55 protein-coding genes and 5 pseudogenes (1 of these 60 running past the window's edge) are annotated in these 56,759 nt (G+C 68.5%); 22 read left to right on the plus strand and 38 right to left on the minus strand.

What is annotated here, in order from left to right; all coding sequences use genetic code 11:
* Together A5697_RS13110 and A5697_RS27190 are read left to right on the plus strand one after the other, a co-directional pair.
* Positions 1-163, plus strand: a pseudogene (locus A5697_RS13110) (bifunctional tRNA (adenosine(37)-N6)-threonylcarbamoyltransferase complex dimerization subunit type 1 TsaB/ribosomal-protein-alanine acetyltransferase RimI); the annotation flags it as partial.
* Positions 160-273, plus strand: a pseudogene (locus tag A5697_RS27190) (ribosomal-protein-alanine N-acetyltransferase RimI); the annotation flags it as partial. The pseudogenes A5697_RS13110 and A5697_RS27190, both read left to right, overlap by 4 nt.
* On the opposite strand, the pseudogene tsaB reads toward A5697_RS27190, so the two are convergent.
* The 11 genes and pseudogenes from tsaB to glmS all read right to left on the minus strand — a co-directional run.
* Positions 267-803 (minus strand): annotated as a pseudogene (tsaB, locus tag A5697_RS13115) (tRNA (adenosine(37)-N6)-threonylcarbamoyltransferase complex dimerization subunit type 1 TsaB); the annotation flags it as partial. The pseudogenes A5697_RS27190 and tsaB overlap by 7 nt on opposite strands.
* The gene (gene tsaE / locus A5697_RS13120) at positions 800-1,261 is read right to left on the minus strand and encodes a tRNA (adenosine(37)-N6)-threonylcarbamoyltransferase complex ATPase subunit type 1 TsaE (RefSeq protein ID WP_068010821.1); all 462 of its coding nucleotides are present in this window, start codon (positions 1,259-1,261) and stop codon (positions 800-802) included. The gene tsaE and the pseudogene tsaB, both read right to left, overlap by 4 nt.
* Positions 1,251-2,306, minus strand: coding sequence for an alpha/beta fold hydrolase (locus A5697_RS13125; RefSeq protein WP_197500989.1), 1,056 nt, complete (start codon positions 2,304-2,306; stop codon positions 1,251-1,253). Before A5697_RS13125 ends, tsaE begins: the two co-directional genes overlap by 11 nt.
* A gap of 49 nt (positions 2,307-2,355) precedes the next feature.
* A complete protein-coding gene (gene alr / locus A5697_RS13130) occupies positions 2,356-3,522 on the minus strand; it encodes an alanine racemase (protein ID WP_197500990.1) in 1,167 nt (388 codons plus the stop codon).
* An 84-nt stretch (positions 3,523-3,606) separates the two neighbouring features.
* Positions 3,607-4,989, minus strand: a complete 1,383-nt coding sequence (locus A5697_RS13135) for a glutamate decarboxylase (RefSeq protein ID WP_067944738.1) — start codon at positions 4,987-4,989, stop codon at positions 3,607-3,609.
* 23 nt (positions 4,990-5,012) lie between these two features.
* Positions 5,013-6,434, minus strand: a complete 1,422-nt coding sequence (locus A5697_RS13140) for a bifunctional ADP-dependent NAD(P)H-hydrate dehydratase/NAD(P)H-hydrate epimerase (protein WP_068010922.1) — start codon at positions 6,432-6,434, stop codon at positions 5,013-5,015.
* A gap of 33 nt (positions 6,435-6,467) precedes the next feature.
* Positions 6,468-7,145, minus strand: a complete 678-nt coding sequence (locus A5697_RS13145; RefSeq protein ID WP_068010826.1) for a rhomboid-like protein — start codon at positions 7,143-7,145, stop codon at positions 6,468-6,470.
* Between the two features lie 74 nt (positions 7,146-7,219).
* Positions 7,220-8,068, minus strand: a complete 849-nt coding sequence (locus A5697_RS13150; RefSeq protein WP_068010828.1) for a DUF4436 domain-containing protein — start codon at positions 8,066-8,068, stop codon at positions 7,220-7,222.
* A complete protein-coding gene (locus tag A5697_RS13155; protein WP_068010831.1) occupies positions 8,065-8,904 on the minus strand; it encodes a DUF4436 domain-containing protein in 840 nt (279 codons plus the stop codon). The genes A5697_RS13150 and A5697_RS13155 overlap by 4 nt, the downstream gene beginning before the upstream one ends.
* Positions 8,905-8,950: 46 nt before the next feature.
* Positions 8,951-9,853, minus strand: a complete 903-nt coding sequence (locus A5697_RS13160) for a DUF4436 domain-containing protein (RefSeq protein ID WP_068010833.1) — start codon at positions 9,851-9,853, stop codon at positions 8,951-8,953.
* A 90-nt stretch (positions 9,854-9,943) separates the two neighbouring features.
* Positions 9,944-11,809, minus strand: a complete 1,866-nt coding sequence (gene glmS / locus A5697_RS13165) for a glutamine--fructose-6-phosphate transaminase (isomerizing) (protein ID WP_068010835.1) — start codon at positions 11,807-11,809, stop codon at positions 9,944-9,946.
* A gap of 609 nt (positions 11,810-12,418) precedes the next feature.
* Between glmS and A5697_RS13170 the strand changes: the two genes are divergently transcribed.
* The 3 genes from A5697_RS13170 to A5697_RS13180 all read left to right on the plus strand — a co-directional run bounded on the left by A5697_RS13170 (position 12,419) and on the right by A5697_RS13180 (position 14,684).
* Positions 12,419-12,634, plus strand: coding sequence for an Rv1535 family protein (locus A5697_RS13170; RefSeq protein ID WP_068010837.1), 216 nt, complete (start codon positions 12,419-12,421; stop codon positions 12,632-12,634).
* A 23-nt stretch (positions 12,635-12,657) separates the two neighbouring features.
* Complete coding sequence (locus A5697_RS13175) at positions 12,658-13,497, plus strand: dienelactone hydrolase family protein (RefSeq protein ID WP_068010839.1); 840 nt, start codon at positions 12,658-12,660, stop codon at positions 13,495-13,497.
* A gap of 143 nt (positions 13,498-13,640) precedes the next feature.
* Positions 13,641-14,684, plus strand: coding sequence for an LLM class F420-dependent oxidoreductase (locus tag A5697_RS13180; protein WP_067950732.1), 1,044 nt, complete (start codon positions 13,641-13,643; stop codon positions 14,682-14,684).
* A gap of 4 nt (positions 14,685-14,688) precedes the next feature.
* Here A5697_RS13180 and A5697_RS13185 read toward each other — a convergent pair whose 3' ends face one another.
* The 9 genes from A5697_RS13185 to eccCa form a co-directional block, all read right to left on the minus strand.
* Positions 14,689-16,038 (minus strand): hypothetical protein, encoded by a 1,350-nt coding sequence (locus tag A5697_RS13185; protein WP_068010841.1) that lies wholly within the window; start codon positions 16,036-16,038, stop codon positions 14,689-14,691.
* A gap of 2 nt (positions 16,039-16,040) precedes the next feature.
* The gene (locus A5697_RS13190) at positions 16,041-16,373 is read right to left on the minus strand and encodes a type VII secretion target (RefSeq protein ID WP_068010843.1); all 333 of its coding nucleotides are present in this window, start codon (positions 16,371-16,373) and stop codon (positions 16,041-16,043) included.
* A 43-nt stretch (positions 16,374-16,416) separates the two neighbouring features.
* A complete protein-coding gene (gene glmM, locus A5697_RS13195) occupies positions 16,417-17,763 on the minus strand; it encodes a phosphoglucosamine mutase (RefSeq protein WP_068010845.1) in 1,347 nt (448 codons plus the stop codon).
* 149 nt (positions 17,764-17,912) lie between these two features.
* Positions 17,913-18,410, minus strand: coding sequence for a 30S ribosomal protein S9 (gene rpsI / locus A5697_RS13200; protein ID WP_068010848.1), 498 nt, complete (start codon positions 18,408-18,410; stop codon positions 17,913-17,915).
* Positions 18,407-18,850, minus strand: a complete 444-nt coding sequence (gene rplM / locus A5697_RS13205; RefSeq protein ID WP_007172542.1) for a 50S ribosomal protein L13 — start codon at positions 18,848-18,850, stop codon at positions 18,407-18,409. Before rplM ends, rpsI begins: the two co-directional genes overlap by 4 nt.
* Before the next feature lie 221 nt (positions 18,851-19,071).
* Positions 19,072-19,368 (minus strand): WXG100 family type VII secretion target, encoded by a 297-nt coding sequence (locus A5697_RS13210; RefSeq protein WP_068010851.1) that lies wholly within the window; start codon positions 19,366-19,368, stop codon positions 19,072-19,074.
* A 15-nt stretch (positions 19,369-19,383) separates the two neighbouring features.
* Positions 19,384-19,701, minus strand: coding sequence for a WXG100 family type VII secretion target (locus A5697_RS13215; RefSeq protein WP_068010924.1), 318 nt, complete (start codon positions 19,699-19,701; stop codon positions 19,384-19,386).
* A gap of 49 nt (positions 19,702-19,750) precedes the next feature.
* The gene (locus A5697_RS13220) at positions 19,751-20,983 is read right to left on the minus strand and encodes a type VII secretion-associated protein (protein ID WP_068010853.1); all 1,233 of its coding nucleotides are present in this window, start codon (positions 20,981-20,983) and stop codon (positions 19,751-19,753) included.
* On the minus strand, positions 20,980-24,666 hold the full coding sequence (gene eccCa, locus A5697_RS13225) for a type VII secretion protein EccCa (RefSeq protein ID WP_068010855.1): 3,687 nt from the start codon (positions 24,664-24,666) through the stop codon (positions 20,980-20,982). Before eccCa ends, A5697_RS13220 begins: the two co-directional genes overlap by 4 nt.
* Before the next feature lie 156 nt (positions 24,667-24,822).
* Between eccCa and eccD the strand changes: the two genes are divergently transcribed.
* Together eccD and mycP are read left to right on the plus strand one after the other, a co-directional pair.
* The gene (eccD, locus tag A5697_RS13230; protein WP_304442483.1) at positions 24,823-26,184 is read left to right on the plus strand and encodes a type VII secretion integral membrane protein EccD; all 1,362 of its coding nucleotides are present in this window, start codon (positions 24,823-24,825) and stop codon (positions 26,182-26,184) included.
* A gap of 47 nt (positions 26,185-26,231) precedes the next feature.
* Complete coding sequence (mycP, locus tag A5697_RS13235) at positions 26,232-27,473, plus strand: type VII secretion-associated serine protease mycosin (protein WP_068010925.1); 1,242 nt, start codon at positions 26,232-26,234, stop codon at positions 27,471-27,473.
* Here the strand turns inward: mycP and eccB are convergent.
* Positions 27,438-28,799 (minus strand): type VII secretion protein EccB, encoded by a 1,362-nt coding sequence (gene eccB, locus A5697_RS13240; RefSeq protein ID WP_068010857.1) that lies wholly within the window; start codon positions 28,797-28,799, stop codon positions 27,438-27,440. The genes mycP and eccB overlap by 36 nt on opposite strands.
* 120 nt (positions 28,800-28,919) lie before the next feature.
* Here eccB and A5697_RS13245 point away from each other — a divergent pair, with 120 nt between their 5' ends.
* A complete protein-coding gene (locus tag A5697_RS13245; RefSeq protein ID WP_068010859.1) occupies positions 28,920-29,777 on the plus strand; it encodes a cutinase family protein in 858 nt (285 codons plus the stop codon).
* 57 nt (positions 29,778-29,834) lie between these two features.
* The gene (locus tag A5697_RS13250; RefSeq protein ID WP_067950750.1) at positions 29,835-30,455 is read left to right on the plus strand and encodes a cutinase family protein; all 621 of its coding nucleotides are present in this window, start codon (positions 29,835-29,837) and stop codon (positions 30,453-30,455) included.
* Here A5697_RS13250 and truA read toward each other — a convergent pair.
* The 8 genes from truA to infA form a co-directional block, all read right to left on the minus strand.
* A complete protein-coding gene (gene truA / locus A5697_RS13255) occupies positions 30,452-31,303 on the minus strand; it encodes a tRNA pseudouridine(38-40) synthase TruA (RefSeq protein WP_082953376.1) in 852 nt (283 codons plus the stop codon). The genes A5697_RS13250 and truA overlap by 4 nt on opposite strands.
* The gene (rplQ, locus tag A5697_RS13260; protein WP_068010861.1) at positions 31,290-31,931 is read right to left on the minus strand and encodes a 50S ribosomal protein L17; all 642 of its coding nucleotides are present in this window, start codon (positions 31,929-31,931) and stop codon (positions 31,290-31,292) included. The genes truA and rplQ overlap by 14 nt, the downstream gene beginning before the upstream one ends.
* Before the next feature lie 60 nt (positions 31,932-31,991).
* The gene (locus A5697_RS13265) at positions 31,992-33,035 is read right to left on the minus strand and encodes a DNA-directed RNA polymerase subunit alpha (RefSeq protein ID WP_067950710.1); all 1,044 of its coding nucleotides are present in this window, start codon (positions 33,033-33,035) and stop codon (positions 31,992-31,994) included.
* A 76-nt stretch (positions 33,036-33,111) separates the two neighbouring features.
* Complete coding sequence (gene rpsD, locus A5697_RS13270) at positions 33,112-33,717, minus strand: 30S ribosomal protein S4 (RefSeq protein WP_067950708.1); 606 nt, start codon at positions 33,715-33,717, stop codon at positions 33,112-33,114.
* 10 nt (positions 33,718-33,727) lie between these two features.
* Entirely contained in the window at positions 33,728-34,144 is a 417-nt protein-coding gene (rpsK, locus tag A5697_RS13275) for a 30S ribosomal protein S11 (RefSeq protein ID WP_046182344.1), read from the minus strand.
* A gap of 6 nt (positions 34,145-34,150) precedes the next feature.
* Positions 34,151-34,525 carry a 30S ribosomal protein S13 gene (rpsM, locus tag A5697_RS13280; RefSeq protein ID WP_007167900.1) on the minus strand — a complete coding sequence of 125 codons (375 nt, stop codon included), beginning with the start codon at positions 34,523-34,525 and terminating at the stop codon, positions 34,151-34,153.
* A 221-nt stretch (positions 34,526-34,746) separates the two neighbouring features.
* Positions 34,747-34,860, minus strand: a complete 114-nt coding sequence (rpmJ, locus tag A5697_RS27195) for a 50S ribosomal protein L36 (RefSeq protein ID WP_003879483.1) — start codon at positions 34,858-34,860, stop codon at positions 34,747-34,749.
* Between the two features lie 41 nt (positions 34,861-34,901).
* A complete protein-coding gene (infA, locus tag A5697_RS13285) occupies positions 34,902-35,123 on the minus strand; it encodes a translation initiation factor IF-1 (RefSeq protein WP_003418601.1) in 222 nt (73 codons plus the stop codon).
* 273 nt (positions 35,124-35,396) lie between these two features.
* On the opposite strand from infA, the gene A5697_RS13290 reads away from it, so the two are divergent.
* The 9 genes from A5697_RS13290 (at position 35,397) to A5697_RS13330 (ending at position 45,840) form a co-directional block, all read left to right on the plus strand.
* Positions 35,397-37,082, plus strand: coding sequence for an FAD-dependent oxidoreductase (locus A5697_RS13290; RefSeq protein ID WP_068010863.1), 1,686 nt, complete (start codon positions 35,397-35,399; stop codon positions 37,080-37,082).
* On the plus strand, positions 37,079-38,572 hold the full coding sequence (locus A5697_RS13295) for an ATP-binding protein (RefSeq protein WP_068010865.1): 1,494 nt from the start codon (positions 37,079-37,081) through the stop codon (positions 38,570-38,572). Before A5697_RS13290 ends, A5697_RS13295 begins: the two co-directional genes overlap by 4 nt.
* A gap of 29 nt (positions 38,573-38,601) precedes the next feature.
* Complete coding sequence (locus tag A5697_RS13300; protein ID WP_068010866.1) at positions 38,602-39,444, plus strand: LLM class F420-dependent oxidoreductase; 843 nt, start codon at positions 38,602-38,604, stop codon at positions 39,442-39,444.
* A gap of 25 nt (positions 39,445-39,469) precedes the next feature.
* The gene (locus A5697_RS13305; protein ID WP_068010869.1) at positions 39,470-40,336 is read left to right on the plus strand and encodes an LLM class F420-dependent oxidoreductase; all 867 of its coding nucleotides are present in this window, start codon (positions 39,470-39,472) and stop codon (positions 40,334-40,336) included.
* Between the two features lie 26 nt (positions 40,337-40,362).
* Entirely contained in the window at positions 40,363-41,358 is a 996-nt protein-coding gene (rfbB, locus tag A5697_RS13310; RefSeq protein WP_067950697.1) for a dTDP-glucose 4,6-dehydratase, read from the plus strand.
* On the plus strand, positions 41,359-41,967 hold the full coding sequence (gene rfbC, locus A5697_RS13315) for a dTDP-4-dehydrorhamnose 3,5-epimerase (RefSeq protein ID WP_067950695.1): 609 nt from the start codon (positions 41,359-41,361) through the stop codon (positions 41,965-41,967). It begins immediately after the preceding gene.
* A gap of 231 nt (positions 41,968-42,198) precedes the next feature.
* A complete protein-coding gene (locus A5697_RS13320; protein ID WP_068010871.1) occupies positions 42,199-43,377 on the plus strand; it encodes an acyltransferase in 1,179 nt (392 codons plus the stop codon).
* 86 nt (positions 43,378-43,463) lie between these two features.
* Positions 43,464-44,588: an acyltransferase gene (locus A5697_RS13325; RefSeq protein ID WP_067950691.1), complete on the plus strand. Its 1,125-nt coding sequence runs from the start codon at positions 43,464-43,466 to the stop codon at positions 44,586-44,588.
* Between the two features lie 103 nt (positions 44,589-44,691).
* Entirely contained in the window at positions 44,692-45,840 is a 1,149-nt protein-coding gene (locus A5697_RS13330; protein ID WP_068010873.1) for an acyltransferase, read from the plus strand.
* On the opposite strand, the pseudogene A5697_RS28765 reads toward A5697_RS13330, so the two are convergent.
* The 7 genes and pseudogenes from A5697_RS28765 to A5697_RS13360 form a co-directional block, all read right to left on the minus strand.
* Positions 45,776-46,135 (minus strand): annotated as a pseudogene (locus A5697_RS28765) (hypothetical protein); the annotation flags it as partial. The gene A5697_RS13330 and the pseudogene A5697_RS28765 sit on opposite strands and share 65 nt — an antisense overlap.
* Positions 46,132-47,052, minus strand: coding sequence for a metallophosphoesterase (locus A5697_RS13335; RefSeq protein ID WP_068010875.1), 921 nt, complete (start codon positions 47,050-47,052; stop codon positions 46,132-46,134). The pseudogene A5697_RS28765 and the gene A5697_RS13335, both read right to left, overlap by 4 nt.
* Entirely contained in the window at positions 47,049-47,441 is a 393-nt protein-coding gene (locus A5697_RS13340) for a cupredoxin family copper-binding protein (protein WP_068010877.1), read from the minus strand. Before A5697_RS13340 ends, A5697_RS13335 begins: the two co-directional genes overlap by 4 nt.
* Before the next feature lie 30 nt (positions 47,442-47,471).
* On the minus strand, positions 47,472-48,173 hold the full coding sequence (locus tag A5697_RS13345) for a Rieske (2Fe-2S) protein (RefSeq protein WP_068010879.1): 702 nt from the start codon (positions 48,171-48,173) through the stop codon (positions 47,472-47,474).
* Positions 48,170-48,718: an RNA polymerase sigma factor gene (locus A5697_RS13350; protein ID WP_067950683.1), complete on the minus strand. Its 549-nt coding sequence runs from the start codon at positions 48,716-48,718 to the stop codon at positions 48,170-48,172. The genes A5697_RS13345 and A5697_RS13350 overlap by 4 nt, the downstream gene beginning before the upstream one ends.
* A gap of 45 nt (positions 48,719-48,763) precedes the next feature.
* Positions 48,764-50,179 (minus strand): NAD(P)-binding protein, encoded by a 1,416-nt coding sequence (locus tag A5697_RS13355; protein ID WP_068010881.1) that lies wholly within the window; start codon positions 50,177-50,179, stop codon positions 48,764-48,766.
* A gap of 20 nt (positions 50,180-50,199) precedes the next feature.
* Positions 50,200-50,772: a TetR/AcrR family transcriptional regulator gene (locus tag A5697_RS13360; RefSeq protein WP_068010883.1), complete on the minus strand. Its 573-nt coding sequence runs from the start codon at positions 50,770-50,772 to the stop codon at positions 50,200-50,202.
* Between the two features lie 83 nt (positions 50,773-50,855).
* Between A5697_RS13360 and A5697_RS13365 the strand changes: the two genes are divergently transcribed.
* The 4 genes from A5697_RS13365 (at position 50,856) to mmsB (ending at position 55,394) form a co-directional block, all read left to right on the plus strand.
* Positions 50,856-51,734, plus strand: coding sequence for an SDR family oxidoreductase (locus A5697_RS13365; RefSeq protein WP_068010885.1), 879 nt, complete (start codon positions 50,856-50,858; stop codon positions 51,732-51,734).
* An 83-nt stretch (positions 51,735-51,817) separates the two neighbouring features.
* Positions 51,818-53,338: a CoA-acylating methylmalonate-semialdehyde dehydrogenase gene (locus tag A5697_RS13370; RefSeq protein ID WP_068010887.1), complete on the plus strand. Its 1,521-nt coding sequence runs from the start codon at positions 51,818-51,820 to the stop codon at positions 53,336-53,338.
* 6 nt (positions 53,339-53,344) lie between these two features.
* Positions 53,345-54,505, plus strand: a complete 1,161-nt coding sequence (locus A5697_RS13375; protein ID WP_068010889.1) for an isobutyryl-CoA dehydrogenase — start codon at positions 53,345-53,347, stop codon at positions 54,503-54,505.
* Positions 54,506-54,515: 10 nt separating this feature from the next.
* Positions 54,516-55,394 carry a 3-hydroxyisobutyrate dehydrogenase gene (gene mmsB, locus A5697_RS13380; protein ID WP_068010891.1) on the plus strand — a complete coding sequence of 293 codons (879 nt, stop codon included), beginning with the start codon at positions 54,516-54,518 and terminating at the stop codon, positions 55,392-55,394.
* 159 nt (positions 55,395-55,553) lie between these two features.
* Here the strand turns inward: mmsB and A5697_RS13385 are convergent, their stop codons facing one another.
* Complete coding sequence (locus tag A5697_RS13385; protein ID WP_067950670.1) at positions 55,554-56,060, minus strand: MarR family transcriptional regulator; 507 nt, start codon at positions 56,058-56,060, stop codon at positions 55,554-55,556.
* Positions 55,958-56,759, minus strand: a pseudogene (locus A5697_RS13390) (histidinol-phosphate transaminase) (it continues 363 nt past the right edge of the window). Before A5697_RS13390 ends, A5697_RS13385 begins: the two are co-directional and overlap by 103 nt.

Genomic DNA, 56,759 nt, shown 5'->3' on the forward strand with positions numbered 1-56,759 from the left:
GAAGGAGCACGCGGCGCTGTTCGACCTGCCCCACCGCGGGCCGATCTATCCCACACCGGCCGGGCTCGTCGCCGCGGTGCCCGATTGGTCGCAGCGCCCGCTGCCCTTGGTGGCGCTGTATCTGCGCCGCCCCGACGCCAAACCGATGGCGGCGCGCGGATGACCGCCCTGGGCGAGCCCGTGACGCTCGGCGCCCTGGTCCCCGCCGACGCGGCGCGCTGCGCCGAGCTCGAACGTCAGCTGTTCGACGGTGACGACCCCTGGCCCGCGGCGACGAGCCCGGCCGGTGTGGGATAGATCGGCCCGCGGTGGGGCAGGTCGAACAGCGCCGCGTGCTCCTTCGAGCCGGCCACCGCCCGCGCTGCGCCCGGGTCGACGTCGGCGGGGGCGTTGACCCCCGGGCCCTCCATCCGAAACCCGTCACGGTAACGGGCCCAATAGATTTCGCGCCGACGGGCGTCGGTGACCACCAACGTCTCACCGGTGGTGCGCACGCCGATGGCGTCCAGGCTGCACACCCCGCGCACCGGGATGCCCAGGGCATGCCCGTAGGCGGCCGCGGTCGCCATCCCGGCCCGCAGTCCGGTGAACGGGCCGGGGCCACAGCCCACCACGACGGCATCGAGGTCGGCCATCGTCAGCCCGGCGTCGGCGAGGGCGTCCAGCACGTTCGGGGTGAGCCGTTCGGCGTGCGCGCGGGCGTCGACGGTGACCCGCTCGGCCAGCACGGTCAGGTCGTCGCGGCGCACGATCCCGGCGGTGACCGCCGGTGTGGAGGTGTCGAGGGCAAGCAGAAGGCTCATGAACGCACCCACTGCCACGAAGCGATCCGCACGTCGGATCCGCTGAGGCGTTCCAGCCGAATGTCGAGGTGCCGCTCGGCGAGGCGTTCGACGAGGCCCTCGCCCCACTCCACGACCACGACCGCATCGTCGAGATCGGTCTCCAGGTCCAGCGAGTCGAGCTCGCCCATCAGGTCGGCGCGGTCCTGGTCCAAAAGCCGGTACATGTCGACGTGGATCATCGCCGGTGCGCCGGTCCGCCGCGGCGGGTGCACCCGCGCCAGCACGTACGACGGCGAGGTGACCGGACCGTCGACGTCCATCGCCGCGGCAATCCCCTTGGCCAGCACGGTCTTTCCCGCACCTAACGGACCGGTGAGCACCACCACGTCACCCGCGCGCAGCCCCTCGGCCAGCCGCGAGCCCAGTGCGATGGTGTCCTCGACGCGCTCCAGCGTGGCCGTGCCCTCACCCCCCACGGCGCGGCAGCCTTTCCCGCATCCACCGGGCCGCCTGCGCGGCACGGCCCGGGGTGGCCCGCTTGACCAGCCGAACCAGCCCGTCGTTGATCGCCTCCGGCTTGTCCAGCAGCGCAAGGTGACTGGCGCCCTCAACGATGACAAGCTCGGACTGCGGCAGGGAGGCCGCCATCTTGCGCGAGTATTCATCCGGGGTCAGCAGGTCGTGGTCACCGCAGGCGATCAGGGTGGGGATGCGCAGCAAGGTCCACAGGCCGGCGGTCTCGTCATGGTGTTCCAAGGCATCCAGGAACTCCACCATGGTGGGGATCGGGGTGCCGTTCATCATCCGCTGCGAGAAGGCGTCCAGGCTCCGGCTGACCTGCAAGTCGCTGAAGGAGGCCGCCCGCAGGACCGGGCCGATCAACGAGCGGGACACGTTGCGGCCGCGGTGCATCAGCTTCGGCGCGGACCGCGCGGTGAATCGGAACGCTTCCAGCGCAGGGTTTTTCAAGATCTCGCCCAGCGGCGACCTGGCAACGCCTTCCGCCGCGGAGGAAATCAGCGCGGCGCCGACGATTCGGCGCCCATACTGGCCGGGGAATTGGCGAGCGTGTGACAACACCGTCATGCCGCCCATGGAGTGCCCGACCAGCACGACCATCCCGCGCGGCGCGACGACCGCAAGCACACTCTCCAGGTCCTGGCCGAGCTGGGTCAGTGTGTAGGTTTCGGGCCCGGCCTCGCCGGATTGCCCGTGCCCGCGCTGGTCGTAGAAGACCATTCGGACGCCCGGGCCCACCTGTTCGGGCAGCCGGGTCCGCTGAAAATGGAAGGCGCCCATGCGTAGACAGAATCCGTGAACGAAGACCATGGTCAACGGGGCATCCGCCGGGCCGGCTTCCCGGATCGCCAACGACACGCCGTCGGGGGTGGTTACCACGGAGCGGCGATCGTCGTCGATCGTCTCGAAATCCTCGTCGGCATAGGGATCGTCGGTGCCGCGGCTGCGCTGGATCATAGAACGGCGGGCCGAGGCTCCAACGATGGTGGCGAGGGCAGTCACCCCCGCGCCTCCCGCAAGCCAAGCCCCCTTCTGGCGCCTGCGGGTTCTCTCAGGGCTCAATGGTTTGCGCCTCGCGATAGGTCCTGGTGATGCGCCCGCGCGGGCTGGTCACCACTTCGTAGTGGATGGTGCCGAGCAGGTCGGCCCAGTCCTGCGCGGTGGGTTCCCCGCTGCTGCCGGGCCCGAACAGGATCGCCTCGTCCCCTTCGGCCACGTCGGTCCGGCCGGGCCCCAGGTCGACGACGAACTGGTCCATGCAGATCCGCCCGACCCCTTGCCGCCGCTTGCCGTTGATCAGCACGTCCAATCGTCCTCCCAGCGATCGGAACACACCGTCGGCGTAGCCGATCGGCAGCAGGGCCAAATTCGTGTCCTGCTCCGCGGTCCAGGTGTGCCCATACGACACGCTCTCGCCCGCGCGAATCGACTTGACCAGCGCCACAGGGCATTTCACCGTCATGGCCGGCACCAACCCCATGTCCCCGAGTTCGGGCACCGGACTCAGGCCGTACACCGCGACGCCGGGCCGCACCAGGTCGAAGGCCAGATCGGGACGCGACATGGTGGCCGACGAGTTCGCCAGGTGCGCGACCTCGAACCGCACCCCCTGATCGCTCGCCTGTGTCAGCATGTCGCTAAAGCGTTGGGCCTGAAGGTCGTTGATGGGGTTGGCCGGTTGATCCGCGAACACCATGTGCGACATCAACCCGCGCAGGCGGACGGCTTCCTCGGCGACGGCCCGGCGCAGCGCGGTCAGCATCGAGGGATACCTGGCGGGGTGGACGCCGTTGCGGTTCAGCCCGGTGTCGACCTTGAGCGTGACCGTGGCGGTCCGGCCCGTCCGGTGCGCCGCATCCAGCAGCTCGTCCAGTTGACGCTCCGAAGAGACTGCGATCTCCACGTCGGCCAGCAGCGCGGGCCCGAAGTCGATGCCGGGCGGGTGCAGCCAGGCCAGCACCGGCGCGGTGATCCCGTCGGCGCGCAGGGCCAGCGCTTCTGCGACGGTGGCCACGCCCAGCTCGGCCGCCCCGCCGGCCAACGCCGCCCGCGCGGACGGGGTGGCTCCGTGGCCGTAGCCGTCGGCCTTGACGACGGCCATCACCTGCGCGCGGCCGGCGTGCTCACACAACAACCGCACGTTGTGCTCGATGGCGCGCAGGTCCACCGCGGCCTCCCCGAGGAGGCCCGGTGTCAGCGATATCGGCGTAACGGCCACAGCCGCCATTGTCCCAGAACCAGCCCGCCCACCGCCCCGCCTCGTCGCAATGGTCACAACTGCCACATTTGTGTGGCCGATGGCTCAGTGCGCGAAGTGCTGCGCGTCGTAGTGGCCGCCGGGCTTGATCTTGTCCAGCGAGGTCAGGGCGGAAACGGCGTCGTCGTGCAGCGCGCGGGCCAGGTCGGCCGAGAGCCCTTCGCGCACCACGATGCGCAGCACCGAGACATGGGTGGCGTTGTCGGGCATGGTGTACGCGGGCACCTGCCAGCCGTAGGTGCGCAGCTCGTGCGAGACGTCGAACTCCGTGTAGCCGCGGTCGCCGGCGAGCCGGAAGGCGACCACCGGAATTGCCGAACCGTCCGAGATGAGCTCGCAATGGTCACTGACCCGCAGCTGCTCGCCCAGCCACCGCGCCGTCCCGGACAGCGCCTGCATCACCTTGGTGTAGCCGTCGCGGCCCAGCCGCAGGAAGTTGTAGTACTGGCCGACCACCTGGTTGCCGGGGCGGGAGAAGTTCAGCGTGAAGGTCGGCATGTCGCCGCCGAGGTAGTTGACCCGGAACACCAGCTCGTCGGGCAGATACTCCTTGCTGCGCCACACCACGAAGCCGACACCCGGGTACGTCAGCCCGTACTTGTGGCCGCTGACGTTGATCGACACCACCCGGGGCAGCCGGAAGTCCCACTTCAGTTCGGGGTGCAGGAAGGGCACCACGAACCCGCCGCTCGCGGCGTCGACGTGCACCGGGACGTCCACCCCGCCGCCGGCCGCGAGCTTGTCCAGCGCGCCGCAGATGTCGGCGACCGGTTCCAGTTCACCGGTGTAGGTGGTGCCCAGGATCGCCACCACGCCGATGGTGTCCTCGTCGACGGCGTCGACGACCTGTTCCGGGGTGATGACGTAGCGGCCCTCCTCCATCGGCAGATAGCGGGGCTCGACGTCGAAGTAGCGACAGAACTTCTCCCACACCACCTGGACGTTGGAGCCCATCACCAGGTTGGGGGTGCGGCCCTTCCAGTCCTTGCCGACCTTCTGGCGCCACCGCCATTTCATGGCCAGCCCCCCCAGCATGACCGCCTCGCTGGAGCCGATCGTGGACACCCCGCACGCGCTGTAGGGGTCGGCGTCGTTCAGGTCCTCGGCGTGGAACAGGTCGGCCACCATGCACACGCAGCGCTGCTCGATGGCCGCGGTCGCCGGGTACTCGTCCTTGTCGATCATGTTCTTGTCGAACGTCTCTGCCATCAGCCGGCCGGCCTCCGGGTCCATCCACGTGGTGACGAACGTGGCCAGGTTCAGGCGCGAACTGCCGTCGAGCATCAGCTCGTCGTGGATGAAGCGGTAGGCGGCCTCGGGGTCCATCGATTCGTCGGGCAGCCGCAACGCGGGCACCGGGGCGGTGAACAGGCGGCCGGTGTAGGCCGGGGCGATGGCGTGGGCGGGCAGGGACGGGTGTTGGGGCACGGCGGAATCCTCTCGATAAGGCGCTATATGGCGGCCAGGGCGGCCCTGATGTGCGGCACGATGCGCGACGCCGACGTCGGCGCGTCACCGGGGCCCGGGTCGGCGGCCGACAGCGCCGCGGCCCGCGCGTGGACGAAAGCGGCCGCCGCGGCGGCCTCGACCGCCGGCAGTCCCGCGGCGAGCAGCGCGCCGATCATGCCGGACAGCACGTCGCCGGAACCGGCGGTGGCCGCCCAGGATTGCCCGGCCGGGTTGAGGTACACCGGGCCGCCCGGTTCGGCGATGACGGTGACGTTTCCCTTCAGCAGCACGGTGGCGCCGAAGGTGTCGGCCAGCTTCTGGCACGCGCCGACCCGGTCGTCCCCCGGTGGGCTGCCCGCCAGGCGAGCGAATTCCCCGGCGTGCGGGGTGAGCACCGTCGGCGCGTTCCGGTTGGCGACCAGCTCGGGGTGGGCGGCCAGGATCGTCAGCCCGTCGGCGTCCACGATCACCGGCAGGTCGGTTTCCAGCGCGAACCACAAGGCGGCGGCCCCGGTGTCGTCGGTGCCCAATCCCGGCCCGACGACCCAGGATTGGACCTTGCCGGCCGACGCGGGGGTGGGCGACGCGATCACCTCGGGCCAGTGCGCGAGCACCTCCCGGTGCGCGCTGCCGGCGTAGCGGACCATGCCGGACGTCGCCGCGACGGCGGCGCCGGTGCACAGCACGGCCGCGCCCGGATACGTCGACGAGCCGGCCATCACACCGGTCACGCCCTGGGTGTACTTGTCGTCGTGCGGCCCGGGCACCGGCCAGCGGGCGGCCACGTCGGCGGCCTCGAAACCCAGCAGGTCGGTGTCCGGCAGGTCGAGCCCGATGTCGATCAGCTTCACCCGGCCGCAGTCGGCGAGCGCGTGCACGGGTTTGAGCCCGCCGAAGGTGACCGTCAGGGCCGCCCGCACCGCGGGGCCGGTGATCGCCCCGGTGGCCACGTCGATGCCGCTGGGGATGTCGACGGCGACCACCGGGATGCCCGCGTCATTCACCGCGGCGAAAACGTCGGCCGCGGCCGGACGCAGCGGGCCGGATCCGGAAATGCCCACCACCCCGTCGATGACGAGATCGGTTGTCGGCGAGACACTTTCGACGATGCGCCCGCCTGCCTTGGTGAACGCCGCCAGCCCCTTGCGGTGCGTGCGTTCCGGGTTGAGCAGCACCGCGTCGGCGGCCGCGCCGCGCCGGCGCACGAAGGTGGCGGCCCACAGCGCGTCACCGCCGTTGTCGCCCGAGCCGACGACCGCGCACACCCGGCGCCCGGCCACCCCGCCGGTGCGGGCCCGCAATTCGGTGAGGATCTCGGCGGCCAGCCCGAAGGCCGCGCGCCGCATCAAGGCTCCGTCGGGCAGGCTGGCCAGCAGCGGCGCCTCGGCCTGGCGGATCGCGTCTACGGAGTAGTAGTGCCGCACCAGTGCCACATTACGGGTCAGCGGCCAGGCGGCTCAGGCCGATGGCTCGGGCGAGCGGCGGCGGCGCCCGATGGCCCGCAGGCGCGCCGGGCTCAGCTGCCGGGGGTCCTGGTGCCGTGTCATCGGGTAGAAGCAGAGCCCGACGAGGATCGAGGTGAAGTGCCCGATCGCGGTGAAGTTCAGCTCAATACGGTCCATCGCGATCAACGGGAAGCCGAAGATGATGAACAGGACGCCCAGGTAACCCCAGCGCCACGGGCGGGCGATGTGATAGGCCAGCACGGCCATCACCCCGACCAGGAAGTAGCTCACGCCGATGTCGCGGGCGTGCACCAGCCGCTCCGACGCGTCGTGTTGCTCGATCGCGAAATAGAGCAGCCCCTCGCTGAAGTAGGTGGACAGGATGTGGGCGCTCAATCCCACTGTGAGCCAGCGTAACTGGCCCAGCCAGTGTTCGGCGGGCGCCAGGAACAACGAGAACAGGATCAGGTACGGGGCCAGGTTGTCGCCGTCGATCCACAGCAGGCTGGAAAAGAGTACGTCGAGCGGGTCCCGCGCCAGCCCATGGATGTTGGTGGAATGGTGCATCAGCATCGAGTGCAGTTGCCGCTGGGGCAGCCAGTGCTGCACGAGCGTCGTGATCAGCAGGACGAGCAACCACCCGTACGTCAGCGGCGCCTGGCTGACGTAGTGCCAGACGGCGAGTCCCATGCTGCGCAGTCGGGACCGCACCGGTGCTTTCGTCACGTCATTACCTTCGCACGCCGACGGTGGGGTTGCTGCACCTAAGCGGCGTGCACGCCGGGCTGTTGGGCGTCGGGTCGCAAGTGCCGCCACCAGCAGGCGATGTAGAGCAGCATCGAGATCACCAGCACGACGAGCACCCAGAGCACGATCGTGATGTCGATCCAGCCACCGAACGGCGGCGAACCGGGAAGCGCGTTGCGCAACGGCACCACCGCGAAAAGCATTGCCGCGTACCAGGTCGTCATCGGCGGCTGAAACTTGCGCCGATCACGCAGCGTCTGGACCGCAACGAAGAGACCGAGCCCGGCAATGGCGATGAGCACACCGCAGATGACGATGCCGAACGCCGCCGCGCTCAGCGACCGCTGCAGAGTCACGCGGTACGGACCGAGCCCCCCGCCGTTACTGGCGGTGACCTGCCAGCCGGGAAGGTGGTTGACGAACGTGGCGGGCAAGCGCTCGGGAACGCCACCTTCGCCCCCGTGCAAGAGTTCGACCTCGATCGGCCCCGAATCGTAGTGATCGAAGGGCCACCGTTCGATTTCACCCGCGATAGTCACCGGGACCGGAAATACGCCGGGCAGCATGCCCTTCGTCCAGGTGCGACGGGTGGGCGTCGCCGCGGACCTGACCCAGAGGCTGAGGTCTTCGTTGAGGTGCTGGGTCTGCGGATCAAGCAGTGCCGATCCGGGTGAAATCGCGAGGTTGACAACAAGAACGCTGTAATTCGACTGAATGTCTTCGACCGAAAATGTCGCCGTACTGGTATTGCCCCCGACCGGGACTTCCGCCCGGTGATGCGCCGTCCGGCTTTGGGCGTACAGCGCAACCGACGCGACGTATGCCGCAAGGATGGACACGACGAGACCTACGACTGCGAACCTCATACGGAGTTCGCCGGCGCCGCAGTCACCTCGGGCCTCAGATGCCGCCACCAGCAGGCGATGTAGAGCAGCATGGACACCACCAAGACGACAAGCACCCACAGCACGAGGGTGACGTCGATCCAGCCGCCGAACGGCGGCGAGCCGGGAAGCGCATTGCGCAACGGCACCACCGCGAACAGCATCGCCGCGTACCACGTCGTCATCGGGGGCTGAAACTTCCGGCGGTTGCGCAGCGTCTGAACGGCGACGAAGAGGCCCAGTGCGGCGATGGCGATCAGCACGGCGCAGATCACGATGCCGAACGCCGCGGCGCTCAGCGAGCGGTGCACGCTGACGCGGTAGGGGCCGGACCCGTCGGTGGATACCTGCCAACCCGAAAGATGGTTGACGAAGGTCACCGGTAACCGCTCGGCGACGGTGTCGCTGCCGCCGCGCATGAGCTCGATCTCTATCGGCCCCGAACCGTAGCGGTCGAAGGGCCAATTCTCGATTTCCCCCGCGATCGTCAGCGGGACGGGGAAGACGCCGGGCAGCATGCCCTTGGTCCAGGTGCGGCGGGTCGGCGTCGCCACGGATCGCACGCGGAGGCCGAGGTCTTGGTTGAGATGCCCGGTTTGCGGATCGAGCAGACCCGATCCCGGCGAGATGGACAGGTTGGCCATCAGCACGCTGTAGTTCGACTGGATGTCCTCGACCACCAACGTCGCCGTGCTGCGGTCGCCCCCGGCCCCCGTCTGCGGGTGGTTATGGTGCCCCCCACTGTTGGCGTACAGCGCGACCGAGGCGACGTAGGCCCCGACGACGCCCACGATCAGTGCTATCACGCCAAACTTCATGACCACCCCCTACTCGATGACGAAATGCGTTGATGCGACCGGGGTGTCAGCCCGATGGCGCCGGGACCGGATCCGGCGGCGGGGCGGCGGCGACCTCGGGGACCTCAGGCCTGAGGTGGCGCCACCAGCAGGCGATGTAGAGCAGCATCGCTATCACCAGCGCGACGATCACCCAGAGCACGATGGTCACGTCGATCCAGGCCCCGAACGGCGGCGAGCCGGGAAGCGCGTTGCGCAGGGGTACCACGGCGAAGAGCATCGCCGCATACCACGTCGTCATCGGCGGCTGGAACTTCCGCCGGTCACGCATCGTCTGAATAGCCACGAACAGACCCAGGCCGGCGATGGCGATGAGCACGCCGCAAATCACGATCCCGAACACCGCGGTACTCAGCGCGCGGCGCACGCTCAGGCGGTACCCCTCGTGGCCGGCGAACTTGGCCGCGGAAACCTTGAATCCGGGCAAGTGGTCGACGAGTCGCACCGGAATGAGTTCCGGCGGTTTCGTCGTGTCGCCACCGTGGAACAACTGCACCTCGATCGGTCCCGAGGTGTAGCTGTCGAACGGCCAGCGTTCGACGTGACCCGCAATGGTCAGCGGGAGCGGAAAGACGCCGGGAAGCATGCCTTTCGTGTAGTCGCGCCGGCTGGGCTGGGCCGACGATCTGACGCGCACCATGAGGTCTTCATTGAGACGGTGGGTGACCGGATCCAACATCGCGGGCCCGGGTGCCACGGCGACGTTGACGACCACCGCGCTGAAGTTCGGCTGCATCTCCTCCGCGGTCAAAGTCGCCATAGTCTGGCTGGCCGTCTCCGCGTTGTCGCTCAGTGTGCCGGCCGCAACCGCTTCGACCGTGTTCTGGTAGAGCTCGACCAACGCGACGTAGGTCCCGACGATGAGCACGACGATGCCCACCGCGGCGAATCTTCTGGCCGCCGACCGCATGCTTCTCCTACCGCTATGGAAGGCTTGTTTCCCAAGGCAATCTAACGGAACCGCCGCGGGTCTGGCGGCGATACAGCCGAAGCGGCGGAACTATTCCACGGTGACGGACTTGGCGAGGTTTCGCGGTTTGTCAACGTCGTAACCTCGCGCCTGGGCGACCGACGCGGCGAACACCTGAAGCGGGATGGTGGACAGCAGCGGCTGCAAAAGGGTTGACACCGATGGGATTTCGATCAGGTGGTCGGCATAGGGCCGCACGGTGTCGTCGCCCTCTTCGGCGATCACGATGGTGACGGCGCCGCGGGCCTGGATCTCGCGGATGTTCGACAGCAGCTTGGAGTGCAGCGTGGCCTGCCCCTTGGGCGAGGGCATGACGACGATGACGGGCAGGTCGTCCTCGATCAGCGCGATGGGCCCGTGCTTGAGTTCACCGGCGGCGAATCCCTCGGCGTGCATGTACGCCAGTTCCTTGAGTTTCAGCGCGCCTTCCAGCGCCACCGGGTAGCCGACGTGGCGGCCCAGGAACAGCACGGTCGAGGACTGCGCGAACCGATACGCCAGGGCGGCCACCGGCTCGATCATCGCCAGCACCCGCGCGACCAGGTCCGGCATGGCTTCCAGCTCCTGGTACTCCCGCTCCACCTCGTCGGGGTACTTGGTGCCGCGGGCCTGCGCCAGCGCCAGACCCACCAGGTAGTTGGCGGTGATCTGCGCGAGGAACGTCTTCGTCGAGGCGACGCCGATCTCGGGGCCGGCGCGGGTGTAGAGCACCGCGTCGCATTCGCGGGGGATCTGCGAGCCGTTGGTGTTGCAGATGGCCAGCACCTTGGCCTTCTGCTCCTTGGCGTGCCGCACCGCTTCGAGGGTGTCGGCGGTTTCCCCAGATTGCGAGATGGCGACCACCAGCGTGCTGCGGTCCAGCACCGGATCCCGGTAGCGGAACTCGCTCGCGAGCTCCACCTCCACCGGCAGCCGGGTCCAGTGCTCGATCGCGTATTTCGCGAGCAGCCCGGAGTGATACGCGGTGCCGCAGGCCACCACGAACACCTTGTCGATCTCGCGGAGCTCCTGGTCGGAGAGCCGCTGCTCGTCGAGCACGATCCGGCCGTCGACGAAGTGCCCGAGCAGGGTGTCGGCCACCGCGGCGGGCTGCTCGGCGATCTCCTTGAGCATGAAGTACTCGTAGCCGCCCTTTTCCGCGGCGGCCAGGTCCCAGTCGATGTGGAATTCGCGGTACTCGACGTCGGCGTTGCCGTCGAAGTCGGTGATCCGGTAGCCGTCGGCGGTGATCACCACGGCCTGGTCCTGCCCGAGTTCGATGGCGTTGCGGGTGTGCGGGATGAACGCGGCCACATCGGAGCCGACGAACATCTCGCCGTCGCCGATCCCGATCACCAGCGGGGTGGAGCGGCGGGCCGCCACGATGGTGCCGGGCTCGTCGGCGTTGGTGAACACCAGCGTGAAGTGGCCCTCCAGCCGCCGCAGCACCGCCAGCACCGAGGCGGCGAAGTCACCCGCGGTGTCGCCGTGCCGGTAGGCCTGCGCCACCAGATGCACCGCGACCTCGGTGTCGGTGTCGCTGGTGAATTCCACGCCCAGGGCCTCCAGCTCGTGGCGCAGGCTCGGGTAGTTCTCGATGATGCCGTTGTGGACGACCGCGATCTTGCCGGCGGCGTCGCGGTGCGGGTGCGCGTTGCGGTCGGTGGGGCGCCCGTGGGTGGCCCAGCGGGTGTGGCCGAGGCCGGTCGTGCCGCCGAGTGACTCCGGCGGCATCTGGGCGACCGCGTCCTCCAGGTTGGCCAGCCGTCCGGCGCGGCGGCACACGGTGAGCGTCCCGGCGCCGTTGACCAGTGCGATCCCCGACGAGTCGTAGCCCCGGTACTCCATCCGGCGCAGCGCATCCATGACGACCTTGCAGGCAGGCTGCTGCCCGACGTAGCCGACGATTCCGCACATTCACACCAGGGTAGTGCAGCCGTCGGCCCACCACGGCATGCCGACGCTCACAATAGGGCGCCCACCTGCGGAAAAGGCCCACGTTGACGGCCGAAGAGCCGGGCGCCGCCGGCTGCGCCCCCCTTTCGCCCGCGACGGCGGTCGCCGCCAGGGTGGACGTCGTGGACCAATCCGCCCGGATTTCCACCGCAAGGAACGCCGACCGTCCTCTTCATGCCGTCTTCATAAACGGTAGAAGCTTTTTCACCTGATGTATTTGCGGCGTTTTCATCTGGGCCATCGATCTAGCAATACAGCTACCTAAAATTCTGCATATCGGCCACGACTGGCAACCGTCGAAGCCAGCAGAAAGGACAGTCTGTTGACGCCCGCTTGATCCCTCTAGCTGGTGAATCGCTTGATTTGCCGGTGCTCATGCGCGCAGCGCGACCAAATCAGTTCACCAAAAACCGTTTATGACTGACATCAAAGCCGATAGTCCAGCTACCGGTATTCGCGTTTGAAAATCTGCCGTTAATTCGGCGGGGCACAGACAAGTAAACCGCCGGATAGATAAACGTTCACAAGTGTTAATCCTAAATTTTTGTAGCCTTCTTCAAGGGGAGAATCATGACTGCGGTTCTGTTCGACGATGTGGTGACTACTTCGACCGCGGCCGGCTTGACGCTGGCGCCGGCACCGAAACCGGCAGCCAAGCGGCGCCGCCGCGAGCCGATCGGCGGTGGCGACCCCATGGTGGACGCGGCCGCCCGGTTGCTGAGCATCCCGCTGCGCCAGGTGTATGCGGTGCTCTGGCGGGTCGGCGTGATCGAGGTCAGGGCCTGAGCGCGATGCGCTAACGTCGACGCGTGGCCCGCACCCGCAAGCTCGTCGCAGCCCTCAGCCGCCGTGGCCCGCATCGCGTTTTGCGCGGTGACCTGGCATTTGCCGGGTTGCCGGGGGTGGTGTACACCCCGGAGGAGGGGCTGAATCTGCCCGGGATCGCATTCGGTCACGACTGGCTCACCAAGGCCGCCAACTATGCGGGTCTGCTCGAACATCTCGCGTCCTGGGGCATCGTGGCCGGCGCTCCCGACACCGAGCGCGGGCTGGCCCCCTCCGTCCTGAACTTCGCCTCCGACCTCGGCACCGCGCTGGACATCGTGTCCGGTGTGCGGCTGGGGCCGGGCAAGATCAGCGTGCATCCCGCCAAACTCGGCGTGGCCGGACACGGTTTCGGCGGCTCGGCCGCGGTGTTCGCCGCCGCCGGCATGCCCAACAAGCTGGCCGCGGCGGCGGCGCTGTTTCCCGCCGTCACCAGCCCCCCGGCCGAGGCCCCGGCGACGACGCTGAAGCTGCCCGGGTTGATCTTGACCGCGCCGGGGGATCCGCAGTCGCTGACGTCCAATGCCCTGTCGCTGTCCCGGGCGTGGGACGCGGCCACGCTGCGCATCGTCAGCAAGGCACAGCCCGGCGGACTCGTGGAGGGCCGGCGGTTGACCAAGGTGTTCGGACTGGCCAGCCCGCACCGGCGCACGCAGCGCACGGTCCGCGCGCTGCTCACCGGCTATTTGCTCTATACGTTGGGCGGCGACAAGACCTACCGCGACTTCGCCGATCCCGTCGCCCACCTGCCCAAGACGGATCCGCTCGATCCCGAGGCGGCGCCGGTTGCCCTGGAAGAGAAGATCGTCGCGCTGTTGAAGTGATGCGGTAACTGGGTAGTCCGGCCCGGTCTCCTTCTCCGGCAACGACATCCTGCGCCCTGCTGACGACGGCCGACGGGTACCTCGGCGGGCTGAAGTTCCCGAGCCCTCGCAGCCGCCGGTAGCTGCCGTGGTATCTGTCGTGGATGCGTATCGGGATCGCTCTGGATTATTCGGGCGGCTTTCACCAGGCCGTGGACCGCGTCGTCGAACTCGAGAAGGCCGGCATCGACATCGCCGTGGTGGCCGAGGCGTACGCCTTCGACGCGGTGAGCCAACTCGGGTACCTGGCCGCCAAGACGAACACCGTCGAGTTGGCCTCGGGAGTGTTTCCCATCTACATCCGCACGCCCTCGCTGCTGGCGATGACGGCCGCGGGGCTGGACTTCGTGTCCGACGGGCGCTTCCGGCTGGGGATCGGTACGTCCGGGCCGCAGGTGATCGAGGGCTTCCACGGCGTCGAGTTCGACGCGCCGCTGGGCCGCACCCGCGAGATCGTGGAGATCTGCCGGAAGGTGTGGCGCCGGGAACGGTTGCAGTACAACGGCAAGCACTACCAGATCCCGCTGCCGCCGGACCGCGGAACGGGCCTGGGCAAGGCCCTGCAGCTCATCAATCACCCTGTGCGCGAACGTATTCCGATCACGATCGCCGCGCTGGGCCCGAAGAATGTCGAGCTCACCGCCGAGATCGCCGAAGGCTGGCAGCCCGTCTTCTACCTGCCGGACAAGGCCGCGTCGGTGTGGGGCGAGGCGCTGGCGGCCGGTGCGGCCAAGCGGGATCCGGCGCTCGGGCCGCTGGACGTCATGGTGCACGCGTCGGTTGCCATCGGCGACGACGTCGACGACCGCCTGGCGTGGGTCAAGCCGCAGCTGGGCCTGTACCTCGGCGGGATGGGCGCCAAGGGCCGCAATTTCTATCACGCCCTGGCGACGCGCTACGGGTTCGGCGAGGTCGCCGACCGCATCCAGGAGCTGTACCTGTCCGGCCGCAAGAAGGAGGCCATCGACGCGGTGCCCGACGAACTGGTGCGGGGCATGTCGCTGGTCGGCCCGCGCGGGTACGTCGCCGAACGCCTGGCCGCCTTCGCCGAGGCCGGGGTGACGACGCTGTTGCTCAGCCCGCTGGCCACCGACCGGGCCGAATCCGTGCGTTTCGTCGAGGACGTGCTGCAGCTGCGCCCGGCCTGAGCCGTCACTGCCCCGCCTGCGGCAGCTGGTCGGCCGCGATCTCGCAGGGCGTCTTCCCATCGGTGGCCGGAGGTGCCGGCTCGCCCGCCGCTGGAGCGGCCGCCGGTGCGGGCGGGTCGACCGGCGCGGCAGCCGGGGGTGGCGGTTCCGCGGGCGCCGGTGCGCCCGCCGTCGCCGGCGCGTCGACCGGTTGAGCCGCGTCGGGCGTGGCTTCCTCGCTGTCGTCGACGTCTTCCGTTTTCGCGGGCTCGTCGTCCTTCTCGTCGGCGTCGTCCTCATCGTCGGCCTCAAAGGGGTTCTCGCCGAACGCATCTCCGTCACCGAAGGGATCGGCGGAGCCAGACTCGTCGCCGGCCGCACCGAGGACACCGCCGACCGCGTCGACGATCCTGCTGGCCAACCCGAGGAGACCGGCACCACCGCCACCGAGCCCACCGCCCAGATCGCCCGCCGGCATGCCGGCGCCATCCCCCAGCGCGGTGCCCCAGTCCGGCTGCGGCGCAGCCGGAATCGGAGCCGGCGCGAGCGTGGCCGCGGTCGGAGCCGGTTCCGCCGGTGGGCCCGGAACCGGATCCACCGACGGAACCGGGGCCGCGGCCGCGGGTGTGACGGCGACCGGCGGTTCGCTGGGCGGGGACGGGCGCAACGGCTGGTAGCCGGGTCCGAGATCACCGGGGGCTTCGAAGCGCACGGTCGGCACGGCGGACATCCTGTCGGTGACCATGTCGTAGGAGGTCGCCACACCATCGCGCGTCGAGCGCATCGTGGTCAGCCAATCGTCGCGAATCTCGTTGTCCACGTACGGCATTACCTGTGTGCGCACGACCTCTTCGGCGGCCTGCCGATCCCCCACCCCAGCCGTGACCGCCGCGGCGGCGGCCAACCACGCCGGCCGCTGCGCCTGTGTGCGGTCGTCGACGGCCATGGCGGTCGCCACCTTCGTGTCGACCAGGTACCACAGGTTGTCGCGCAGGGATTCGCACCGTTGGGCCGCCGCGCGCAGTTCGGTGGCCACCGCGCTGGCGGTGTCGCAGTGGCGCTCCAGACACCGCACCGCGGCGTCCCCGCCCGGCCCGGTCCACGCCGCCGCCAGCTCGGCCGCCTGCGTGCGCTGTATCCGCAGTGCTTCCATGACCGCCTCACCCGCCGCCCGCAGTTCCGCGCAGTCGCGGTCGAGGGCGCGCAGGTCCAGGCCGTCCTCGGTGCCGTACCACTCGCGTACCTGAGAAGGGTGTGCCGTCAGTTCGGGATGGTGGTAACCCAGGGCATGGCAGGCCTGCACGTAACTCTGGGTGTGCTCGACGGCGGGCAGGCCCTCGGTGAGGCGCTCCGCGACGTCCAACCGGTCGGCCACGATCAGGCGATCCGTGCTGCGGCATACAGTTCGGCGTCGGCATAGCGGTCGGCACTCGCCCGCAGGGCGGCGGCGATCTCGACCGATGCGCGTGACCACTGCGCCACTTCGGCGGTCAGCCGCTCCAGCTCGGCCCGCAGCGCCTCGCCGCGCGCGGTGTGCGCCCGCCCCGCGCTGGGGCCGCCGAAAGCCAACCGCCCCAGCTGATCACTGAGGGCGCGGTCGATGATGTCGGCGGCGGCGCGGAATTGGCCGGCGATGCGGTGCGTCGCCGCTACGTCGATCTCGGTGCGGGCCACGACGGTGGCCGGTCGTACTCCCCTGTCGAATCTCATGCCTAATCCGACGCCGGGCGACGCGGCGGGGTTCCAACCGCGTTCAGCGCGCGGAGCTGACCGCCTCGGCCACCCGATTCGCGACCCGCTGCGCGACGTCCGCCTCGGGCGCTTCCACCATGACCCGGATCACGGGCTCGGTTCCGGAGGGGCGCAACAGGATTCGGCCGGTGTCGCCGAGTTCGGCCTCGGCGTCGCCGACCGCGGTGCGCACCGCGGGCGCCGCGGCGGCGACGTCCTTATCGGCGACGCGCACGTTGATCAGCACCTGCGGCAGCGTCTTCATCGGCGCCGCGAGCGCGGTCAGTGACGAGTCGGTCTGCACCATCCGGTTCATCAAGCGCAGCCCGGTGACGATGCCGTCTCCGGTGGAGCCCAGCGCGGGCATCACGATGTGGCCGGACTGCTCGCCGCCGAGGCTGTAGTCGCCGGCCCGCAGTTCCTCGAGGACGTAGCGGTCGCCGACGCCGGTGGTGCGCACGGTGATCCCGGCGGAGCGCATGGCCAGGTGCAGCCCGAGGTTGCTCATCACGGTGGCCACCAACGTGTCGGAGGACAGCTCGCCGGCGTCCCGCATCGCCAGCGCGAGGACGACCATGATGGCGTCGCCGTCGACGAGGTCGCCGTTGGCGTCGATGGCCAGGCAGCGGTCGGCGTCCCCGTCGTGGGCCAGGCCGAGGTCGGCCCGGTGCGCGATGACCGCGGCGCGCAGCGAATCCAGGTGGGTGGAGCCGCAGTTGTCGTTGATGTTCAGGCCGTTGGGGTCGGCGTTGATCGCGATCACCCGGGCGCCGGCCGCGCGGTAGGCGCGCGGCGCCACCGACGACGCCGCGCCGTGCGCGCAGTCGACCACCACGGTCAGGCCGTCGAGCCGCAGCGTGCTGGCCTTGCTCAGGTGGCGCAGGTAGCGGTCGGCGGCGTCCTCGGCGTCGATGACGCGGCCGATGCCGGCGCCGACGGGGCGCAGCCCGGGTTCGGCAGGGATATCAGCGACCAGCGCCTCAATTTGATCTTCGGTGTCGTCGTCGAGCTTGCGCCCGCCCGGGCCGAAGATCTTGATGCCGTTGTCGGGCATCGGGTTGTGCGACGCCGAGATCATCACCCCGAAGTCGGCGTCATACGCGCCGGTCAGGTAGGCCACCGCGGGGGTGGGGAGCACGCCGACCCGCAACGCGTCGACGCCCTGGCTGGTCAGCCCGGCTATCACCGCGGCCTCCAGCATCTCGCCGCTGGCCCGGGGGTCGCGCCCGATCACGGCGACGCGCCGGCCCGGTCCGCCCGACCTCGCCAGGTGCCGGGCGGCGGCGGCGCCCAGCGCCAGCGCCAGCTCGGCGGTCAACTCCCGATTGGCGACCCCGCGGACACCATCGGTGCCGAATAGTCGGCCCATGCGGACAAACCTCTCACAATCGACGGTTCAGCACCTAACGTGCCCGTTCTTTTCTGACCGAAACGGGGCGCGTTTGCGCGCAGACACGCCGAAGAACGCGCGTGACTTCCCCGTTTGAGGCCCCGTCGCGGCCAGAAAGTGATGGTTGATCAGCGCTTGCTGTACTGAGGCGCCTTGCGGGCCTTCTTCAGGCCGTACTTCTTGCGCTCGGTGGCGCGCGGGTCACGGGTGAGGAAGCCGGCCTTCTTCAGCGCGGGCCGGTCCTCCGGCTGCGCCACGATCAGCGCCCGGGCGATGCCCAGCCGCAGCGCGCCGGCCTGGCCCGAGGGCCCGCCGCCGTGCAGGAGGGCGAAGATGTCGAAGTTCTCCACCCGGTCGACCGTGACCAGCGGGGCCTTGATGAGCTGCTGGTGCACCTTGTTGGGGAAGTAGTCCTCCAGGCTGCGGCCGTTGAGGTCGAACTTGCCGGTGCCGGGCACCAGGCGCACCCGCACCACGGCCTCCTTGCGGCGGCCGACGGTCTGGATGGGCCGGTCGAAGACGAAGGACTCGGCGGCCGCGGGGGCGGGCGCCTCGGCCGGGACGTCCGGGGTTTCCGGGGTGGCCGTGGTTTCTGAATCCTCCAGGGCCTCGGTTGTTTCGGTCACTGGGCCACCTGCTTGATCTCGTACGGAACCGGCTTCTGAGCGGCGTGCGGGTGCTCCGGGCCAGCGTAGACGTGGAGTTTGCGCTGGATCTGACGGCTGAGCTTGTTCTTGGGCAGCATCCCGACGATCGCCTTCTCGACGACGCGGTCGGGGTGCTTTTCCATCAGCTCGCCGGTCGTGCGCGAGTGCAGGCCGCCGGGATACCCCGAGTGGCGGTAAGCCAGCTTGCTCTGCAGTTTGTCGCCGGAAAGGGCGACCTTGTCGGCGTTGATGACGATGACGAAGTCACCGCCATCGACATTGGGGGCGAACGTCGGCTTGTGCTTGCCGCGCAACAGGGTGGCTGCCGCGACGGCAAGGCGGCCAAGCACCACGTCCGTGGCGTCGATGACGTACCACGACCGCGTGGTGTCACCCGCCTTTGGCGCGTAGGTGGGCACAGCGCTTACCTTTTCTTTCTCGAGGTGGATCCCGGGTCGAGCCGGGTGCCGGTCAGGCGTTCGCGGTTGGGGTGAGTCTCGGCGACCGACATTGACCCGAGGCCCCGGCGTACCGCACGCCAACCGAGCAGCTTACCGACGGGTGTCCCCGCAGGTCAAAACGACTGTGTGGTCCCGACGGCTCTCCCCCGCCGGGACCACACAGACGACTATGGGCGCGGCTACCCTCCCCAGACGTGCGCCGCCCGCCGATCGGCGTCCGCCACCTGGTCCGCGCCGTCGCGCACCGCGTTTCCCAGATCGACCAATATCTCGTTGAGGGCGGTCGCCGCCTGGTGCCACTTCTGCTGCTCAACCTGGTAGGCGGCCGCCGCCTCGCGGGTCCAGAGCTGCTGCAACGGGGCGATCTGCGATCTCAGTTCTTCCAGCGCCGCATTGAAACGGGCCGACGTGGTGTGGATTTCCTGGCGAACCGAATACTCGATTTCGCCGAAGTCATAGGAGAGCGAAGATTCCACGGATGATCCTCTCGATCACAGTTGTCCGCCGGCGGCGGCAATGTGGCCTGCGTGGTCGTTTCCGGCCTCCTGCAGGCTGGCCGCGTTGTGCCGAATGGTCTCGCCTATCGCGTGCAGGACGTGATAGAGCCGCAACGACTCGGCGTTCCAGCGATCCACCACATCTTTGAAGCGCCCGGCCGCGACCCCACCCCATACCGATGGCGGCACTCCGGTCATGCGGCCGATGAACGCTTGCAGCATGGCCCGGATTTCGTCGTTGCGGGCGTCCGTCATGCCCGCGACCGACCGCATCAGGTCGAAGTCTGTGTTCAGTGTGTTCGGTGCAGCCATATTGAGTTCGACCCCGGCGACGCGCATTTGGTTCCACTCGATTCGCACTTCATCCGATGGCGTGGGCGGACCGCACCGCCTGCTCGCAGACCATGCGGACGGTCTCTTCCATCGCGGGCCGGCTCTGGCATCCGAGGCTGATCCGGACCGGCCCGTCCAGCAGCACCGTCCACCACACGTGATGGCCGGCGCGGATCTCGCGGTAGGTCACCGCCGTCCTGCCGGCGCTGGTCCCCGAGGGATTGAAGTCGACAAACACACCCGCGGGCTCGGCGTCGATCGCGCGTTTCAACCGCTCGGCGGTGCCACTCAAGGTCTCGCCCGCGACCGGTGACTGAGTAACGTGGAGCGCCACTTGCGGATCGGATGGGGAAGTCAGCTGCACCCGGGCCGAACCCGCCCCGGAGACCACCCGTTGAGCGGGCCAATCCGCGGGCACCGTAAGGGCGACCCGGCCTTCCACCAGGAATGTTGTCGGCACGGCTGCTACCGGCGGCGGGGTCACGGTGCTGTGCCGGCTCACGGTGACGACCGCCGGGGCCGCCGCGGCAAGCACCATGGTGGCCGCGCCGAGACCGCTCAGTGCCCGCGCGCTCGGTCGGACACGAGCGCCGGGTCGGAGTGGCTCAGTCGGCTCGTCGGATTCGGACGCCACGGATCGGGCCAACCCGGCCAGCCGGGCATCGTCGATTAACACCACCGCCTTTCCGTTGCCGCGCGCCGCATCAGCGATCGACGCCGCAAGGGGCGCCGCGCCGGCGACGGTCCCCGGCGTGTCGACGAGGACGGTGGCCGCGGGCATGCCCGCGAGGACGGCCGCCACCTCGTCGGCGACAGGACGCGGTTGCGGCCGACGCGGTATGGCGACGGCTTCTGCGCCACCGATCACCACCATCCGTTCGGTGATCTCCACGACCACCGTCGATTCCGTATCGGCACCGGCAGCCCGCCTCAGCAACCACGACCGGGGCCGCGCCAGCACCCCACCGAAGACGGTGGCCGCCGCGGCGCTCACCACCCCGACGCGCGACGACGACCACCCGGACGGATACACCACGACGATGCCCTCACCGCACGCACAGGCCACCGATCGCAGCGCATCCCTCCATAGCGAAGCGACGGCGACCGGGCGCTCGCCCACCAACGTGACCTGATCGTCTATCGCGCCGAGCGCCGCCCCGATGATCTCGTACCTCTCGTCCTCAGTGACCGCGCTTGCCCCGCAACACAACCGGCGGACCGTGCCGGGACCTACTTCGATGACGCTGCGATGTGCGTTCACGGCTGACTCCATGCCACCTGGACGAGCTGTTCGTCGCCCGCGCTGGTGTGCAGGACACCACGGCCGGGCGGCAATCGCGCGGGGCGAGCGGACCCGAACGGCGCGTGCTCACCGGGGGATCCGCTCATCATCAGCGTCGTGCAGCCGTGGTCACGTACGGCCGCCAGCAGGGGCTCGAATAACGCGCGCTCCGCCCCGCCGCTGCGTCGTGCCATGACCAGATGCAACCCTAGATCCCTTGCAAAAGGCAGGTATTCGACAATCGGCGCCAGCGGATTGCCTGCTGCGCCGGCGACCAGATCGTAATCGTCGACGACGAGGTAGATGTCGGGCCCAGACCACCAGGACCCGGTTCGCAATTGGGCCTGGCTCGCGTCGGCCGGGGGCATTCGGCGCCGCAACAGGTCGAGCAGGTCTGGCAGCATTCCGGTCACCGTGCCCGGCGACATCGCGTATCCCCCGAGATGATCGGATTCGACCACACTGAGCAGTGAGCGCCGAAAATCGACGATCACGAGGTGGGCCTGCGCGTGGGTCTTGGTCCGGACCAACTCGCGGCACAGCGTCCGGAGTGTCGCGGTCTTACCGCAGCCCTTGTCGCCGAGCACGAGAAGATGAGCGTGCCGGTCGAATTCACACAGCACCGGCTGCAGCCGATGCTCATCGATGCCCAGGACGATGGGGCCTCCCGCCCGGGCTACGACGGCCTCGCGCGATATCATCCTGGGCAGCAGGAGTATTGGGGGCGCACGAAATTCAGTGCGAGCGATCTCGGCCAGGGGCAAGGCGATGATCATGTGCGACCCGTCGCTGGAAAGACCGCGACCCGGTGCGCCCCGGGGCACGTGTTGGGCCGCTTTTCGGTCCACCTCGGAATCGGCCGGATCACCCAACCTCAGCTCGATGCGGGTGCCGATCTGGTCCCGCAATGCGGGCCTGATCTCGGCCCACCGCGACGCCGACAACACCACGTGCACGCCGAACGAAAGTCCTTGCATCGCAATGGCGGTGATCGATGCCTCCAGTGTGCCGAATTCCTCACGTAGGGTCGCCCAGCCGTCGACCAGAAGGAAGACGTCCCCGAAAGTATCGGTGTCGGGCAGCTTGTGCTGCGCCCGCAGCTGCCGGTATTCCGCCATCGACCCGATCCCGTGCTCATTGAAGATGGCCTCCCGTGAACGGATGACCGACTCGCACTCGGCCACGATCCGCGCGACGAGTCGCTGTTCGGCCCGGCCGGCGACCGCACCGACATGCTGGATTGTCCGCGTCGACCTCAGCGCCCCGCCGCCGAAGTCCAGGCAGTAGAACTGCACCTGCCGCGGGTCGTGTGTGGCCGCCAAAGCCGTGATCAGCGTGCACAGAGCCGTCGACTTGCCCGACTGCGGCGCGCCCACGACCGCCACATTGCCTGCGGCTCCGCGCAAATCGACCATCAGCGGTGTTCGGGACTGCTCGAAGGGCCTGTCGACGATGCCGAGCGGAACGGTCAGGGCTGCCGACTCGAGAGAAGCGTCGCGAAGCACGGTGCGCAACGCCGGCGCCGGGCCAAGCGGCGGCAGCCAGACTTGGTGTGCTGGCGGTCCGTGGCCGGACAACCGGTCCAGGACCGCGTGCAGCACCGTGCGCTCGGCCGACCCACCGGTCTCGACCGCATGAATGATCGCGCCGACCCTCTGTGTCCCGAACGCGCGCACGGACGGCGCGGACGCGGGCGTCGCGACCGGCGTACCGCCCGGCGGCGGTCCCGAGACGTACGCGGCATGGAATCGGGTCAGCTCCCCGTCGCTCGTGCGCAGGTAACCCACCCCAGGAGTATTCGGCAGTTGATGGGCATCGAGAGTTCCCAGCACCGCCCGTGATTCACCGGCTGACAGTGTCTTCAAACAGAGCCGATAGGACAGGTGGGCGTCCAGCCCGCGCAGCCGCCCCTCATCGAGTCGTTGGCTAGCCAGCAGCAGATGCATGCCCAACGACCGGCCCAGCCGTCCGATCGCCACGAACAGGTCGGCGAAATCCGGATGTTGGCTCAGCAACTCGGAAAACTCGTCGACAATGATGAACAAGGTGGGCAGGGCCGTCGATGCGGCGCCCTCCCCGCGCGCACGTTCGTACTCCGCGGCGCTGACTCGGCCCGACGCGCGCAACAGTCTTTGCCGACGATTCATTTCACCGGCCAAGGCATCACGCATCCGGGCCACCAGCGGCGCATCGTCGTCAAGATTCGTGATGACCGCGGCCACGTGTGGCGCCCGCGCGTAATCGAGAAACGTTGCCCCGCCCTTGAAGTCGACGAGCAGCAGATTGAGCACATCGGGAGGGTTTCGCGCGATCATCCCCAGCGCGATCGTGCGCAATAGCTCGGACTTGCCCGATCCCGTGGCGCCGATGCACAGCCCGTGTGGACCCATGCCGTTTTCGGCGGCCTCTTTGATATCCAGCTCCAACCGGGTGCCGTCAGCCCGGGATCCGATCGGGACGCAGAGTCGATCGCGGTGGTCTTGGCTGTGCCACAAAGCGATCGGATCGAAACGGCCCACCTCGTCGATGCCGACCAGGCTCGTCCAAGCCACGCCGTTGTCACCGCGAAGGCCGTTGCCAGCCCGGTACATCGCCAACCGGCGGGCACATACCAGCGCATCCAGGGGGCCCAACCGGTCGGGGTCCGTCAGCGTCTGAGATTCACCTAGCGGGCTAATGGTCACCGGTGCGCCATCGCGGCCGCCGCCGATTTCGACGACGGTCGCACCCGCGAACTCGTCGACGCTGCCGTTCAGGTCGGTGATCACCACCGCGTGCGCCGACCGCGCGCCGGTGAGCGCGCTTCGCGCATCCCGCACATTCCGATACACCATCCGCACAGCGCCCAACCCATCGGCCGCGGTCGGGTGTTGGTTGTGCGGCAGCCATTTCAGCCACTCCCAGTGCCGAAGGTTCCGGTCGCTGATTGCGGCGACGATCAGCAACTGATCGGGAGGGTGCAAGACGGCAAGCTGGCAGATCATCGCCCGCAGCGTCTCCCGCGCCGCCGTCACATCTCCGTCGATCGTCACACGCGGGAGTCCACGCAAGGCGATCGCGACCGGCCCGACGATCGCGGAATGCGTCCGCAGGAAGCGTTGCAGGGCGGTGGTGGTGACCGGGTCGGCAGGCTCGCTGGTCGGCGGGGCTACCAGCCGGGTGGCCAGAGGAAGGGGCCCGGTACCGACTCGGACCAGGCAGAAGTCGGGGTCGGTCCCTCGCCGCTCCCACATTCGGGGGCCGCCGATCAGTGTCCACAGCGTGTCGGGGTCGGGCCGATTCCATGTCAGTGAGGAGCGCTGTGCGGCAGCGGTTTCGGCGATGGTTGAGCGCAGCTGACTGAGGTACCCGAGGTAGCGGAGGCGTTCGGCTTCGATGCCGCCGCCCTGGCGCCGCCCGCGCCCGGCCAGAGCTGTCACCACCGACGAGGCCAGCATCATCATCGGGAACGCCAGGACCATGGGGGTGCGGCTCCCGCCCAGCCCTGACCCGAATGCCGCCGCCACAACACTCATTCCGGCCACGGCCAGCACTACTGGCAACAGGCGCAGCAGGCCCGGCGCTGACGCAGACGGCGGGCCGGGCGGCGGATCGACAACGAGGTCCGCTGTCGCTACTTCCGGTGGCCGGCGCCGCGCCACGGGCACGAAAGCTTGGGTCATCTTGCCCCCTCCCCTTGCGCGACCGTAGGCAGCACCGAAAGCCACGACAAGTCACCTGTGGACAGCCAGAAACCCGGTGGCCGAAACCTGGCTATGTTCGCGGCAATCTGACTGAAGGGGTCACCGTTGCAAGGGACTGATCCAGGGCTGCGCCGGGTGTCGATTCATTCCGGCGCCACCGTCGCCGACCTGTCGTTACCGGCCGAGATTCCCATCGCCATCCTGACCCCGTCGATCGTCGACTTCCTCGAGGTCCGCGACGACGACGATCCGACCGCCAAGCGCTACCACCTGTCACTCCCCGGATCCTCCGTTCTGGACCCGTCGAAGACGTTGGCGCAGAACAATATTGCCGACGGCGCCGTTCTCCTACTGAGCCGGCAGCCCGTCCCGCCACCCGGCGCTCGTCACCACGACGTCGCGGAGGCCGTGGCGGAGGCGCTGACGTCGCCTCCGGAACCGGGGACGGATGCCCTACGGCGGCTGGCGGCCCAGCGCACCGGTACGGTCGCGGCGAGCTGCTCGACAGCGATCGGCGTGCTGGCGCTCGTCCGAAATGCGCTCAGCGGCAACCCCGGCCACGAGATTCACACGACGGTGGGCGTGGCGGCAGGCGCGGGCCTGGTCGCCCTGCTGTCCGCCGTGGTGGTGCACCGGGCCGGCCGGAATGCGGTCGCCGGGCTGGCGCTGAACGCGATGGCCACCGCGTTTGCAGCGGTCGCCGGTTTCCTGGCGGTGCCGGGCGCGCCTGGCGTCTGCAATGTATTGCTGGCCGCGACAGCGGCCACGGTCACCTGCGTGGTGGCGATGCGCGCATCGGGTTGCGGCGCGGTCACTTTGACCGCCGTATCGTGCGTCACGACGGTCGTCGCCGTGGCCGCACTGGTGGGGGTGATGACCGCCGCCCCGCCGGAGGCCCTGGGCGCGGGCGCCGCGCTGGTGTCGCTCGGCCTGCTCGGGGCCGCGGCGCGGGTGTCAATCGTGTTGGCGGGGTTATCGCCTCAACTGTCGCCGCCCTCGGACTTGGACGAGGCCGAAGCAAGCCGGGCCTGCCTGACGGCGCAAGCGCTCCGCGCCGACGCCTGGTTGTCGAGCCTGCTTGCGGGGTTTTCGGCCTCGGCGGCGGTCGGCGCCGTCGTCACCGTTCTGGCCGGTGCAACACGCCAGTCCTGCATGGCGTTCGGCACGATCACCGGCGGATTGCTGCTGCTACGTGCGCGTTCCGGTGCCGGCACGAGGGTGCAAACGTTCGCGATCGCGGGAATGTCGGTGGTTGGGACGACTTTCGCCGTCGCCGTCTTGGGCACAACCGGGCACGGGCCGTGGGTCGCCGCCGGGGCGGCAACACTGAGCGCCGCGGCGCTTTACCTCGGATTCGCCGCTCCGGCGATGTCGCTCTCGCCGCTTGCGCGCCGAAGCTTCGATGCGTTGGAGTGGCTGGCGCTGGTTGCGTTGGTCCCATTGGCTTGTTGGATATGCGGGCTCTATGACGCCGTCCGGGGATTGAACCTCAAGTGAGGCCGTCGCCCGCCGTCCGCCTCCTGTCGGTGTCCGCGCTGGTGTGGATGACAATGCTGGGACTGCCGCCGGCGCAAGCAGTTCCGCCACCTCAGGTCGACGACAGGTGGTTACCGAAGCCCGCACGACCGGCGCCCCCGCGGCCGACGGTGCAACGCGAGGTTTGCGCGACGATGACGACGGGATCGGCGCCTAGCCGGCTAACGGACCTCCTCGACCTGCCGCGGGTCTGGCAGCTCACTCGCGGCACCGGACAACGGGTCGCGGTCATCGACACCGGTGTCTCGCGGCATCGCCTGCTAGCCGATGTGGTGCCGGGCGGGGATTATGTGTCCGGCGGCGACGGGACACAGGATTGTGATGCGCACGGCACCCTGGTCGCCGGAATCATCGCTGCGACAGCGGATTCAGGCTCAGCTGGCATTGCCCCCGAAGCCACCGTGATCAGCATTCGCCAGTCCAGCGGAAAGTTCTCCCCTGCGAGCGACCGCTCCCGCGGAGGCGTTGGCGACGTCGACACCATGGCGAAAGCCGTCCGCACCGCCGCCGATCTCGGCGCGTCGGTGATCAACATTTCCTCGGTGGCCTGCGTTCCGGTCGCGGCGGCGCTCGACGATCGCGCGCTGGGCGCCGCGCTGGCCTACGCCGTCGACGTCAAGAATGCCGTCGTCGTGGCCGCGGCCGGCAACACCGGCGGAGCCGCGCAGTGCCCTCCCCAGCGCTCGGATGCCACCTGGGAGACCGCCACGGTTGCGGTCAGCCCGGCGTGGTACGACGACTTCGTCCTGACCGTCGGTTCGGTGAATCCTGAAGGTGCGCCGTCGGGCTTCACCCTTGCAGGGCCCTGGGTGGACATAGCGGCTCTCGGCGAGGCGGTAACACCACTCGGGTCGAAACCGGTGTCCGGCACCAGTTATGCCGCGCCCGTGGTCAGCGGGCTGGCCGCGCTGATCCGGGCGCGGTTCCCGGTGTTGACCGCGCGGCAAGTGATGCAGCGCATCGAGTCGACAGCGCATCACCCGTCCTCCGGTTGGGACCCGCTCGTGGGCAACGGCGCCATCGACGCGCTGGCGGCAGTCAGCACCGACACCGGTCCACCGGGACCCACGTCTACGCCGGCCCCCGCGCCGATCGCCGCGTCACCACCACCCGCACCGCAGAGCGCCCACGCGCGGAACACCGCATTGCGCGGAGTCGCCCTCTGTCTCGCCGCGCTGGGGGTCGCGCTGGCCGCCGGTGTGGCCAGGCGGCGACTACGGCATCCCCGCGAAAGAGTCACGGGCGATTGACGCCTTCTCTCTGCTCAGCTCCGACCCGGCCGGAAGGGTGCCCAGTACGGGCCACGGCGCCGGGTTAGCCGCCGGTAGCCCGAGATCATGCGCGGCGTCGTCGTCGTGGATCGCGAACCTCACGCCGCTGTCGGTGACCAGGTACCGCGTGCCGACTCGCACGTATGCGCTTCGGCCGGGCGGCATGTACACGGCGTCCAGCGCGGGGCCGGGGCCATCGGCCTGGGACAACATCGCCGGTACCTGACCGGCCGGTATCGGCAGCCGACCGCCGACCAGAAACCTGACGGCCGATTGGCCGTGCGGCGCGGGCTGCCACGAGACGCACAAGGCGCTGCCGTCCGACAGAGTGGGAGGCCGGTCGGGGAAGCCGGCCACCGGCAGCGCGTCGACGATCGGAGCGGCGCGAATCGCATCGGGCGCCACCGTGACTGCGTTCGCAGTGCCCTCGGAGTTGCTGAAACGCAAGAGGTCGGCGGCCACCTCTCCGATCCGCTGCACACCGGCAGCGACCACCGCGTAATACTCGTCACCCCCTGACCGTGTGATGCGCACCACACTTCCTACCGGGAAGCCCGGGAGCGCGGACGCGTTGCCGCCCGCAGCCCGGATGAGGGGTGTCCTGATCGATGGTGCCTCGGGGACGGCCTTCAGCAACGCCGGCGAGACGAGTCGCGGTTTGCGGCCTTCCAGCCGAAGCGCGCGCACGACCCCTGCGTCGGCGACGTCCACTACGGCCCGCTTCCCGTCGTAGAGCAGGTAGGTTGGCGAACCCTCGGGTGGCGCGACCAGTGCCGCCCACCCGGTGTTGAGGGGTGCTGCCGCCGCGTCCTCGGTGCGTCCCACGACGACCGTCGTCGCGCCGTCGGCGTCGCAGATCGTCCAGGCCGCTTCGTCCGCGGACAACGGATCACCAATGAACTGTGGCGCACCCGGGATACCCAGCAGCGGGCCGCGTTTGGCGCGGGCCAGGTCTGCTTCGCGCACCGGCCGGGGGTTCGCCGCCACCGCCGCGATCAACCGGGCCGACGCGAGGTTCATGACCGGGTGCCAGGTATCGCCCACCCGTACGTACAGCGCTCCGGATTCTTGCCCCATCGCCAGTTGCGCGCCATCGAGCGCCACCCGCGGCCGCAGCAAAGCAAGGAACGCAGCCCCCGCGACGGCGATCGCCGCCAGCACGCACCCGATCGTCAGCGCCGCGGTCTGCGCGCGCGAGCCGGCGCTGAGAGTGCGGACGTCCCCGCCCAGCAACGCGCACTCCACTCGACGCAGCAGGAATCGGTAGCCGCTGATGTGCAGCCACGCGGTCGGCTGACGCGGCACTGATTCCCCCAACCTGCGTAGTCGTTGCGCATACGGTAGAGCGCCCGTCCGCGGAGACGCTTAATCGATCCACAGGTCAGCGAACTTTCGAACCGTGCTTAGGGTAGGTAAAGTTACGGCGTGTTTTCTCACCGCGTGGGTCGCTGCCTCGGGCTCGGGGCCTCTGCACTGGTCACAGCCTCTGGCCTGCTGCTGTCCCCCGCCGCGGCGCCAACAGCCTCCGCCTTCGACTGCCCGGACGTCGAGGTCATCTTCGCCCGCGGCACCAACGAGCCGCCCGGCCTGGGCCGCGTCGGCGACGCCTTCGTGGACTCGCTGCGCAAGCAGACGAACCTGAACATCCTGCCCTACGGCGTGAACTACGCCGCCAGCAAGCTGCAGCTGCACGGCGGTGACGGCGCCAACGACACCATCGACCGCGTCAAGAAGAGCGTGGAGACCTGCCCGAACACCAAGATCGTGCTGGGCGGCTACTCCCAGGGCGCGTCGGTGATGGACATCGTGGCCGGCGTGCCCATCGGCGGCATCAGCTGGGGCAACTCGCTGCCGGCGCAATACGCCCCCAACATCGCGGCGGTCGCCACCTTCGGCGACATAGCCGACCGCGCCGGCGGCACCCTGCCCACCCAGAGCGCGCTGCTGGGCTCCAAGGCGATCGACCTGTGCAACCCGCAAGACCCGATCTGCCACGCGGGTCAGGGCAACGAGTGGACCGGGCACACCGAGGGTTACGTTCCCGTCTACACCACCCAGGCCGCGGCGTTCGTCGCGAGCAAGTTACTGGCCGGCACCGGTCAATCGGTTCCCGGATTCGGGCCGCCGCTGGGCCCCGTTCCGACCCAGCCCGGCGGCCAGCCGTCGCCGGTCTACGGGCAGGAGACCCCGCCCGGGTCGCCGCCCTCCATCCACGGTGGAACCGGTCCGGCACCCGCGCCGGCCACCCCGAGCACGGTTACTCCGCAAGCACCTCTCGTCTGAATCGTTACCGGCGCGAGATCAACGCGCCCCTAACATCGTGGGGTGCGGCTCATTCCACTGACGCTGGGCGCCGGCCTCCTCGCCGGCGCCGCGATAGTGGTTGCTCCCCAACTGCTTCCGCAGGCCTTTGCCTCCTGCCCCGGCGTTGAGGTGGTGTTCGCCCGCGGAACCGACGAACCGCCCGGCGTCGGCAAGGTCGGCGGGGCGTTCGTCAACTCGCTGCGCCAGCAGACTTCTAAAAGCGTTGGCGCGTATGGGGTGAACTACCCGGCCAACAAGGACTTCCTGGCCGCCGCGGACGGCGCCAACGACGCCAGCAACCACATCCAGCAGATGGCGGGCAACTGCCCCAACACCAAGCTGGTGCTCGGCGGCTACTCCCAGGGGGCCGCCGTCGTCGACATCGTCACGGCCGCACCGTTGCCCGGCCTGGGTTTCCGCCAGCCACTGCCGGCCACCGCCGCCGATCACGTCGCCGCCGTTGCCCTGTTCGGGAATCCGTCCAGCCGGGCGGGCGGGCTGATGAATGCCCTGACCCCGGAATTCGCCGGCAAGACCATCGACCTGTGCAACCCGGGCGACCCGATCTGCTCGGGCGGCACCCGGTGGGCCTCGCACCTGAGCTACGTGCCCGGATTGACCAACCAGGCGGCCAGTTTCGTCGCGGCCAAGGTTTAGCGGGTGCGCAGGTCCCGGGTGACCAGGTTGCGCGCCTCCAGCTGGTCATCGGGCGGGTAGTCGACGCTCGCCAGCGTCAGTCCGTGCGCCGGCGCGGCCGCGAAGTCGCTGGAACGGCTTGTGGCGGTGAGCAATTCGCGACACCATGACGCCGGGCGCCGGTGCTCGCCCACGGCCAGCAGCGCCCCCACCAACGAGCGCACCATCTGCCAGCAGAACGCGTCGGCGCTGACGTGCGCGGTGATCAGGTGCCCGTCGCGCGACCACTCCAGGCGCTGCAGGTCGCGGATCGTGGTGGCGTTGGGCCGGTGCCGGCAGAATCCGGCAAAGTCGTGCAGCCCCAGCAGCTCTCGCGACGCGTCGGCCATCGCGTCCACGTCCAGGGGGCGCGGCCAGGCGGTGATGTAGCGGGCCTGCTGTGGCTCCACCCCGTAGGGCGCCGTCGACAGCCGGTAGGTGTAGTGGCGCCGCAGCGCCGAGAATCGGGCGTCGAAACCCGTTGGGGCACGGGTGATGTCGAGCACCCGCACATCGGTGGGCAGGAACCGGCCGAGCCGGCGCACCAGTGGCTCGAATTCCGCCTCCCCGGCGCGTGACGAGCGCGAGTAGGCGTGCGGCAGCGCGGCCGGCGGCACGTCGACGTGTGCCACCTGACCGGTGGCGTGCACCCCGGTGTCGGTGCGCCCGGCCGCCCGCAGCCGCATCGGCGCACGGAAGACCGTCGTCAGCGCCTCGTCGAGCACTCCGGCGACGGTGCGCTGGCCGGACTGGGGTGCCCAGCCAGCGAATTCCGTCCCGTCATAGGCGATGTCGAGCCGCAGACGGACGGCGTCGTTAACTCTCGTCAGCCTCGTCGGCCTCGGCGGCCTTCTCGGCCTCGGCCCTCGCGGCGACGGCCTTGTCGGCCTTCTCCTCGGCCTTGGCCTGGGCTTCGGTGGCCTCGCCGGACTCGGTGGCCTCGCCGGCTTCCGACGTCTCGGCCGGCTCGGTCACCTCTTCGGCCGTCGGGCCGACGGCTTCCTCAGGCTCGACCGCCGCCTGAGGTGCCGCCGCCGCCGCAACCGGAGCCTTCTTGGGCGTCTTGGCCCGGCGCGCCCGGTCGGCCTCCGAGGTCACCGTCTTCTCCAGCACCAGCTGGATCACCGCCATCGGGGCATTGTCGCCCTTGCGCGGCTCGACCTTGATGATGCGGGTGTAACCGCCGTTGCGGTCGGCGAAGAACGGCCCGATCTCGTCGAACAGCTTGTGCACGACGTCCTTGTCGCGGATCTTCTTCATCACCTCGCGACGGTTGTGCAACGTGCCCTTTTTCGCGTGCGTGATCAGCTTCTCCGCGTACGGACGCAGCGCGCGCGCCTTCGGCTCGGTCGTCTTGATCTGGTTGTGCTCGAACAGCGACGTCGCCAGGTTGGCCAGCAGGGCCTTCTGGTGCGAAGACGACCCGCCGAGGCGGGGGCCCTTGGTGGGCTTGGGCATTGCACTATCTCCTCATTGGGGGCCGGCCCCCGTATCAGGTAGGGCCGGGACGGACGTCAATTACAGCTGTTCGGTTTCCGCGTAGTCCTGGTCGTCGTACGCGCCCTCGGTGGACCACGTGCCCGTGGCCACGTCGTAGCCCGCGACCTGCGACGGGTCGAAGCTCGGCGGGCTGTCCTTGAGCGACAGGCCCAGCTGGTGCAGCTTGACCTTCACCTCGTCGATGGACTTCTGACCGAAGTTGCGGATGTCGAGCAGGTCGGACTCGGTGCGGCTCACCAGCTCGCCGACGGTGTGCACACCCTCGCGCTTGAGGCAGTTGTACGAGCGCACCGTCAGGTCCAGGTCGTCGATCGGCAGCGCGAACGAGGCGATGTGGTCGGCCTCGGCCGGCGACGGCCCGATCTCGATGCCCTCGGCCTCGACGTTGAGTTCGCGTGCCAGGCCGAACAATTCGACCAGCGTCTTACCGGCCGACGCCAGCGCGTCGCGCGGGGTGATCGAGCTCTTGGTCTCGACGTCCAGGATCAGCTTGTCGAAGTCGGTGCGCTGCTCGACACGGGTCGCGTCGACCTTATAGGTCACCTTGAGCACCGGCGAGTAGATGGAATCGACTGGGATGCGGCCGATTTCGGCGCCGGAGGCCCGGTTCTGCACCGCCGGGACGTAACCGCGGCCACGCTCGACGACGAGCTCGACCTCGAGCTTGCCCTTGTCGTTCAGCGTCGCGATGTGCATCTCGGGGTTGTGCACCGTGACACCGGCGGGCGGGACGATGTCACCCGCGGTGACCGCGCCCGGGCCCTGCTTGCGCAGGTACATGGTGACCGGCTCGTCCTCCTCGGAGGAGACGACCAGGCCCTTGAGGTTCAGGATGATCGCGGTGACGTCTTCCTTCACCCCGGCGACGGTGGTGAACTCGTGCAGCACGCCGTCGATGCGGATGCTGGTGACGGCCGCGCCGGGAATCGACGACAGCAGCGTCCGGCGCAGCGAATTGCCCAGGGTGTAACCGAATCCGGGCTCCAGGGGCTCGATGACGAACTGCGAGCGGCTGTCGGTGAGGACTTCCTCCGACAGTGTGGGTCGCTGAGAAATCAGCATTTGTTTCTTCTTCTCCTTCTCGGCACCCGCTATTTGATGCCGTTGGGGGCTTCGAGCCGGGCGGCTCGAAAGTCCGTTACTTCGAGTAGAACTCGACGATCAGCTGCTCGGCGAGCGGCACGTCGATCTGCGCCCGCTCGGGCAGCTGGTGGATGAGGATGCGCTGGCGCTCCCCCACCACCTGTAACCAGCTCGGGATCGGCCGGTCGCCCGCCGTCTCCCGCGCGATCTGGAACGGCACCGTGTTCAGCGAGCCGTCCCGCACGTCGATGATGTCGTACTGCGACACCCGGTAGCTGGGGACGTTGACGTGCACGCCGTTGACGCTGAAGTGGCCGTGGCTCACCAGCTGGCGGGCCATCCGGCGCGTGCGGGCCAGCCCGGCGCGGTACACGACGTTGTCCAGCCGGCTTTCCAGGATCTTGAGCAGCTCCTCACCCGTCTTGCCGGGCTGCCGGGTGGCCTCTTCGTAGTAGCGGCGGAACTGCTTCTCCATGACGCCGTAGGTGAAGCGGGCCTTCTGCTTCTCCTGCAGCTGCTGCAGGTATTCGCTCTCCTTGATCCGCGCGCGGCCGTGCTGGCCGGGCGGGTAGGGACGCTTCTCGAAGGCCTGGTCGCCACCGATCAGGTCGGTGCGCAGCCGGCGCGACTTGCGGGTGATGGGTCCGGTGTAACGAGCCATGATTGTCTTCCTAGACCCTTCTGCGCTTGGGCGGACGGCAGCCGTTGTGGGGCTGCGGGGTGACGTCGGAGATCGCGCCGACCTCGAGGCCCGCGGCCTGCAGCGAGCGGATCGCCGTCTCCCGGCCCGAACCCGGGCCCTTGACGAACACGTCGACCTTGCGCACGCCGTGCTCCTGCGCCTTGCGCGCGGCGTTCTCGGCGGCGAGCTGCGCGGCGAACGGGGTCGATTTCCGCGAGCCCTTGAAGCCGACGTGACCCGACGACGCCCAGGCGATGACGTTGCCCTGCGGGTCGGTGATGCTCACGATCGTGTTGTTGAACGTGCTCTTGATGTGCGCGGCACCGTGCGGGATGTTCTTCTTTTCCCGCTTGCGGGTCTTCTGCCCCTTCTTGGGCGCAGAGGCTGCCTTCTTGGCTGGTGGCATGGGCGATTACCTGGCCTTCTTCTTGCCTGCGATGGTGCGCTTGGGGCCCTTGCGGGTGCGCGCATTGGTCTTGGTCCGCTGGCCGCGCACCGGCAGGCCGCGGCGGTGCCGCAGGCCCTGGTAGCAGCCGATCTCGATCTTGCGGCGAATGTCGGCCTGCACCTCGCGGCGCAGGTCACCCTCAACCTTGAGGTTCGCTTCGATGTAGTCACGCAGGTGGGTCAGCTGGTCGTCGGTCAGGTCCCTGGTGCGCAGGTCCTTATCGATCCCCGTAGCTGCCAGGATCTCGTTCGACCGGGTGCGGCCGACGCCGAAGATATAGGTCAGCGCGATCTCCATCCGCTTGTCGCGCGGCAGATCGACGCCTACTAGTCGAGCCATAGGTGGCGTTTCCTCTTTTTCTCGGCGGAGGTCTTTTCCCAGCCCGTTCCCGCTTCGCGGGGCCCGGCCTCCGTCCGGGCGTGGATGAGCTGGCCCATCTCTAAAGATGCGAGCCGCTCAGTGGTGCTGGGAGGTCTGCATTCAGTTGTGTTTCGGCAAGGCCGCGCTCGATGGATCGTGGCGACCCGCTGCGCCCGGCTACGCCGCGCTTGCGATCGCCACTAGCCCTGGCGCTGCTTGTGACGCGGATCGGAGCAGATCACCATGACCCGCCCATGCCGACGGATCACCCTGCACTTGTCACAGATTGGCTTGACGCTCGGGTTCACCTTCACGGCTGTTCGATCCTGTTCTTTCTCGTTGTCGGAATTCGGGCTTACTTGTACCGGTACACGATGCGGCCCCGGGACAGGTCGTAGGGAGACAGCTCCACCACCACCCGGTCCTCGGGCAGGATGCGGATGTAGTGCTGCCGCATCTTGCCGCTGATGTGGGCGAGCACCTTGTGACCGTTCTCCAGCTCAATGCGGAACATCGCATTGGGCAGGGGCTCGACCACGCGGCCCTCGACCTCTATGGCACCGTCCTTCTTGGCCATAACTTTTCAGCAATCCTCGTCTTTGGTTTCGTATCCTTGTGTGCGCCCATATCGGCGCAGCATTCGCCCGACTAGAAACGTGAGCCAAGGGCAGGAAATTCCAGGAAGTTCCTAAGACAGGGCACGCAAAAAGTCGGCGCGGATGACGCACCGTTGTCCCACGATACCTGGTCAGCGCCCTGACCCAAAATCGCTGGCGGCGAAATCCGGGCCGCCGATTATCCGCCTCCTCGACCTGCCGCCGGGGCCCTGACGAGGGCATACTTAATCCCGATGACGAGTCCCGCGAGCCCCGCAACCCCATCAGTTCAGCCTCGCAAGCCGGTCCTGTTGACCGTCGACGACGATCCATCGGTTTCCCGCGCGGTCGCCCGCGACCTGCGTCGCCAATACGGAGACCGGCACCGGATCGTGCGCGCGGAGTCGGGCCCCGACGCCCTGGACACGCTCAAGGAGCTCAAGCTGCGGGGTGAGACGGTCGCGGTGCTGATCGCCGACTACCGGATGCCGCAGATGAGCGGCATCGAATTCCTCGAGCAGGCGATGGATCTGTACCCCGCGGCGCGCCGCGTGCTGTTGACCGCCTACGCCGACACCCACGCCGCCATCGACGCGATCAACGTCGTCGACCTGGACCACTACCTGCTCAAGCCGTGGGATCCGCCGCAGGAGAAGTTCTACCCCGTCATCGACGCGCTGCTGGACGCCTGGCGTGCGGCACCCGAACATCCCATCCCGCACACCAAGGTGATCGGGCACCGCTGGTCGGAGCGGTCCTGGCAGGTGCGCGACTTTCTGGCCCGCAACGGGCTGCACTACTCGTGGTTCATGGCCGACGACCCCGACGGCGAGCGGCTGCTGAAGGCCGCAGGCGAGGACGGCCTGCGGCTGCCCGTCGTCGTCACCGAACGCGGCGACACCCTGGTCGAGCCCACCGACGCGCAGCTGGCGGACACCCTGGGCCTGACCACCACGCCGTCGCAGGAGTTCTACGACCTGATCGTCATCGGCGGCGGGCCGGCGGGCCTGGCCGCCGCCGTGTACGGCGCCTCCGAGGGGCTGCGCACGGTGCTCATCGAACGCACCGCGACGGGCGGCCAGGCCGGCCAGAGCTCACGCATCGAGAACTACCTGGGCTTCCCCGACGGGGTGTCCGGCGGCCAGCTGGCCGACCGGGCCCGCAGGCAGGCCGAGAAGTTCGGCGCCGAACTCATCACCGCCCGCACCGCCACGGCGCTCGAGGTCAACGGCCCCAAGCGCACCGTGCGGTTCTCCGACGGCGGATCGATCGACGCGCACGCCGTCATCCTGGCCACCGGAGTCGCCTACCGCCAGCTGCCGGCGGAGGGCTGCGGCGAGCTGACCGGCCGCGGCGTCTACTACGGGGCCGCCGTGTCGATCGCGTCGGAATGCGCCGGCGAGGAGGTCTACGTCGTCGGCGGGGCCAACTCGGCCGGCCAGGCCGCGATGTACCTTTCCCGCGAGGCCAAGTCGGTGACCATCGTGGTGCGGGCGCCGTCGCTGGACGCCTCGATGTCCTACTACCTCATCCAGCAGATCCAGCAACGACCCAACATCACGGTGCGCACCTGCACCGAGGTGCGCCGCGCCGTCGGGGACGACCACCTGGAGCGGCTGACCCTGGTCGACAACCGGACCGGAGACACCGAGGACGTCACCTGCGCCCGGATGTTCATCTTCATCGGCGCCGCGCCGCGCACCGAGTGGCTGGACGGGGTGCTCGCGCGCGACAACCACGGCTTCGTCCTGACCGGGCCGGACCTGCGCAACGTCTGCGGCTGGACGTTGGACCGCCCGCCCCACCACCTCGAGACGAGCGTGCCGGGCGTATTCGCCACCGGCGACGTGCGGGCCGAGTCCGCCAAGCGGGTCGCGGCCGCCGTCGGCGAGGGGTCGATGGCCGTGATGCTGGTGCACCGCTACCTGGCGGAATCGTGACCGCGAAGACGCCGTGCGAGCCCGACGAGCTGCGCAGCCTGTTCCTGTTCGAGGCCCTCACCGACGAGCAGCTGGCGGTGTTGTGCGCCAACGGGCACATCGAGAACTACGAACCGGGCCCGATCTGCGTCGAGGGCGAGCCGGCGACCTGCTTCTACGTCCTGATCGAGGGCGAGCTGATGATGTCCAAGCTCTCCGGCGGCCAGGACATCGAAACCAACCGCACCTCGCAGCGCGGCGTGTATTGCGGGGCGTGGCGGGCGTTCACCGGCGGGAAGCAGAAGAGCTACGACGCCTCGGTGCACGTGACCAAGCCGTCGCGGTTCTTCGTGATGGACGCGCCGGTGTTCGCCAGGTTCATGAAGGACCAATTCCCGATGGCGGTCCACCTGCTCGACGGCATCGCCGTCGGCACCGACCGCACGCGCCGGATCATCGACAACCGGGAGAAGCTGTTGGCGCTGGGCCGGTTGTCGGCCGGGCTGACGCATCAGCTGAACAACCCCGCGGCGGCCATCGCCCGTGCGGCGGCCGACCTGCGCGGCCGGGTCGCCGGCATGCGGGGCAAGCTGGCGATGCTCGCCGACGGCACGGTCAGTCCCGAGGCGCTCAGCGCCCTGGTCCACCTGCAGCAGGAGGTCGCCGAGCAGGTCGCCAAGTCGGCGTCCGAGCACCTGAGCGCGATGGAAACCGCCGACCGCGAGGACGCCGTCGGCGACTGGCTGGAAGACCACGGCGTCGAGGGCGGTTGGGACATCGCGCCGACGTTCGTCGAAGGCGGCATCGACACCGACTGGCTGGAGCGGATTTCCACGGTCAGCGAGGAACTCGCGTCGACCTCGCTGGAGGAGGCGATCCGATGGATCAACTACACCATCGAGAGCGAACTGCTGATGAACCAGGTTTTGGAAGCGAGCAAACGGATTTCGGCGTTGGTCGCCGACGCCAAGCAGTATTCGCAGCTTGATCGGGCCCCGTTCCAGGTGGCCAACGTGCACGAGTTGCTGCGCAGCACGCTGGTGATGTTCGCCGACCGGTTGACCAAGGACCCGAGCAAGGAGTCCGGCAAGAATCCGGTGATCACCCTGGTCAAGGACTTCGACCAATCTCTTCCTGAAATCCCTTGTTACCCAGGTGATCTCAATCAGGTGTGGACCAACATCATCGACAACGCCATCGCCGCGATGCGCGAGGAGGGCGGCACGCTGACCGTCCGCACCTGCCGGGAGGGCGAGAACATGGCCCGCGTCGAGATCTGCGACACCGGACCCGGGGTGCCCGAGGAGGTGCGTGAGCACATCTTCGAGCCGTTCTTCACCACCAAGCCGTTCGGCGAGGGCACCGGCCTGGGGCTGGATCTGGCCTTCAACATCGTCGTCAAGAAGCATCGAGGGGACCTGCGCGTGGAATCGGTCCCCGGCGACACCCGGTTCATCGTGCTGCTGCCGCTCGAGACGCCGCCGCCCGTGGATGTAGACGTTCCGGAATAGCCGCAACGCGCCCCCGGTTGGGAACAACCATGACCGATGCAGCGAGCAAGCCCAATCTCGGCCGGTTCGGATCGTTCGGACGCGGCGTGACGCCACAGCAAGCCAAAGACATCGAATCCCTCGGATACGGGGCCGTGTGGGTGGGCGGTTCACCACCGGCCGAGCTGGCCTGGGTGGAACCCATCCTCGAAGCGACGACCACCCTGCAGGTGGCCACCGGCATCGTCAACATCTGGACGGCCGCGGCCAAGCCGGTGGCGGAGTCGTTCCACCGCATCGACAAGGCCTACCCCGGCCGCTTCCTGCTCGGCATCGGCGTCGGCCATCCCGAGGCGCACACCGAGTACCGCAAGCCTTACGACGCGCTCGTCGAATACCTGCAGCAACTGGACGACTACGGGGTGCCCGCCAACCGACGGGTGGTGGCCGCCCTGGGCCCGCGCGTCCTCAAGCTGTCGGCGGAGCGCGCCGCCGGCGCGCACCCGTACCTCACCACGCCCGAGCACACCGCTCAGGCGCGCGAGTTGATCGGCCCGTCGGCATTCCTGGCTCCCGAGCACAAGGCGGTGCTGACCACCGACCCCGAGAAGGCCCGTGCGGTGGGCCGCAGGGCGCTCGACATCTATTTCCAGCTCGCCAACTACCGCAACAGCTGGAAGCGGCTCGGTTTCACCGACGAGGAGGTCACCAAGCCTGGCAGCGACCGCCTGGTCGACGCGGTGGTGGCCTACGGCACGCCCGATGCGATCGCGGCGCGGCTGAAGGAGCACCTCGATGCGGGCGCCGACCACGTGCCCGTGCAGGTCCTGACGAGGGATGAAAACCTGGTTCCGGCTCTGGCCGAATTGGCCGGGCCGCTCGGACTGAGCTAGCAGACGACGCACGAGGGGGACGTAGATGACCGAGCCAGTAGCACTCAAACCCGACCTGGGCCGGTTCGGCGTATGGCTGGGGTCGCGGTCCATCACCCCCGAACTGGCGGCGCGGATCGAGTCGCTGGGTTACGGCGCCGTCTGGATCGGCGGTTCACCGGATGCCGAGCTGTCGTGGGTGGAACCGGCCCTGGAGCAGACGACGTCGCTGCAACTGGCCACCGGGATCGTCAACATCTGGACCGAACCGGCCCCGGCGGTCGCCGAGTCCTTCAAGCGCATCGAAAACGCCCATCCCGGAAGGTTTTTGCTGGGTGTCGGGGTGGGACACCCCGAGCACACCCAGGAGTACGTCAAGCCGTACGACGCGCTGGTCTCCTACCTCGACGAGCTCGACGCGGCGGTGGTGCCCACCAGTCGCCGGGTGCTCGCGGCGCTCGGGCCGCGCGTATTGCGGCTGGCGGCGCAGCGCAGCGCCGGCACCCATCCGTACCTGACCACGCCGGAACACACGGCCAAAGCACGCGAACTGGTGGGCAACTCCGTGTTCCTGGCGCCGGAACACAAGGTGGTACTCACCACCGACGCGGAAAAGGCCCGCGAGATCGGCCGCAGGTACGCGAACTTCTACCTGGACCTGAGCAACTACGTGAACAACTGGCTGCGGCTCGGGTTCACCGAAGCCGACGTGCGCAAGCCGGGCAGCCACCGGCTGATCGACGCGGTGGTCGCCTACGGCACGCCGGAAGCCATCGCGCACCGGCTCCGCGAACACTGCGACGCCGGGGCCGATCACGTCGCCGTCCAGGTGCTGGACGCCGGGGACGACGACGCGCTCGTCTCGGCACTGAGCGAATTGGCCGGGCCGCTGGGGCTGACTGGCACAAGCTGACCGACTCGCTCGGTTAGGGTTTGAGCATGCGGTTACTGGTCACCGGCGGCGCTGGCTTCATCGGCGCGAATTTCGTGCACAGCACGGTCCGGGAGCACCCCGAAGATTCCGTGACGGTGCTCGACGCCTTGACCTACGCCGGCCGGCGGGAGTCGCTGGCCGACGTCGAGGACTCCATCCGGCTGGTGGTGGGCGACATCTGCGACACCGAGCTGGTCTCGCGGCTGGTCGCCGAGTCCGACGCGGTGGTGCACTTCGCCGCGGAGAGCCACGTGGACAACGCGCTGGACGACCCGGGCCCGTTCCTGCACACCAATGTCGTCGGTACGTTCACCATCCTGGAAGCGGTGCGGCGCCACGGCGTGCGGCTGCACCACATTTCGACCGACGAGGTCTACGGCGACCTCGAGCTCGACGACCCCAACCGATTCACCGAGTCGACGCCGTACAACCCGTCGAGTCCGTACTCGGCCACCAAGGCAGGCGCCGACATGCTGGTGCGAGCCTGGGTGCGGTCGTACGGCGTGCGCGCGACGATCTCGAACTGCTCCAACAATTACGGGCCGTATCAGCACGTCGAGAAGTTCATCCCGCGCCAGATCACCAACGTGCTCACCGGCCGGCGGTGCAAGCTGTACGGCAGCGGCGCCAACGTCCGCGACTGGATCCACGTCGACGACCACAACAGCGCCGTGCGGCGGATCCTGGAAAAGGGCGAGATCGGCCGCACGTACCTGATCAGTTCCGAGGGCGAGCGCGACAATCTGAGTGTGCTGCGCACGCTGCTGAAGATGATGGGGCGCGAACAAGATGACTTCGACCACGTGACCGACCGCGTCGGTCACGATCTGCGCTACGCCATCGACCCTTCGCTGTTGTACGACGAATTATGTTGGGCGCCAAAGCACACCGATTTCGAAGAGGGGTTGAGCGCCACCATCGACTGGTATCGTGCCAACGAATCATGGTGGCGCCCTTTGAAGGACGCCGCGGAAGCCCGTTACGAAGAGCGTGGTCAGTAGATGAAGGTTCGCGAGCTCGCAATCCCCGGCGCCTGGGAGATCACCCCCACCATTCACGGCGATTCCCGCGGACTGTTCTTCGAATGGCTCACCGACCACGGGTTCACCGAATTCGCCGGCCACCGCTTGGATGTCCGCCAAGCGAACTGTTCGGTCTCGGCGGCCGGCGTGCTGCGCGGCTTGCACTTCGCCCAGCTGCCGCCGAGCCAGGCCAAATATGTGACCTGCGTACGCGGCTCGGTGTTCGACGTCGTGGTGGATATCCGGGAGGGCTCACCGACATTCGGGCAGTGGGATTCGGTGCTGCTCGACGACAAGGACCGCAGGACGATTTACCTTTCCGAAGGCCTGGGGCACGGCTTCCTTGCCTTGCAGGACGATTCGACCGTGATGTATCTCTGCTCGGCCGAATACAACCCGCAGCGCGAGCACACCATCTGCGCGACCGATCCGGCGATCGGGGTCGACTGGCCGCTGGTGAACGGTGCCGCCCCCAGCCTGTCCGACCGCGACGCCGCGGCCCCCAGCTTCGAAGAGGTGCGAGCCGCAGGGCTTTTGCCCAGCTGGGAGGAGACGCAGAGGTTTATCGACGGGATGCGCAACGCATAACCGCGGGGTCGCGTTGTTTCACCGACCGCGACGGTCGTTATCCCACAAGGCACTTGGCCACTCTTCGCGCGCCAAATTGTATTCACCAATTGACCGAGCTTGGTGCGCGGATATTGACCAACCGCATATTTGCCATTGCGCGATACCTTAGGTACCGTGAACCGGCCCATTCTGGCGCTTGGTCGCGATACGATACGCCGATTAGGCCCTGTACGGACACGGGGGAGGCGGATGAAACTCGCGCAGGCCTTCGATCCGCGCAATAACGCCCTGAATGCCTGGCGGCTGGCGCTGGCGGGCGAGGTGATCTTCTGGCACACCTTCCCGATCAGGGGCCACCTCCCGTCCGCCCGGGCCGTCCTCCAGCTTCTACTTTGCGTCGGGGTGGACGGGTTCTTCGCGATCTCCGGATTCCTCATCACCGCGAGTTGGCTCGGCAATCCCCGCCTCCGTGAATACCTCGCCGCCCGCGCGCTGCGCATCCTGCCCGGGTTCTACGTCTGCCTGCTGGTGACCGCCTTCGTCATCGCCCCCATCAGCGTGGCGATTCAAGGCGGCTCGGCGGGCAAGCTCATCACCTCGGGCGCGCCGCTGGACTTCGTGTTGAAGAACAGCGCCGTGGCGCTGGTCAAGTTCGATATCGGCGGTACTCCGACCGGGGTTCCCAGCGCGGGCGTCTGGAACGCTTCCCTGTGGTCCCTCATCTGGGAAGTGATGTGCTACCTCATCGTTGCCATCATCGGCGTGGTCGGACTCGCCACCCACCGGTGGGTGTCTCTCGCATTCTTGCTGCTGGCGACGGGCGGCGCGATGATGCTGCCGGGGCTGAAGTTCCCCGATGTCATGACCCAACACGAGGGCGACGTCCGCACCGCCCTGTTCTTCTTGGCGTGCCGCACCGCCATCATGTTCGCGGCCGGCGCGTTCCTTTATCAGTGGCGAGATGTGATCCCCGCCCGCTGGTCACTCGTCGCGCTGAGCGCGGCCATCGTCGTAGCCGCGGGTTTCCTGCCGGACTACCGGGTGGTCGGCGCCTTGCCCCTGGCTTACGCCGTGGTCGTATCGGGCGCCCTGATCCGCAACAAGCACCTGAAACTGCGTACCGACCTGTCGTACGGCATGTACATCTACGCGTACCCGACCCAGCAGCTGCTGCTCGTCTGCGGGCTCATCAGCCTTAATCCGCTGCTGTTGACCGGTGTTACCGCCGCCGCCACGGTGCCGTTGGCCGCGGCGAGCTGGTTCCTGGTCGAGAAGCCGGCGCGGCGCCTCAAACGGCGGTTCGGAAAGAAATCGTCCGCACCCCAAGACCAAGATCAAGATGCGACTCAAGATCAAACGGTGATGGTGCCGCCCGCCCAGGAGGTCCCGGGATCCCCGCTTCCCCCGGAACGTCCGGGCACGACCTAGTCGACAATCCCCATCCGACCACGCCGTCGGCGTGCGGCCGATACGATGGCGCGGACAGTTCGATGGGGGACGACGGTCGGAGGCGGATGAAGCTCGGGCAGGTATTCGATCCGCGCAGTAATGCTCTGAACGCGCTGCGGTTGGTGCTCGCGGCCGAGGTGATGCTCTTCCACTCCTGGCCCATCACCGGCCGCACGCCGCCCGCGGCGATCAATCAGCTCTTCTTTTCCGTGGGGGTCGACGGCTTCTTCGCGATCTCGGGATTCCTCATCACCAGGAGTTGGCTCACCGACCCGCGCGTGCGTGACTACCTCACCGCGCGAGCCCTGCGCATCCTGCCTGGCTTTTACATCTGCCTGGTGGTGACGGCGTTCGTGTTCGCGCCCATCAGTGTGCTGATCGAGGGCGGGTCGGCTCTCAAGCTGCTGCGCTCCATCGCACCGATCGAATACGTCTTGAAAAACAGCGCGGTGGCCTACCTCCAACCGAACATCGCCGGCACATTGAGTCAGGCGCCCGGTGGGCCCACCTGGAACGCATCGCTGTGGTCCCTCGTCTGGGAATTGCTGTGCTACCTCGCCGTTGCCTTCATCGGCGTCGTCGGGCTGGCCAACCGCCGGTGGGTTTCTCCGGTTCTGCTGGTGGTGGCCGTGTGTGCGGCGTTGGTGTTTCCCCCGCTGACTTTCCCCGGTGTCTGGACCATCCCCCAGCTCGCCGCGCGTTCGGCCATCATGTTCGCCGCCGGGGCGGTTATGTATCAGTGGCGGGACGTGATTCCCGCCCGCTGGTCGCTGGTCGCGGTGTGCGCGGCCATCGTTGTTGCGGCTGGGTTCCTGCCCGATTACCGCGTGGTCGCGGCCCTTCCCCTGGCGTACGTGGTCATCGTGTCGGGCGCACTGCTGCAGCACAAGCGGCTGCAGTTGCGCACCGACATCTCCTACGGGGTGTACATCTACGCGTACCCCACTCAGAAGATACTGGCCGTCTGCGGGCTCGCGACTCTGCATCCGGTCGTGTTCTTCGTCGTCAGCGCGGTCAGCACCCTGCCCGTGGCCGCCCTTAGCTGGTTCGTCATCGAAAAGCCCTCGATGTCCCTGAAACGGCGACTCAAGCAGAAGTGGGGCGCACCCGCGCCCGCAGGGCCGGGCGGCGAACAACCCGAGGAGCTCGTCGCCGACCGGACCGCTCCCCAGGCCCCGGGTACCGGCTAGGCCCGGTTCACAAGCGGGTCAAATAAGCCAAAATTCCCAACACCCCCGGCGGCTTGTCATACTATGCCGCGGACGGCTTCGGGGGCGATATGGGCGGAGGCCTATGACCCTCGGGCAAGCGTTCGATCCGCGCGCTAACGCGCTCAACGCATGGCGCCTGGCGCTGGCGACCTCGGTCATCGTCGGGCACTCCTTTATCCTCACCGGTCACCTATGGGCCGGCGCGCCATACATCGCCGCCGGCGGAGTCGATGGTTTCTTTGCCATCTCGGGATTCCTCATCACCGCGAGCTGGCTTCGCCACCCGCACCTCCGCGACTACTCTGCCGCCCGGGCCCTCCGGATCCTCCCGGGCTACTACGTCTGCCTGGTCATCACCGCGTTCGTCATCGCTCCGATCGGCCTGGCGATTCAGGGCGGCGCGGCGCTCAAGCTCCTGCTGTCCAGCGCACCGCTCGAGTACGTCGGTATGAACAGCGCCGTGGTGATGCTGAAGGCCGACGTCGGCGGGACACCGCGCGGGGTCCCTTATCCGGGAAGCTGGAACAGTTCGCTGTGGACACTCATCTTCGAGCTGGGTTGCTATTTCGCCGTGGCCGCCCTTGGCATGGCCGGGCTGGCTAACCGCCGATGGGTTTCTCCCGCCATATTGGCGTTGGCCGTGATCGGCGAGGCGTTGTCTCCGCCGATCAGGCTCGGCGAGCCGTTCATGGGCCAGTTCGCGGCCGTGAGCTCGCGCTTCGCGGTCATGTTTGCGGCCGGCGCGTTGCTCTACCAGTGGCGGGACAAAATACCCGCCCGGTGGTCGCTCGTCGCGCTGAGCGCGGTCGTGGTCGCCTTGGGCGGCACCCTGCTTCCGCATTACCGGCTGCTCGGTGGAATTCCGCTCGCGTACGCCATCATCGCCTCCGGTGCACTCCTCAAAAACAAACGCCTGAGGCTTCGTACCGACCTGTCCTACGGCGTGTACATCTACGCGTTCCCGATTCAGCAGTTGCTGGTGATCTCTTGGCCTGACCGTCCGAATCCGGTTGTGCACGCAATCGTTGCGACGTTCGTCACGCTACCGGTCGCCGCGCTGAGCTGGTTCCTGGTCGAGAAGCCCTCGATGTCGCTCAAGTCTCGGCTTCTGAAGAAATGGGCGGCCGAAGAGGAAGCTGCCGGTGAACGCCACCAGCCAGCCAATGTGGTCGCCGAACGATCAGACCCCCCGCCCACAGCAGCACCGTCAGCACCTCCGCACCCACGCTGATCGCTGCGTGCGGCGCGGGCTGCCAGCCCTGTTCCGAAAAGCCCAGCACGCCAACCGTTCTCGATAGGCCGAAGGCCACCAGCGAGCCACCCGCCACGGCCGCGCCGGCCCAGCGGAGCCAGCCCGGACCGCCGAAGAGGATCAGCAGGGCGATGGCGAACGACGCGCTGGCTTGAACCAGAAAGGCTGCGCCGATGTCCGGGATGTGTCGGTAGCCGTGGATATACAGGTAGGCGTGGCTGGCCGCGCTGGCCGCCAGTGACATGGCCAGGCCGATGCGAATCAGCAGAGTCATTGCAGCGCCTGCTCTTTCAATGCCAGGGCGGCCTCGCCGCGGGTGTAACTCACCTCGCGAATGCCGAGCGCGTCGCGGAGCTTGCCTGCGGGCAGGGTGACCGGCTTGGGCGCCGGACCGTCACCGGGCCGCGGCAGCGGGTACGCGGTCGTCGTCCCGCTGTAGAACGTCACGTTGCCTTCCGTTTTGGAAAACAATTGGTGCACATGCCCATTGAGGCAGGTGACCGACGAGAACCGGCGCAGGTAGCTCAGCGCCTGGGCCGCGTCGTCGGTGCCCCAGCCCCAGTTGGGGTACATCGCGAACAACGGGATGTGGCTGAACACGATGATGGGGGTATCGCTCGACAGCCGCGCGACATCCTTTTCCACGAACGACAATTGGTCGGCACCCAGATGCCCGAGCTTGTGCAGGTTCAGCGTGTTGACCAGCGCAATCACGTGCACGCCCGCGGTGTCGAAGCTGTACCAGCCGTCGCCGACGGATCCGGCACCGAAGGCGCTTCGGTACTTCTGCCCCGCATCGTCGACCGAGTCGTGCTCCCCGGGCACGGTGAACACGTGTGGCGTCTTCAGGGCCGTCATCATCTGCTTCACCTGGTCGAACTGCTCGGGGCTGGACAGGTGCGTCAGGTCGCCGGTGTGCACGACGAAATCCGGTGTGTAGCCGAGATTGTTGACCTGCTCGATCGCGTGACTGAACGTGCCGGCGACGTCCGGGTTGGGCGCCCCGGCGAATCCGATGTGGCTGTCGCTGATCTGGGCGAACCGCAGGGTGGGCCGGGCGTGCGCGCGCTCGGCGGCCTCGGCACCCGCAACGTGCGAAATCACCTCGCCACCAACCACGGCGAAGCCCACGGCCGCCCCGAACCACGCCGTGTGCCGCATCAGCTGGCGGCGACTCATGTTGGGGTTCATCGCGTCACCACCACGCTCCCGCGCATCATCGGGTGGATGGAGCAGACGTAGTCGAACGCTCCGGCATCGGAAAAGGTGTGGGTGAAGGTGGCCCCAGTCCCCATCCCGGGTGAGTGGAACGAACCGTCGGAGGCGGCCACCGTATGCGGCTCCTCGTCGCGGTTGGTCCAGGTGACCGTGGTGCCCACGGGGACGGTCAGCGTGGCCGGCGCGAACGCGAAGCCGTCGATGATGACCTGATTGCCGCTCACCGGAGCCGCGGGCGCCGTCACCGAGCCCATCGGCATGCTGGTGCCGGAGCCGGAGCCGGTCGCGGGCCGCGAAGCCGAGCAGCCCGCCAGGAGGACCGCGGCGGCCAGGGCGACCGCCGAATGTTTTCGAAGCGTCATGCCCAGGAATAGGGCGGCGGGTTACACCACTCAGGCGGGCTGGTCGGGACGCGCGGGCGCGAACACCTCGATAACACCGTCGACCTCACGAACCAGCAACGCCGGCAACGGCTTCGGGGCGATCGGCAGTTGGTGGGTGAGCACCTGCCCGGTGGGCGAGAAAGACGTCGAGTGGCAGGGACAGCGCAGCGTGTCGTCGGGCGCGTCAAACCAGAGCCGGCAACCTTGGTGGGTGCATACCCCGGAGACGGCCTGCGGCTTGCCGTCGACGCGGCGGACGAATCCACTGACCGAACCCAGGTCGAAGGGATGCATGTTCCCGTCGGTTACCTGCGAACTGGCCGCCACCCGCTGCCAGGTCCCGGCGTTCGGCGTGAGGGGCGCGTTGTCGGCGGCGGGTACCCCGCCGGATTGGCCGGCGATCACGGCCCGGTCGATGGAGACCGCGGTGACCGCGGCGGCCGCCGCGGCCGACGTGCCGACGATGACCTGGCGGCGGGTGCTGCTGCGCTGCGGCGCCGCGTGCGGTCGCGCGTCGGACATCTGCTCGGCGAGGCGACCATGCAGCTCGTCGAGGAATTCCTGCCGCGGGGCCTCGCCCCGGCGTCCGGCCGCGCGCAATTCGATCGCCGTGCGCAGCTGCGCCGCCTCGAAGTCGTCTGGGACGAACGGCCTGGGCCGCCGGCCCCGCAACAGGTCGTCGACGTATCGGCGGAGCCCTCGCGCGTTCATGGTGCACCCCCGTCGTTGACCTGCGCCGCCAATCGCAGCGCGCGATGCTGGAGCACCTTGGCGTTGGCGACGCTGACCCCGAGTTCCGCTGCGGAATCCTTGATCGAATGCCCTTGCAGGAAGCGCAATTCCAGGATATGCCGGTAACGGTCCGGCAGGTTGTCCAGAACCCTGGCGACACGCTGCGGCGCGGTGCTGATCGCTTCCTCGCTTTCCGGTGGTTGTTCGATGTCGTCGATCGAGGTTATCTCCCGGCCCAGGGTCTCCCGCCAATGCGCGGCCAGCACCGTTCGCGCGGTGACCCGTAGGTAGGCGCGCACCTCGCCGACGCTCGCGGTGAGCCGCAGCGGCCGCAGCGCGGCGAGGAAGACCTCGGCGGTGAGATCCTCGGCGTCGGCCCGGTTGCCGACCCGGGCGAACAGCGTGCGGTAGACCCAGGACGCGTTGTCCTGGTACACCGCTTCCCAGTCGGGATAGCCATCGTCAAAGCCGCTGTCGGGCACCGCCCGCAGCGGCCGTTTGACGGGTTCGCTTTGTGCCGCCACGTGCCTCCTCCACCCGATGAATATCGAGCCGGGTTACACCGGTTATCACGGTGCGGCTAGCGAGGTTTGTTCACTGAGCAGCGCGTCGAGTTTGGTGGCGGTGGCCGAGAACACCGACCTGGCGATGCTCAGCAGCCGGTCGCGCACGCGGGGCTTTGCCGACGCCGGCGGCAACAGATGACCGACGAGATGGCCGAACAGGTCCAGGCGCGCCGCGGACAGCCAGGAGGTCAGGTCCGGATCGTCGAGCCAGCGCAGCTGATTGCTGTAATCCGCCAGCGCCAACCGCAACCAGTCGACGTCGGTGTCCGGATGGGGCAACGGCACGCAAAGCTGATTCCTGGTGGTGTCGTCGGCATACGCGGCTTCGACGTGGGCGATCAGCGCGGCACTGAAGATCTGCTGGCAACCGCGCACGCTTTGCAGCGTGATCCGACCGGCGTCGAAAATGGTTGTTGCCGGACGCTTTTCGGCACCGTCGGCGGTGCAGTCGACAAACAGGGCGTCACCGTCGAGCGCCACCGTGCCACCCTCGAGGACCATCCGGTCGGCGTCGACGCGCAGCAGGTGACCCATGCGCACCACGTCGCCGATGCGTCGCAGCTGTTCGAGCTCGGCCCGCGTGACTGTCGCGCAGCGATACATCGTCGGCCGGATCGCCGGATCGATTCGCAGCACACTGCCGGCGTCCTCGAGCCGGCAGAACAAATCCTCGACCGACGCGGCGTCGTTGATCGCGCGCAGTTGGGCAATGAAGCCGACTTTGATCTGGTCGGCGAACAGCGGTCCCGGCTGCATCGTCGCGCGATCCAGCAGCCAGGAGTCGCGGGGCACGATCCAGGTCAGCCGGTCCGGCGCGATGCCCTGGCCGAGCAGCCACAGGCAGGTGTCGATGCCGGTCTTGCCCGCGCCGACGATCACATAACGTTCGTGCGCACCCAGTTTCGGCAGGTCGTTCGGCGGCACGCAGGTGATGCCGGGCGCGACGGCGTAGGGCGGCGGGCGCATGGCCGGCACCGTGACGTGCATGTAGGTGGCGTCCACGACGCGGCGGGCCACCCTGACGGTGTAGTCGGCGCCGGCGAGCGTGGTGAAGCGGCCGTCACCGCGGTACTCACTCATCGGGAAGTAGGAGACCCGGCCGCTCGCCAGTAGCCGCTGGCGCATCACATGGTCGTAGTAGGCGCACACCTCCCCGGCGGTGGCCAACTCGTAAAGCCCTTGGTTCCAACCGACTTGGTCGATGGAGTCGCTGCCGAGGCGCAGCGAATTGACGCCGTAGAACGCCGAGGGCTGGTGCAGCCGGACGAACGGGTAGGCCATGGTCCAGTGCCCACCCGGCTGATGATTGCGGTCCACCAACACCACGCGGGCATCCGTCTCGGACACCAGCGTGTCGACGAACGCCATGCCCATGGCGCCCGCGCCGACCACCAGGTAATCGGCCTCGACGGTGCGCATACGCCTGAAGGCTAGCCTGCTCAGCCGAGGTCGGCCGCCGCGGCACGGATCTCGTTCAGGGCGGTGCGAACCAATTCGCCCAGGCTCTGATCGCCGTCGGCCGTGACCCATTCGGCGAACGCCTCCTTGAAAGCGAGCCCACCCAGCTCGGCCGCCAGGGTCGCCGCCCGGTGCGGCACGCCGCGCGCCCGCAACGCACCCGCCATGGCCGCGGCCAGACCGACCTGTTTGAGCGCATCGCGCTCCTGCAGCTCGGTGCTGGTGGCGATGACCGCTTTGAGCCGGGGCGCCAGCTCGCGATTGAACGGCGTCATCGACCCGGCCACGCGGTCCAGCCCGGCCGCGACGGCGGCGAGCGGGGTGGCGTCCGCCGGCGCCGACGAGATGCCGTCGACCAGGAGCCGCGACAGGGTTTCCTGGCCGGCCGCCAGCACCTCCCGCTTGTCGGGGAAATACCGGAAGAAGGTGCTCTTGGTCAGCCCGGCGCGATCGGCGATCTCGGCGACGGTGGTTCGGTCGTAGCCCTGTTCGGAGAACAGATGCAGCGCGGCCTCGACCAGCCGCAGGCGCGCATCGGGTTCCCATCGGGGCATCCCGACATGGTAACGATGAGACCTTTATCCCATCACCTGGTACCGTGATGAGACATCAGTCCCATCACTCAGAGGAGACGCTCATGCGGGTTTTCGTCACGGGTGCCACCGGCGGCATCGGCTCGGCCGTCGTGCCCGAACTGATCGGCGCGGGCCACGAGGTCCTCGCGCTGGCGCGCTCCGACGCGTCGGCGCTGGCCGCCCAGTCCATGGGAGCCGAGGTGCTACGCGGCGATCTCGACGACCAGAACAGCCTGCGCAGGGGCGCCGCGGAGTCCGACGCCGTAATTCACCTCGCCTTCCTGCACTTCGACGACTTCGAAAAGGCGGTCACCCAGGAGGCCGGTGCCGTCGAGGCGTTCGGCGCCGCCCTCGAGGGGACCGGCAAGCCATTCGTCATGGCCTCGGGAACGCCGGTTGTGCCCGGCCGTGCCTGCACCGAGGAGGACCCGATGCCGACCGATGGACCTATCGGCGGACGGGGCCGAAACGCCAAGGCCGCCCTGGACCTGGCCGCCAAGGGGGTCCGGTCGGCGGTGGTCCGCCTCCCCAGGTCCGTGCACCGGGCGGGCGGGCCGTGCGGGTTCGCGTCCCTGCTTATCGAGGCGGCTCGACGCACCGGGGTGTCCGGATATGTCGGCGACGGCGGCCAGCGGTGGCCGGCCGTGCATGTCCTCGATGCCGCGTGCCTGTTTCGTTTGGTTCTCGAGGAGGCCACTCCCGGTACGGTCGCGCACGCGGTCGCCGATGAGGGGGATCCGATGCGCGCGCTCGCCGAGGCCATCGGGCGGGAACTCGGCGTGCCCACGACGCCGGTCCCGGCCGACCATTTCGGCTTCTTCGGCGCCGTCTTCGAGGCGGACCAACCGGCCTCGAGCGCGCTGACCCGCCGGAGGTTCGGTTGGCGACCCAGCCACCCGAGCCTCCTGGAAGACCTGGAAGCGGGCAACTACCTGGCGTGAAACCGGTGTCCTTGCGACGCCCGTCGGCGGTTACTAGGATATCCAAGTATCCGCCTCTCACGCGCGTACAACTCGAGGACACCATGACAACCCAAATCCCCCACTTCATCGATGGGCAGCGCACCGCCGGCCAATCGACCCGCACCGCCGACGTCTTCAACCCCAGCACCGGCGAGGTGCAGGCGCGGGTGCCGATGGCCGGCAAGGCCGAAGTCGACGCCGCGGTGGCCTCGGCCGTCGAGGCGCAAAAGGGTTGGGCGGCGTGGAATCCGCAGCGGCGCGCGCGTGTGCTGATGCGATTCGTCGAACTGGTCAACGACCACATGGACGAGCTCGCCGAGCTACTGTCCCTCGAGCACGGCAAGACGGTTGCCGACGCGCGCGGGGACGTCCAGCGCGGCATCGAGGTCATCGAGTTCGCCATCGGCATCCCCCACCTGCTCAAGGGCGAGTACAGCGAAGGCGCCGGCCCGGGCATCGACGTCTACTCGCTGCGCCAGCCGCTGGGAGTGGTCGCCGGCATCACCCCGTTCAACTTCCCGGCGATGATCCCGCTGTGGAAGGCCGGGCCGGCCCTCGCGTGCGGCAACGCCTTCGTGCTCAAGCCCAGCGAGCGTGACCCGTCGGTTCCGGTGCGGCTGGCGGAGCTGTTCTTGGAGGCCGGCCTGCCGCCCGGCGTGTTCCAGGTCGTGCACGGCGACAAGGAGGCCGTCGACGCCATCCTGCACCACCCCGACATCCAGGCGGTGGGCTTCGTCGGCAGCTCCGACATCGCCCAGTACATCTATGCGACGGCCGCGGCCACCGGCAAGCGGTCGCAGTGCTTCGGCGGCGCCAAGAACCACATGATCGTGATGCCCGATGCCGACCTGGACCAGGCGGTCGACGCGCTGATCGGGGCCGGGTACGGCAGCGCCGGCGAACGGTGCATGGCGATCAGCGTCGCGGTGCCCGTCGGCGAGCGGACCGCGGAACGGTTGCGCGCCAGGCTCATTGACCGGATCAACAACCTGCGCGTCGGGCACAGCCTGGACCCCAAGGCCGACTACGGCCCGCTGGTCACCGAGGCCGCGCTGGCGCGGGTGCGCGACTACATCGGCCAGGGCGTCGAGGCCGGCGCCGAATTGGTGATCGACGGCCGCGAGCGCGCCAGCGACGACCTGACATTCGACGACGCCAGCCTCGAGGGCGGATTCTTCATCGGCCCAACGCTGTTCGACCACGTCACTCCCGACATGTCGATCTACACCGACGAGATCTTCGGGCCGGTGCTGTGCATCGTGCGCGCCCACGATTACGAAGAGGCGCTGCGTTTGCCTTCGGAACATGAGTACGGCAACGGCGTGGCCGTCTTCACCCGCGACGGCGACGCCGCCCGCGACTTCGTGTCCCGGGTGCAGGTGGGCATGGTCGGCGTGAACGTGCCGATCCCGGTTCCGGTGGCCTACCACACCTTCGGCGGTTGGAAGCGCTCCGGCTTCGGCGACCTCAACCAGCATGGGCCCTCGTCCATCATCTTCTATACCAAGACGAAGACGGTGACGTCGAGGTGGCCGTCCGGCATCAAGGATGGCGCCGAATTCGTCATCCCCACAATGGATTAGGGCTCTATGTTCACCCTCAACGACGACGAGCGGGTCATCACCGAGACGGCGGCCGCGTTCGCCGCCAAGCGCGTCGCCCCGCACGCCCTGGAATGGGACGCCGCCAAACACTTTCCGACCGACGTGTTGCGCGAGTCGGCCGAGCTGGGCATGGCGGCGATCTACTGCCGCGAGGATGTCGGCGGCAGCGGCCTGCGCCGGCTCGACGGGGTCCGCATCTTCGAGCAGCTGGCCATCGCGGACCCGACCACCGCCGCGTTCCTGTCCATCCACAACATGTGTGCGTGGATGATCGATAAGTTCGGCACCGCCGAACAGCGCAAGGCCTGGGTGCCGCGGCTGGCCGCGATGGACGTCATCGCCAGTTACTGCCTCACCGAGCCGGGTGCCGGCTCCGACGCTAGCGCCTTGAGCACCCGGGCCGTCCGGGAAGGCGGCGACTATGTGCTCGACGGTGTCAAGCAGTTCATCTCCGGCGCCGGCGCCTCCGACGTGTACGTGGTGATGGCGAGGACCGGCGGTGACGGCCCGCGCGGCATCTCGGCCTTCGTCGTCGAAAAGGGCGCTCCGGGGCTCAGTTTCGGTGCGCTGGAAGAGAAGATGGGCTGGCATGCCCAACCCACCGCGCAGGTGATCCTGGAGGGCGTGCGGGTACCCGCCGAGGCCATGCTGGGCGGCGCGGACGGCGAAGGCGCCGGATTCGGCATCGCGATGAACGGCCTCAACGGCGGCCGGCTCAACATCGCGGCGTGCTCGCTGGGCGGCGCCCAATCCGCCTTCGACAAGGCGGGCGCCTACGTCCGGGAACGGCAAGCGTTCGGCAAGGCACTGCTCGACGAGCCCACCATCCGGTTCACCCTGGCCGACATGGCCACCGGGCTGGAAACGTCGCGAATGATGTTGTGGCGGGCCGCGGATGCGCTGGACAACGACGACCCCGACAAGGTCGAGCTGTGCGCAATGGCCAAGCGCTACGTCACCGACACCTGCTTCGAGGTGGCCGACAAGGCCCTGCAGCTGCACGGCGGCTACGGGTATCTGCGTGAGTATGGTCTGGAAAAGATCGTCCGCGATCTGCGGGTGCATCGAATCCTGGAAGGGACCAACGAAATCATGCGGGTGGTCATCGGCCGCGCCGAGGCCGGACGATTCCGCGCGACCGCTTAGAAAGGCAGCCATGACCTCGATTGCGTTCCTGGGGCTGGGGAACATGGGCGGGCCGATGTCGGCGAATCTGGTGTCCGCCGGCCACACCGTGCGCGGGTTCGACCCGGTGCCCGCGGCGGTCGCCGCCGCGGTCGGCAACGGGGTCACGACGTTCGACAGCGCGGCCGAGGCGGTGGCCGGGGCCGACGTGGTGATCACCATGCTGCCCAACGGCGACCTGGTGAAGCGGTGCTACGCCGACGTTCTGCCGGCGGCCAAGGCGGGAGCGCTGTTCATCGACAGCTCGACGATCTCGGTCAATGACGCCCGCGAAGTGCACGCGCTTGCGCAGTCGCACGGGGTTTCGCAGCTGGACGCGCCCGTCTCCGGCGGGGTGAAGGGCGCCGTCGCCGGGACGCTGGCGTTCATGGTCGGCGGTGACGACGGCGCCCTGGAGCGCGCCCGGCCCGTGCTGGAACCCATGGCGGGCAAGGTGATTCACTGCGGCGCGGCTGGAGCCGGGCAGGCCGCCAAGGTATGCAACAACATGGTGCTGGCGGTGCAGCAGATCGCCGTCGGCGAGGCCTTCGTGCTGGCCGAGAAGCTCGGGCTTTCAGCGCAGTCCCTGTTCGACGTCATCACCGGCGCGACCGGCAACTGCTGGGCCGTGCACACCAATTGCCCCGTGCCGGGCCCGGTGCCGACATCGCCGGCCAACAACGACTTCAAGCCGGGTTTCGCGACCGCACTGATGAACAAGGACCTGGGCCTGGCCATGGACGCGGTGGCCTCGACCGGGTCGGCGGCGCCGCTGGGCAGGCACGCCGCCGAGATCTACGCCAAATTCGCGGCCGACCACGCCGACCAGGACTTCAGCGCGGTGATCGAAATGCTGCGCGAAACCCCCTGAACGGCAATGGGATTCACAACCTTCACATTGGCACCTGCGAAGACTCACCGCGCGTTTTGCCCGCCTCCGAGCGACAACCGTTGTCGCTGTGAGGCGGGCAAAATGTCGCATCCCGCCCGCGCCGGGACTGCTGGGACGGATGTGACCCAGGCGAGCGATTCAGAAGTCGCCCGCATCGCGGCGCAGCGTTTCGATCGATGAAACCAGCGCCCGCGCTTCGGCTTCGGACATCCCGATGTCGGCGAACACCTGATCGTTGAGGGTCACGGTGGCGTCCTCGACCGTCGAGCGGCCCAGGTCGGTGATCTGCACCAGCGTGGTGCGCCCATCGGTGGGGTGCGGCACCCGCTGCACCAGCCCGTCGGCTTCCAGCCGACGGATCGCATGCGTCACGCTCGTGACGTGGACCTGCAGCCGATCGGAGGCCTTGGTGATCGGCAGCGCGCCGGTCCGGCTGAACGCCAGCAGGCGCAGCAACTCGTAGCGGGAGAAACTCAGGTCGTAGGGGCGCAACGCCGTCTCGACGCGGGCCAGCAGGATCTGGTGCGCCCGCATCACCGAGGTCACCGCGACCATGCCCTGCGCCACATCGCTCCAACCGGAGCGCTCCCAGTTGTCGCGCGCCGCGGCGATCGGATCACGCTTCGGCGGTCGTGAGGCGGCCACGCCCCTTCATACCGCACTTGGCGCGCGAGCGTGGCCTTTCCCCAGCGCCGCGAGCACCGCCAGTGTCGAGGCGCGATTGCCCACGGTGATCCGCGCGCCGCCGTCCGGGTAGCACCGCACCCGTAGCCGGTCGTCGACGAAAACCTCATGCCACGGCCCACCCCTCGGGGGCAGGTACATGAAGTTGGCGTGCGCGTCCGTCGTGTCGACCCCCAGCGCGCCGAGGCGCATCCGCAGATAACAGCGTTCGGCGTTGATCATCCGGACCCGGTGCAGCAGTTGGTCTTCCGCGGCGTAGGACGCGGCGACCGCGACCAGACTGGTGATCGGGGCGCCGAACGGCAGCTGATGGGACCACAGCGCGGCGGCCAGTTCCCGCGCCGCCACGCCGTAACCGATCCGCAGCCCCGCCAAACCGTAGGCCTTGGAGAAGGTCCGTACCACCACCACATTCGGGAAGCGGGTGACCAACGCCGACACCGCGATGCGGTGCTCGGGCGCGGTGAACTCGATGTACGCCTCGTCGAGCAGCACGACGGTCTCGCGCGGCACGCGGCGCAGGAACGCCGAGACGGCGGCCGCGGACTCGATCGTCCCGGTGGGATTGTGCGGCCGGCACAGGACGACGACCCGGGCATCGGCGGCGGCGCGGGCCAGCCCGTCGAGGTCCTGGTGACCCTGCGCGTCCAGGGGAACCGT

Source organism: Mycobacterium sp. E3251 (assembly GCF_001666835.1).
Lineage (GTDB): Bacteria > Actinomycetota > Actinomycetes > Mycobacteriales > Mycobacteriaceae > Mycobacterium.

Excerpts from the sequence above, each read along its gene's own strand:
- A5697_RS13375 (WP_068010889.1), top strand. The coding sequence starts at position 53,345 with ATGTTCACCCTCAACGACGACGAGCGGGTCATCACCGAGACGGCGGCC.
- A5697_RS13145 (WP_068010826.1), bottom strand. The coding sequence starts at position 7,145 with ATGGGACTCGCCGTCTGGCACTACGTCAGCCAGGCGCCGCTGACGTAC.
- A5697_RS13370 (WP_068010887.1), top strand. The coding sequence starts at position 51,818 with ATGACAACCCAAATCCCCCACTTCATCGATGGGCAGCGCACCGCCGGC.
- A5697_RS13180 (WP_067950732.1), top strand. The coding sequence starts at position 13,641 with ATGCGTATCGGGATCGCTCTGGATTATTCGGGCGGCTTTCACCAGGCC.
- mmsB (WP_068010891.1), top strand. The coding sequence starts at position 54,516 with ATGACCTCGATTGCGTTCCTGGGGCTGGGGAACATGGGCGGGCCGATG.
- A5697_RS13215 (WP_068010924.1), bottom strand. The coding sequence starts at position 19,701 with ATGGCTGCACCGAACACACTGAACACAGACTTCGACCTGATGCGGTCG.
- rfbC (WP_067950695.1), top strand. The coding sequence starts at position 41,359 with ATGAAGGTTCGCGAGCTCGCAATCCCCGGCGCCTGGGAGATCACCCCC.
- A5697_RS13365 (WP_068010885.1), top strand. The coding sequence starts at position 50,856 with ATGCGGGTTTTCGTCACGGGTGCCACCGGCGGCATCGGCTCGGCCGTC.
- A5697_RS13320 (WP_068010871.1), top strand. The coding sequence starts at position 42,199 with ATGAAACTCGCGCAGGCCTTCGATCCGCGCAATAACGCCCTGAATGCC.
- A5697_RS13160 (WP_068010833.1), bottom strand. The coding sequence starts at position 9,853 with ATGCGGTCGGCGGCCAGAAGATTCGCCGCGGTGGGCATCGTCGTGCTC.
- A5697_RS13325 (WP_067950691.1), top strand. The coding sequence starts at position 43,464 with ATGAAGCTCGGGCAGGTATTCGATCCGCGCAGTAATGCTCTGAACGCG.
- rplQ (WP_068010861.1), bottom strand. The coding sequence starts at position 31,931 with ATGCCCAAGCCCACCAAGGGCCCCCGCCTCGGCGGGTCGTCTTCGCAC.
- A5697_RS13330 (WP_068010873.1), top strand. The coding sequence starts at position 44,692 with ATGACCCTCGGGCAAGCGTTCGATCCGCGCGCTAACGCGCTCAACGCA.
- rpsD (WP_067950708.1), bottom strand. The coding sequence starts at position 33,717 with ATGGCTCGTTACACCGGACCCATCACCCGCAAGTCGCGCCGGCTGCGC.
- glmS (WP_068010835.1), bottom strand. The coding sequence starts at position 11,809 with ATGTGCGGAATCGTCGGCTACGTCGGGCAGCAGCCTGCCTGCAAGGTC.
- glmM (WP_068010845.1), bottom strand. The coding sequence starts at position 17,763 with ATGGGCCGACTATTCGGCACCGATGGTGTCCGCGGGGTCGCCAATCGG.
- mycP (WP_068010925.1), top strand. The coding sequence starts at position 26,232 with ATGACAATGCTGGGACTGCCGCCGGCGCAAGCAGTTCCGCCACCTCAG.
- A5697_RS13340 (WP_068010877.1), bottom strand. The coding sequence starts at position 47,441 with ATGACGCTTCGAAAACATTCGGCGGTCGCCCTGGCCGCCGCGGTCCTC.
- infA (WP_003418601.1), bottom strand. The coding sequence starts at position 35,123 with ATGGCCAAGAAGGACGGTGCCATAGAGGTCGAGGGCCGCGTGGTCGAG.
- A5697_RS13190 (WP_068010843.1), bottom strand. The coding sequence starts at position 16,373 with ATGAGATTCGACAGGGGAGTACGACCGGCCACCGTCGTGGCCCGCACC.
- rpsK (WP_046182344.1), bottom strand. The coding sequence starts at position 34,144 with ATGCCACCAGCCAAGAAGGCAGCCTCTGCGCCCAAGAAGGGGCAGAAG.
- A5697_RS13170 (WP_068010837.1), top strand. The coding sequence starts at position 12,419 with ATGACTGCGGTTCTGTTCGACGATGTGGTGACTACTTCGACCGCGGCC.
- A5697_RS13305 (WP_068010869.1), top strand. The coding sequence starts at position 39,470 with ATGACCGAGCCAGTAGCACTCAAACCCGACCTGGGCCGGTTCGGCGTA.
- A5697_RS13290 (WP_068010863.1), top strand. The coding sequence starts at position 35,397 with ATGACGAGTCCCGCGAGCCCCGCAACCCCATCAGTTCAGCCTCGCAAG.
- A5697_RS13300 (WP_068010866.1), top strand. The coding sequence starts at position 38,602 with ATGACCGATGCAGCGAGCAAGCCCAATCTCGGCCGGTTCGGATCGTTC.
- rfbB (WP_067950697.1), top strand. The coding sequence starts at position 40,363 with ATGCGGTTACTGGTCACCGGCGGCGCTGGCTTCATCGGCGCGAATTTC.
- eccCa (WP_068010855.1), bottom strand. The coding sequence starts at position 24,666 with ATGACCCAAGCTTTCGTGCCCGTGGCGCGGCGCCGGCCACCGGAAGTA.
- A5697_RS13345 (WP_068010879.1), bottom strand. The coding sequence starts at position 48,173 with ATGAACGCGCGAGGGCTCCGCCGATACGTCGACGACCTGTTGCGGGGC.
- A5697_RS13155 (WP_068010831.1), bottom strand. The coding sequence starts at position 8,904 with ATGAAGTTTGGCGTGATAGCACTGATCGTGGGCGTCGTCGGGGCCTAC.
- A5697_RS13150 (WP_068010828.1), bottom strand. The coding sequence starts at position 8,068 with ATGAGGTTCGCAGTCGTAGGTCTCGTCGTGTCCATCCTTGCGGCATAC.
- A5697_RS13360 (WP_068010883.1), bottom strand. The coding sequence starts at position 50,772 with ATGCCCCGATGGGAACCCGATGCGCGCCTGCGGCTGGTCGAGGCCGCG.
- A5697_RS13335 (WP_068010875.1), bottom strand. The coding sequence starts at position 47,052 with ATGAACCCCAACATGAGTCGCCGCCAGCTGATGCGGCACACGGCGTGG.
- A5697_RS13355 (WP_068010881.1), bottom strand. The coding sequence starts at position 50,179 with ATGCGCACCGTCGAGGCCGATTACCTGGTGGTCGGCGCGGGCGCCATG.
- A5697_RS13265 (WP_067950710.1), bottom strand. The coding sequence starts at position 33,035 with ATGCTGATTTCTCAGCGACCCACACTGTCGGAGGAAGTCCTCACCGAC.
- rpsM (WP_007167900.1), bottom strand. The coding sequence starts at position 34,525 with ATGGCTCGACTAGTAGGCGTCGATCTGCCGCGCGACAAGCGGATGGAG.